Raw genomic sequence first — 56546 nt, forward strand, 5'->3', positions numbered from 1 at the left:
ACGACTGACGTCAGCAGGCCGCAGCCATAGTTGTGCCGCGGCTTTGGCGCTGCGGTCCTTGCTGGTGGTGCCAGGGTGATTGACCGCCGCCACGATATACCCCTGATGGGCCAGTGCACTGGCGAGCCACACCTGGTTGCCCCAATTACCGCCGAAACCATGGGAGAGCACCACCAGCGGATGCTCCCCGCCAGCCGGTGGCGCGTTGCGCACGCCCGGGGCACCGACAAACACGACAGTGTCAGCGATCAATTGGGGTGTGGCGGTGGTTACGCCGGGGTACCAGACGACCATCTCCAGCGGGCGCTCATTATGCCCGTCCACCAGTGTGGAGGACTGGAAGCCGACAGGTTGATCGTCAGCCCATACGGGCGTCGTGAGGCAGATCAGCAGCAGAGCGCCAAGAGCAGTTTTCAATGTTTTTATCTTCCTTGATGGGATCGATCGTCATCATTACCTGAAATCCGCCGCCAGACATATTTTTTGTGTCTATGCTCTAAACGCACCGCCATACCCGAGTTACCCCTGTCGAATCACCCCTCTCGAATCACCCAACAAGGAATGTTGTCATGAACCTGCCCCCATTCGCCAAACGTATTGCCCTTGCCACTGCCTTGTCCTGCCTCAGCCTCAGTGCTCTTGCCGCGGATATTCCGCTGTCGGCCGTGGTACAAGAAGATCAGGTGGTCACCAAAGTGCTGGCTGTCGATGCGGCCAGGCATCAGGTCGTGCTGGAAGGCGCGCAAGGCCATCAGGTGCACGTGCAACTCACCGACCAGGCCAAGGACCTGGGGCACCTCAAGGTTGGCGACCAGGTGAATGTGCAGGTCCTGCATTCGGTGGCGGCCTACCTCGACACCGATATTGAAAAGGGCCTGCCCGGCGCCAGGGAAAGCGTCGGCGATGTGCGCGCCACGCCAGATAATCCCAATCCGGGCGGCGAAGCCTTTCGGCAGGTGCAAGTGCAGTTGAAGATCACCCATATCGACCTGCAGAAGAACCAGGTGACCTTTGAAGGGCCCGCCGGCAAATCGAAGGTCGTCGATGTCCGCAAGCCTGAAGTCCAGCAAAAGCTGAAGGAGCTGAAGATCGGCCAGAGCGTGGTGGTGACGTATACCGACGTCCTGAAAGTGACCAGCCAGCACGAGGGTTGAAGCCTCGTTATCCCGGCCAGCTGATCGCCTGCGTTGCCTAACGCAACAGATACACCGTCAGACCGACCAGAGCGCAGGCCATCAGCACCTGGATGACACCGCGCTTGAAGCGGAACAAGGCAATCGCCGCGGCAATGGCGATCAGCGCGCTGGGCCAGTCGAGCGGGCCACTGAAGCCTTTTGGCCACAGCACGTGATAACCGAAGAAACACGCCAGATTGAGAATCACACCGACCACTGCCGCCGTAATGGCGGTCAGCGGCGCGGTGAACTTGAGTTCGTTGTGGGTCGACTCCACAAGCGGGCCACCCGCCAGAATGAACAGGAACGACGGCAGGAAGGTGAACCATGTCACCAGGGCGGCGGCCACGGCGCCCGCCAGGAATGCCTGATCCGCGCCGAATACCTGCAGGACATAGGCCCCGACAAAGCCAACGAAAGCCACCACCATGATCAATGGCCCGGGCGTGGTTTCTCCCAGGGCCAGGCCGTCGATCATCTGGGTCGGGGTCAGCCAGCCATAGTGACCGACCGCGCCCTGGTAGACATAGGGCAGCACCGCGTAGGCCCCGCCAAAGGTCAGCAGTGCCGCCTTGGTAAAGAACCAGCTCATCTGGGTCAGGGGGCCTTCCCAGCCAAACAGCGCAGTCAGAATGCCCATTGGCACTGCCCATAACGCGGCCCCCACAAGGGCCAGCAACGCCAACTTGCGCCCGCTGAAACGGGCATGCCGGGGCGGCGGCGTATCGTCATCGATCAGGGCCGGGCCAAAGGATTTCCTGGCAGCGCCATGGCCCCCCGTCCTGAACTTCTCCGGAGCCAGGCGACCGCCGATATAACCGAGCAAAGACGCCCCCAGCACGATCAGCGGAAAGGGTACGTTGAACAAGAAGATCGCCGTAAAGGAAGCCGCCGCTATTGCCCACAGCCAGTTGTTCTTCAACGCCCGCGAGCCGATGCGATGGGCGGCCTGCACCACAATGGCCGTGACCGCGGGCTTGATGCCATAGAAGAGTCCGGCCACTACGGGCACCTCGCCAAAGGCGATGTACAGCCACGACAGGGCAATCAGGATAAACAACGAGGGCAGCACAAACAGGGCTCCCGCTATCACCCCGCCCCAGGTCCGGTGCATCAGCCAGCCGATGTAGGTTGCCAACTGCTGGGCTTCGGGACCGGGGAGCAACATGCAGTAGTTGAGGGCATGCAGGAACCTGCGCTCGGAGATCCAGCGCCGCCGCTCCACCAGCTCCTGATGCATGATCGAAATCTGCCCCGCCGGTCCGCCGAAGCTGATGAAACCCAGCTTCAGCCAGAACCAGAACGCCACACGCAGGCTGATCGTGTCCGGCCTCGACAGCTCCCCGTCACCCGCAGGTGCCACAACCTTGCTCATTGGGTTGTTCCTCGTTCACCAACCCGGCAAGTAGACCATCAAATAGAGCAGGCGGCACCCTGCATTTGCTTGCTGGTCTTATCAAAACGCGAGACGCTCGGGCACGACATCCAGAATCTTCGCCAGGCGCACCACCGTCACGCCGACCCCGAGGTGGCGCAACGAGGGCTGGACCAGCACGCAGTTGTCGTGCGGCGTCACGATCGGGTCATCGCCATCGTGGGCAATCACCGTGCCGGCCTTTTCGATCACCTCCAGCCCGCGGAAGTCTTCGGCAAAGGTGAACTCCATACTGCGGGCGACCACGGGACGGGTGACTTCGAGGAACTGCTGCGGCAGCCGGTCCTGTGGCTGCACGAACTCGGCGACGTCCTCCTTCAGCACCGTGCCGGTGGTCACCAGAAAGCGTGCAGCGGTGTCCAGCGCCACTGCGCGACTGCGCGCCGAGAAGTGCTGGCCCGTCTCGATCAGCAAGGCATTCCTCGGGCTCGCCGGATCGTTGAACCCCTCGTAATCACGCAGGCGGCGGCCATTGGGGTGACCGGCGTCCACCACGACTGTCTGCGGTACGCCCAGCGTCGCCGCAAAATCCAGGCCCTTGCGTTGGGCGCCGCACATCATCACCGGGGGGGCCTCTTCGTGCATCGAGTGAATGTCCAGCAACAGATCGACACTGTCGATCACCGGTTGCAACTGACGGGCACGACGCAGCTCGATGGAGTCCGCCGCGCTCGCCAGCCGGTCTGGCGACCAGACCCGGTTCATGTCTTCATCCAGGTAGCGGGTCGCATCGATGTCCTGCGGGTCGAAGCGCCGATAAGCCTCGATATTGCCGAAGGCCAGGGTCAGGCGGCCACGCCGTGGGCGCAACGGGTGCTTGAGAAACGCGTCCACCGCGATCGCGCCGCTGACCTCATTGCCATGGGTCAACGCCATGATCATGACGTGCGGGCCTGCCACGCCGCTGTCGAAACTGTGCACGTACTCCACGCCATCGGTGCCCTCCCGCCAGCGCCGGATATCGAGGAACTCGACTTCGATCGGGTAAGGCTTCAGGGACGCACGAACTTGTTCAAGGGTCTTCATTTCAGTCTCCAACAGACAATGGCATACGCTGGCCGGGGCCGTTCGGGGCGCGGCGAAATCAGGCGGATAGTGGATAGAAAAAGCGGAAGCGAATCAGTCCGGCTTGCTGTGACGCATGCGCCGTCCGAGGATGATCACGGCGATGACGCTGACCAGTGAGGTCGCCATCACATAGAAACTCGGCGCCAGCTTGCTACCGGTGGCGTCGATCATCCAGGTCACGATCAGCGGAGCGAAGCCGCCGAACAAGGTGACGGAAAAGTTGTAGCTCAAGGCCAGTCCGGTTCCACGAATGCGCGTGGGAAAGATATCCGCCAGCATCGCCGGGATCGGCCCCAGGCACGCCGCGATCAGTACGCCCACCACCGCCTGGACCACCAGCAACGTGGTGAAGGTGGGGAAATGATTGAGCCAGGCGAACATCGGGTAGGACGACAGGCCGGTGATCAGCAAGGCGATGGTCAACACGCGGAATCGACCGTAGCGGTCGGACAGACTGCCAAACACCGGCGCCATGATCATCAGGGTGATGCCGGTCGCCAGTGCGCCGAGAAAGGAAGACGTGGCCGTGATCTGCAGTTGTTTCAGTGCGTAAGTCGGCATGTACAACTTGTGTACGTAGTTGAACGCCGTCGCCCCCGCCACCACGCCAATGGCGAGCAACAGGCTGATATGGCCCTTGATCAGTACGTCACGCAATGGCGTATTGTGCTCGACCCTGGCCGCCAGTTTCTGGAAGTCCGGCGTCTCGTCGATCTGGCTGCGAATGTAGAAGCCCACCGGGCCGATCAACAGGCCGACGCCGAACGCCACGCGCCAGCCCCAGTCGTTGAGTTGCACGTCGCTCAGCAGGTAGCTCAGCAACGCACTGACACCGGCCGCCAGTACCGTGGCCAGGCCTTGGGTCGACAACTGCCAGCTGGCAAAGAACCCCCGATGACGGGCATCGGCATGCTCGACCATGAAGGCGGTGGCCGCGCCGAACTCGCCTCCCGTGGAAAAGCCCTGGAGCATGTGGGCGACGACGATCAGCAAGGGCGCTGCCAGGCCGATCTGCTGGTACGAGGGCGTGAAGGTGATCAAGGCGGTGCCGAGCAGCATGATCAGGATCGACAGCGTCAGCGAGGCCTTGCGCCCTGCCCGGTCGGCATACGAGCCCAGCACGATGGCGCCCAGCGGACGCATCAGGAACGAGATGCCGAACGAACCGACCGCGAGCAGCAGCGATGTGGTTTCGTTATCCGAAGGGAAAAACAGCTTGCCGATGACCACGGCGAAATAGCCATAGATCAGCAGGTCATAGAACTCCAGCGCGTTGCCGAAACTGGCGGCGACGATCTCTCGCCACGGTCCCCGCCGAGGGGTGGCCGATACTGCGCTCACGGTTGAAGAATGAGTGGTCATGAAGGAGGGCTTCCGGGTCTGTTTCACAGTTGGCCATCTGCCCGCGGGCATTGGCCGCCCGACGGACCCGACGGTCGTCATTGTTATGGGTGAAAACAACCGGACAGTGATCGAGATTTCGTGCCTTCGTGACTGTCCGGCCCGACGCCAAGTTGAATCAGCAACCCCGGTTCGGCAATTGCTGTTTGGGCACAAGCTTGAGCCTGTTCGGCACGCGGCCTTTGCCCTGGGGGTTTGCACAGGCTCCAGAGCGGAGTTTTTTTTACGGCGTGCCCGTTAAGGGTGCAAGCCTTGCCAGATCCGCATGACCTGTTCGCTGCGATTGGAGCGCAGGCGATGTAGCGAGATATCGAAACCGATGTGCAGCTCAGGGCCACCGGCAATCACCAACTGCCCCGCTGCCAGGGTATCCCTGACCACCATCTTCGGCAACCAGGCCAGCCCGCTGCCGCGCTTGGCCATTTCCAGGATCGCCTCATAGGAGTCGGCCTGATAAATCATGCGCAGCGCCAAGCGGTGCGGCAGCCTGGCCAGGTGCTGGGCCAGCACCCCACGCAGCGACAGGGTCGGCGAGAAACCCAGCCAGGCAATGCTCGACGCATCGCTGTCGACACCGATGGAAAACAGCGGCTGTCCCCGGGCGTCGGGGGCACTGACCGGCAGCAGCACCTCCTGGGCCAGCACCAGTGAGTCGAAACGCTCGTTGTCGATGAGAATACGGGTCAAGGGGCTGGAGAAGATCAACTGCAGGTCCACCTCGCCCGCCGACAGTTTCATGATGGCTTCCTGCGCGCCACCGGTGACCAGCGAAATCGGGAACGCGCCAAAGCGCTCATGCAGCGATTGATACCAGTCGGGAAAGAACATGCTCGCCAGCGTGCGTCCGGTGGCGATGCGCAAGGGTTCGTCGCGGTTCATGCCGATATTCTGGAACTGCGCGCGGGCTGCCAGCAGCAACGCCATCGACTGCGTGGCGGCGTCGAGGAACAGCACGCCCGCCGGGGTCAGGGACAGGGGCTGCTTGCGTTCGATCAGGGGCACTCCCACCCAGTCCTCCAGTGCCCGGATACGGCGCCCGAAGGCCGGATGAGTCACGCAGCGGTTTTGCGCCGCCCGCGACAGGCTGCGCGTACGCGCCAGTTCGATGAAGTCTTCGAGCCATTCCAATTGCATCGGGGATGCCTGTAGAAGCGGGCCGTGCCCGCGAAACGGGTAGTCAATATAGCGCTTTCAGAGCGGCACGCTGGCCGCTTTGAGCTGGCGTAGCACGAAGCTCGACACCGAGTGCCGCAAGCCGGGGATATGGTAGAGCTTTTCCCGCAGCAGCCGCTCATAGTCGCGCGTGTTCTTCACCGCGATCCGGATGAAATAGTCGTACTCGCCGGATACCAGGTAGGCCTCGATCACCTCGGGAATCCCGGCCAGGGCCTGCTCGAATTTCTCCAGGATTTCATCGCTATGGTGCTCAAGGGTGAGCATCACGATCAGCCCATCGTTGTAGCCCAGTTCATTGAGGTCGATACGGGCCTCGTAGCCCTGGATGACGCCCGACTCCTCCATGCGCTTGATCCGCTGCCAGCAGGGACTGGGCGACAGCCCCACCTGCTTTCCCACCTCCTGCAAGCTCGCCCGGCCATCCTTGCTGAGCACCCGGAGAATCCGTCGATCCATATCATCAAGATTGTTTTTCTGCATTTTCTCAGTTTCGCGAAAGGACTTTTCTCATCCTAGCGCCAAGTACCGGAATTACAGAAGCACATTCCGCAATCAACAGATCAGAATCTATCTATACCTTCGCGACTATACCGGGTCGCAGCGGGACTGCCGGTGCGATCCACCAGAGCCCCGCCGAGAAGGCCGCCGTCCCATGAGGAAACGCCATGTGCCAAGTGAAATATGACATGCCCGATGCCCAGACCAGCCTCGAGTTCATCCTCGAGCAAGTCATCTGCGGCGCCGAGGTCATCATTACTCGCTACGGCCTTGAGGTGGCCCGAATTACAGCCGTGCAGGGCCCCCGGAAAAACACCGCCGCGGTGCTGCCCCTCCCGCCTCAAGCCTCCTGGGTGCCCTATGCGTCGTGACAACGAGATGCCCCTACCGGGTGGGCATCCTGTGCCTGGCCCGTCACAACGCCTCGATGGGAGGCACCGGCGTCATCAGGCTTGCCGGGCACAACTGTCACTCCACGGACAGGGGATCAACAGAGTGTTTTCCCATCGACAGAATCAGGCCGGGCGGAACTCGACTGTCAGATGGCTGATTTCGTGAACCGGCTTGAGACGTTCACGAATGCTGTCGGCGTTCGCGGTGACCTCACCAAGAACGCTGACAATGGCCGCGTGAGCCTGTGGCCCAACCCGCCAGACGTGCAAGTCCGTGATGGTGGCATCCCCCGGTTTCTCCACCCGTTCGCGAATTTCCTCGGCGACGTGGGCATCCGTCTGATCCAGCAAGGTAGCGGCGGTGACCTTCATCAAGGTCCATGCCCAACGTGCGATAACGAGGGCACCGACAATGCCCATGACCGGGTCCAGCCACACCCAGCCGAGGTACCGACCGGCGAGCAGAGCTGCAATGGCCAGCACCGAAGTCAGCGCGTCGGCGATGACATGGACATAGGCCGATTTCAGGTTGTTGTCGTTCCCGTGATGGGCATGATCATGATCATCATGATCGTGCCCATGACTGTGCCCGTGGCCCAGCAGCAAGGCACTGATGATATTGACGATCAAACCGGCAATCGCGATGAGCGTCGCGGTGCCGAACTGGACGTCCGTTGGCTGCAAGAGGCGCATGACGGATTCAACGCCAATTGCCAGGGAAACCATGCCGAGAATCAGCGCCGAGGCGAACCCGCCCAAGTCTCCAACCTTTCCGGTACCGAAGCTGTAGCGCCGGCTGGAGGCGTGGCGCTTTGCGTACCCGTAAGCCGCCGCCGCGATACCCAATGCACCGGCATGGGTCGCCATGTGAAAGCCATCGGCAAGCAACGCCATCGAGCCGGTGATATAGCCGGCGGCGATCTCGCCAACCATCATCACCACCGTCAGCGCCACGACCCAAAGCGTGCGCCTGGCATTTTCATCGTGCGCGGAGCCCAGGAACATGTGGTCGTGTACGTGGCTGATGTTGAGAGTGGTGTTGCTCATGAGTCCGTACCTGCCCGCTTCACTTGGAATAACGGCGAATGGCTTCAAGCAGCTCTTCGACGCCCTTGTTGCGCTCTTCTTCGCTGAGTGCCGGGTTTGCAACGTGCTCCCGGGCGTGGTCCTCAATGATCTCCTCCATCAAGCCGTTGATGGCTCCACGGGTAGCGGCGACAAGGTGCAGTGTTTTGGCGCAGTCGAGATCTGATTCCAGCGCCCGTTCAACAGCCTGGATTTGTCCGGCGATGCGTTTGACGCGCTTGAGAAGATCATCTTTGTTGGCTGCGACATGACCCATGGGATACCCCCCCTGCCTATATGAGCCCCATGATAGGTATACCCCCTACCCCTATGCAAGAAATATTCGATGAAAAGGCTCGTCCAGCCATCACCGAAGGAAGGCATCGGTGACAGACTCTCCTGTCGTTGGCTCGAAGTCTGGTGGAAGGCCCTGGCCTATTCTTCAAAACTGCGTATCAGCGATGCAAAAAGATTCCCGCGCGGCATCTTGTCCAGCGCAATATCGGCATCCTCAAACCACTTCCGACCTGCCTCCGGATGGGGGCCGCTCAGCACCACTACGCCCTTTTCATAGGTATAACGCGCAGCCGCCACGTCGCCGTTGCGGTAGGTCGCGATGGTTCTTGAGGCCGAGTCGGTTTGGGGAAAATACGGACCGTCCTGGTAGAAGACGTTGTCGGCCTTGCCGTCCCACGTGACCTGCACCGCTGCGTCGGCGATGGAGTTCACTTCAAAGCCGGGGCGGCCGGCTTCGGAGTCCAGGTCCTGGGGGATCAGGCCGAGGTTGCTGTTGTCCGCCAGATAGGCGCCCATGCACAAGCCCAGGTAGCGGCCACCGTGGGCGACGTAGTCACGGATGGCAGTGGCGCGGGCATCGCCCAGGCTGTCGAGGGCACCGGGAATGTCCTGGCCTCCTCCGGGTTGAACGTAGAGATCGTAGCGGGCAAGGGTTTGTGGCGTGATGTCGATCGGTTCGTCGGCGCCGACAAAGTCGATCTGGTAACCGGGGGCGAGACGTTGCAGGGCTTGTTTCACGCTTTCCGAACAGTCATCGCAACCCGCCGGACCACGGTAGATCGCCACGTGCGTGACCGGCGCACCGGCCTGCGCCAGGGATGGCAGCGGTGTCATGAACGCAAGAAACGTGGCGGCGATAGCGTGTCGGTTCATGTGGCGGGCTTATCGGAGACTTGAGGTCGGGTGATCCAGTCCTCGCAGCGCAAAGCCTATATCGAATGTCCCGCTCAAGACGTTAATAGTTGTAAGTCCCCTTGTGATCCCAGCCTTTGATATCAACTAGACTGACGCCCAGAGCTGCGACTGCCAGCGCCAGATGAAACGTCATGATTGCTCACACTCCTACGCTTTTCGCCTGTGTCGCTTTAGTCGCGACGATCATGGCGTTCTGCTTGATCCTGGTCGGTCAGTTCAACCAGCGTGACGGACTGCTCACGACAGGCTTTGGCTTGTTGGCACACGCCTTGGCCTACGTCGGCTACACCGTCTACGGCCATGCGCCGCTGTGGTTGACCTACGGCGCCGCCAACACGCTGCTGGCGGTAGCACTGGCCTTTTATGGGGCCAGCGTGTTTCGGATTGTTGAACTTCCCGTCAGCTGGTGGCGGGTGTTCGCGCCAGCGGCATTGATGCTGGTATTGATGGCCAGCCTGATCGACACCCTGGAACCCCGGATGCTCGCCGCCACGCTAGTGTTGATGGTGCAGTGCGCACTGATCATCTACTGGACTCGCCGCCACATCCCCGCCCAAGGTCGCGCACGCATGCTGTTGATCATCGGCTCCAGTATCAGCCTGATCGGGCTGGGAATGCGGGTGGTGGCCGTGCTCGGCGGAGGTGCCGAGCAAATGCGCTACGACGCCAGCAACCTCAAGCAGACCATCTCGGTCAGCATTGGCACGTTCACCGCGATGATGATTTCCCTGGGTTTGGTCCTGTTGTCCAAGGAACGCAGCGAGACCCTGCTTCAACACCTCGCCCTGCGCGATGTGCTGACCGGTATTCTCAACCGCCGAGCGATCCTCGAGCAGTTTTCCACTGAATTGGAGCGCTCGCGCCGGGACGGGTCCTACCTGGCAGTGGCCATGGTCGATATCGATCACTTTAAACAGATCAATGATGAACATGGTCATCTGGCGGGGGATGAAGTGATATGTCACTGCGTCAATCATCTCACCCAGCGAATCCGTCACTCCGACAGCATCGGTCGTTATGGTGGCGAAGAGTTCTGCTGTTGCTGCCAGACACTGGCCCCGAGGGAGCCGTGGCCGTGCTCGATGAACTGCGGACCTCGTTGGCCGAGTCGCCGGCGCACTATGCTGGGTCAACCATCGCGCTGCGCATCAGTATGGGTGTTTGCTGTGTGGTGCCTGACGCAGGCGACACCACCGCCACCCTGCTCGCCAGGGCGGATGCGGCGCTTTACGAGGCCAAGGGTTCGGGGCGCAATACCTTGCGCTTGGCGCCGCCCTGTTTGCCGCAGACACAAGCGGCTCTCGGTTCAATCTCACTGCATGAAGTGTAGGGATGATTGAGTTTATCGACCGGCCAGGTAGTCATCCGTGCTCAGTACCGTGGCATAACCAAATTGGAGCGCGGCCATGAAAGCGGCGTGCACCAGCGCAGCAGGCACCTTGACCTTGTTGAACTCCAGATCATGGGTTGCACAGACATCTTGAATGACGGTCGTCTCGAACCCGAAATCGTCAGACGCACGGGTAACCGCGTCAACGCACATGTGGCTCATGTTGCCGAGCACGGTGACCCGCTCAACAGGCTGGTCGCCGGCAGTGTCTGGGCGGGAACCTGAAGTTTCTCAATCAGGGATCACCGCGATCACGTCGATTTCCATCAGCCATTGCGGCTGACCCAATGCAGAGACTACTAACCCGGTGGAGATAGGGAACACACCCTTGAGCCATTTTCCGACGGTCAGGTAAACCTCTTCCCGGTAGCGTGGGTCGATCAGGTAAATGGTGATTTTCACAATATCCTGCAGTTGACTGCCGGCTTCTTCAAGCAGTTGCTTGACGTTTTTCATGGCCTGCTCGGCCTGCGCCCCGGCATCACCCAGGCCGATCAAGTTACCGTCGAAGTCGGTGCCCAATTGGCCCCGGACGTAAACCGTGTTACCGGCGCGAACAGCCTGGCAGAGGTCATTGTCCAGCGACTGATTGGGGTAGGTGTCCTTGGTGTTGAACATTCGGATACGCGTGTGAGTCGGCATGATTGACCTGGCTTTATCGACAAGAAAAGTAATGGGGAAGCGCCGCTTCCGCCCCGTGGGCTGGATCCGGAAACGGCTTGAAATTACAGCGGCGGCGCGTCGAAATAATCCGCGCGCACAGCGGCACCGATCAGGTTCACGATCAGGCGGCCTGCGGTGATGCAACTGATGTTGTTGACGTCAGTCGTTGGCGTGATTTCGACGATGTCCATGCCGACGACCTTGCCTTTGTTGACCAGGCCATGAATCAGCTTGCGCATTTGCACATAGGTGACGCCTCCTAGTGCAGGACCGGCGACACCGGGCATGATCGACGGGTCGAGGCCGTCGGCATCAATGGTCAGGTAATAGTTGCCGTTGTCGGGAATCCGGTCCAGCACCGACTGCATACCGTTGTCATGCACCTCATAGGCGGTGATCAGGTGTGCGCCATAGTCCACCGCCGCCTGGAAATCCGTCTGCCGGCCACTGCCTTGGGCACGCAGGCCGATCTGGAAGATTTCGCCGATGTGCTCCATCTCCGAGGCACGGCGGATGGGGCTGGACAGGCCGTCGCGCACGCCGTTGATTTCATCACGCCAATCGAGGTGCGCGTCGATGTGAATGAGGGTGATCGGCCCCCGCCCTTCATAAGCCCGCAGAATCGGAATCGGGATGCTGTGATCGCCACCCAGTACAATCGGCATGGCGCCCGCCTCGAGGATCTTGCGTACCGCCTGCTCGGCCCGCACGCCATGGCTGCTCAGGTCGCCCGGGTCGGCGGGCACGTTGCCGCAGTCGACGACCTTCAACGCACGGTTGTCGTAGATCGGGCCTCCTACGTCGAAGTCATAATGGTGCAGCGCACGGCAGATTCGGTCGCTCATGGCACGAATGGCGTCCGGTGCCCGGCTTTGATCATTGGTGATGTGTTCTGCCACGTAGGCCTTGCCGAAGGGCATGCCGATAATCGCGACGTGAGCATCGAGCTGGTCGAGATCGGTGCAGATCGGCGACCACAGAAAACTCTGGTGTTTTTTGGACGGCGGTACGGTCAATGGAAAATCCATGGGTGTCTCCTGAATGGGCAGTGGGAAAGCAGGACGAATACGTGCAATCACGGGCTGGGCGATCAACTTTCCATGGACAGGAAACGTCGCAACTCAGCGGTTTTCGGAATGGTGAACAGGGTCTCGGGGTCGCCGGTTTCATGAACCAGGCCTTGATGCATGAAAATCACCCGGTCGCTGACCCGGCGCGCAAAGGCCATTTCGTGGGTGACCATGATCAGCGTCATGCCCTCTTTGGCGAGTCCTTCGACGACGCTCAGCACCTCGCCGACCAGCTCGGGGTCCAGGGCTGAAGTGATCTCGTCGCAGAGTAATACGTGGGGGTTCATCGCCAGGGAGCGGGCAATCGCAACGCGCTGCTGCTGGCCGCCGGAAAGCTGGTCGGGGAAGGCATCAAAGCGTTCGCCCAGCCCTACACGATCAAGTAATTTGCGGGCCTGTTGTTCGGCGCCGGCACGGGAGGCTTTCTGCACCAGGCGCGGGGCGAGCATCACATTCTGCCCGGCGCTCAGGTGCAGAAATAGATTGAAGCCCTGGAAAATCATCCCGACGTTCTGCCGCAACTCGCGCATGGCCTGGCGGTCATCGTGCTGGATCGATTGACCATCGACCACAACGCTGCCTTCCTGGAAGGTTTCAAGCCCGTTCAGGCAGCGCAGCAGCGTGCTCTTGCCGGAACCGCTCTTGCCGATGATGCAGACCACTTCCTTGCGGGCAATCTGCAGGTTGATGCCCTTGAGGACTTCGTTGCTACCAAAGCGTTTGCGCAGGCCGCGAATATCGACCAGGGCAAAGTCATCGCTGAGGTCATGGGTGTGGGAGGAATTCATATCGGCAAGCCCCTATCGGCGAAGTTTCTGTTCAAGTACGCGGCTGTACCACGACAGCGGAAAGCACAGCGCGAAGTACATCAACGCAACCGCGCCATAGATAAGGAAAGGTTGGAAGGTGGCATTGGTGATGATCTGCCCGGCGCGGGTCATTTCGACAAAACCGATGACCGAGGTCAGGGCCGTGGCCTTGACCACCTGCACCATGAAGCCGACGGTGGGCGCAATGCCGGCGCGCATCGCCTGGGGCAGAATCACGTAGCGCATCTGTTCGCTGAAGCTCAGCGCCAGGCTGGCGGAGGCTTCCCACTGACCGTGGTCGACAGACTCGATGCTGCCCCGCCAGATCTCGGTGAGGTAGGCACTGGCGTAAAGGGTCAGGCACACCGACGCGGCCATCAACGGAGTGGTTCTGACACCGAACATAGCGAGGCCGAAATACACCAGGAACAATTGCAATAGCAGCGGCGTACCCTGGAACAGCTGGACATACAACATCACCAGCCCGCGCACAAGGCGGCTGCCGGTCAGGCGCATGACCACCAACAACGCGCCCACCAGGCCACCGCCGATAAACGCGATCAGCGACAGGCCAATCGTCCAGCGCATGGCCAACAACAGGTTGCGGGCGATATCCCAGGCGGAGAATTCGAACATGGAGTTTTCCCTCAGCGACCGAAGATAAAGCGCGGACCGACCCAATTCAGCAGGCGGCGCAAGGCGATGGCCAGCAGCAGGTACAGGCCCGCTACCACGATGTAGGTTTCGAAATTACGGAACGAGTTGCTGGCGATCTGATTGGCGGCGTAAGTCAGTTCTTCAGTGGAGATCTGGCTGCACACGGCCGACCCGAGCATGATGATGACCATCTGACCAACCAGCGCCGGCCACACCCGCTTGAGCGCCGGAGGCAGGACCACCCTGGAGAAAATCTGCCAGCGGTCCAGCGCCAGGCTTTGCGCCGCCTCGATTTGCCCATCAGGTGTCGCCTCGATCCCCGAACGGGCAATCTCGCTGACATAGGCTGCCAGGTTGATCACGTTGGCCAGGATCGCAGCGGCCAGTGCGGTCATTTTCAGCCCCAGGGCCGGCAGCCCGAAGAAGATGAAGAACAACTGGATGATGAACGGTGTATTGCGGATCAGCTCGACGTACAGCCCCACTGCCCAACGTGCCCAACCAGGGCCTTTGCTGCGCACCAGGCCGCAGGCGATACCCAATGCCGTGCCAAAAATCGCCGACACTAGTGTGAGGAACACCGTCAACAGCAACCCGTTCAGCAACAGTGGCCATTGCGTCAGTACCACAGAAAAATCTAATGTCATGAGTCGGTCTGCTCCACCGCATGTGAATAGGGCAAGAGGCGGCGAACCCGGGGGATACGCTCCAGCTGTTCCAGATGCTCAAACAGTGCTTGCGCTTGAGCGGTGGGCATTGCCGGTGTGACGCAGCCCATGAACTTGTCGTGCAGTTGCGCCCGGGACAGAGGGTTGACCGCCGCCCCTAGCGGCCTTGCGCAAAACCGTTCGACGCTGCCGCCGTCATTGCGTACCACCTTGACCCATGCACCTTCTGGCGCCTGGTCCAGCCACTCGGTGTTCCAGCGCTCGCTGCTGTGCATGCGTACCCGCTTCATCAGCCGTTGCATGTCCGGGCGGTTGATCGCTTCCGGCGTCAGCGCCGCGAGGGTGATGTCGCCCAACAGACAGGTGCCGGCCATGGCGAAGGGCATGCTGAATTGCGCTTGCTGGCGCTGGGTGGGCAAGTCATGGGTCAGGTTCTGGATCACAATGGGAGGAACGTCGCAGATAATTTCGGCGATATCCGTGACCGCTACCCCACCGCTCCCGAGTATGTCCTTCAGGGCATCCACGGCGGCATGGGATGACAGGCAAAGCGGGATGCGCTTTATGTCGACGCCCGGGTCAAGCAGGTTCCAGGGCTCCCCCAGAGGTGGCAACGTCTTGAGCACACCCGCGTTGAACATTACCGCCAGGCCATTGGCATGTTCGACGATGTCCACCGGCCCGCGGCTGCCCTGCTCGGCCAACAGCGCGGCCATCACGCCCGCCTCGCTGGTGCGCCCGGCCATCAGGGCCTTGGCATCGGTGCCAAAACAGGCCTTCATGGCCGCCGTGCCGGACAGTGCAATCCCCAGTGCCGAGGCGGTACGTTCGGCATCCAGCCCAAGGGCGTGGCACGCCGCCGCGCAGGCCCCGACGACGCCCAACAATCCGGTGGTCCACCAGCGGCGCTCATAGAGCTGGCGAGTCAGCGCATTGGCCAGTGCGTATTCACACTCGGCCCCCACCACAAACGCCATCAGCAGCGCCGCACCATCCAGGTCACGCATCTGCGTCACGGCCAGGGCCGCTGGCATGATCACTACCGAGCCATGGACGACTCCTGGGTAGCAGTTGTCGTCAAAGTCCAGCGCGTGCCCAGCCGTCGCGTTGACGAAGGCCGCTGCCGGTGCGCTGAGTCGCTGGGCATGCCCCAGCAACTCTGAATGCCCGGTGGCGCTGACGGCGAGGCCGATCGTTCGCGCCTGAGTGGCGACGTCGCTGTGACTGCCGGCCAGCGTGACCCCGAGCGTATCGATCAGGCAACGTTTAGCCGCGTACCGGACCGCGGACGGCACCTGTTCCAGACGCACGGTCGAGCTCCAGCGCGACAGTGCAACGAGGGTTGGGATAAGGTCGTTCATGGTTACTCTGGAAGCTCACCAGCCGGGGCTCCCAGCCATTTTTGCGAAATCGCGTCCAGCGTCCCGTCAGCCTTGGCGGCCCGAATGATCTCGTTCACCTTGGCACGCAGTTCAGGCTGATCCTTGTTCATCCCGATGTAATTCGGCGAGTTGGACAGCACAACCTTGAGCGCGATGTCCAGGTCCGGGTTTTTCTGCTTGAGGGAGGCCGCGACCGTGGTGCCGATTGCGACCATTTGAGTCTGTCCCGACATGAAGGCGGAAATGGTGCTGTTGTTGTCCTCGAAACGCTTGGCCACCGCCTGTGGTGCCGTGTCAGTCAACTCGCGGTCCTGCATCGACCCACGGGTAACCGACACCGATTTGCCGGCCATGTCAGCCAGGGATTTGACCGGTAACGCAGCGGCACCAAACACCGCGTCGAAGAACGGCGAATAGGCGATGCTGTAATCAATCACTTTCTCGCGCTCGGGTGTCTTGCCCAACGAAGAGATGGTGAAATCGGCCTTGCCCGACTGAATGTAGGCCACCCGGTTAGGTGCAGTCACAGGCACCAGCTCAAGCTTCACGCCCAGCTTGTTCGCCATCAGGTTCGCCACATCGATATCCAGGCCCTGGGGCACCATGTCGGGCCCCACGTAACCGTAAGGTGGGTAGTCCACCGGCACGGCGACACGTAGTTCCTTGCTTTCCAGAATGTGATTCAGCGCATCGCCTGCCTGGGCGAACGTGCTGGAAAACATTGCGCAGAGGGCTGTCACGATAAGGGTTGTTTTAAAAGACTGGCACGGGTTCATGTTCATGCGGGTGCTCCAAGGGTTAAACGGCTCAGGATTCGAAAACAGGTACAGATTGGGCGGCCGACCGCTCAGCCCAGGTCCCACCATTCGCCGAGACTCAGCAGTTGCTCTTCGGTGTGAGTGACCGAGGCTTCGGTGTTCTGACTGGAGCTGGCCGACATCAACGCCACCAGGATTTCACTGACCAACATGGCCGGCACGATGGTGTCGTAGAAGGACGGGGTCTGGTTTTTCACGATGATGGTTTCAGCCGCCAATCGGGCGGTGGGCGAAGTGACGCTGTCGGTGATGGCGATAACGCGCACGCCCTGCTGATGCAGGTAATTGGTCAAGGTGATCAGGCGCCGCGAATAGCGCGGCAAACTGCACACCAGCGCGACATCCTTTGGACTGGTCTGGTTGATGATCGACATCACGCCGCTTTCGCCGGCGCCTTCGACCAGACGCACGTTCTTCGCGAAGTAAGAAGCCACATGGGAGAATTGAAACGCGACCCCGAACGACGAACGCATCCCCAGGCAATAGACTTGGCGGGCCCCCGCAAGCAGGGCCACCGCACGAGAAATCGACTCGAGATTATCCTGGCTGCACATCAACTGGATCTGTTCGATGGCGTTGTTGGCCATACCCTCAATCACGCGATGTGCACCAACGCGCTGCCGGAGTTCAACCAGATCGTGGGCCCGAGAGCCATAAGCACTGTTATGTCCACGTAATGATTCGATGAACACTTCGCGCAATTCGTCGTACCCGGTCATGCCCAGACGCTTGCCCAGACGCGTCATCGTCGAAGGCGGCACATTGGCCAGGCGCGCCAGATCGCGCATGGACATCACCGCGACCTCATGCGGGTTGTCCAGAATGAAACTGGCTGCAGCGCGTTCCTGCCGGGGGAAGGTGTCGAACTGTTGTTTCAGTTGTGCACAAAGACAGTCACGGTCCATCGGCATAACCACGAATGAGTGCGGAAGATGCAGGTGAAATTGCAACAGCTGTGCCAGAAAAAAAACGAGTGAATCAAATGAACCAGCATTGAGAGCCCGTGTTTTTAGGCAGACAGAAGGTACTCAGTCGCCTGCCACCCAAATTCGATTGGCCTGATTCACTTTTTGATTCGCTTGAGTCATCGCGCACTCGACGGCAGTACAGTCATGACAGCGAAACTCAATGTCGCTCCTGATGTTTACGCGCCCCCATGGTGCAGCGCACCCGTGTGGTGCGGGAGGAAGGCATCACGACCTCCTGTCCGCTGATGAGAACGCCGGACACATCAACACAACCCAAGGTGGAAGATCCAGACGGTATGCCCAGCCCTGCATCACGGTTCAGCGCTGCTCGACAGGACTGAGGCATGAGCGAAAGCGAACAGTGATATATCCAGGATATGGTACACACCTCGACTTGGACCCCACGCTGCATTCGCCACCACTTGGAGCCAGCATGACCAACCTCCTGTTCGTCTGTAGCCGTAACCAATGGCGTAGCCCGACTGCGGAAACGATGTGGCGCCGTCGCCCTGGCTTCAATGCCCGTTCGGCGGGGACCAGCCCTAATGCGCGTAAACCCATCGGCGCAGCGGATATCCGTTGGGCTGATGTGATCTTTGTGATGGAGCGCAAGCACCTGCAACGTCTCCAGGCAGAGTACGCCCGCTTGCTTGAACACAAGCGGCTTTACTGTCTGGATATTCCTGACGATTACCGCTACATGGATCCAGAGTTGGTGGAGATGCTTGAGGATACGGTGACGGCCTATTTATCCGACTAGGCGCGTCGATAGGTAGTTATCGTGAAGCCCACCCTGATGTCTTTGAGAAGCCCAAGCGCATATCCATTTTTGGCAGCAAGAATCGGAGTGTGAGCACATTTCGCCCACCCTACGATGAGACTCCAAACTTAGAGGCGTCCACCATGGCTTCCATACAACTGGCCTTTGCCCATTAGCCATTCCAACAATTTTTTGGATTGCCCGGCATCAGCTATGCAATTCTCGAGATTTTCTAGTTTACGAACAGCGCCGAAGGCAACCCATGAAATTATCCGATTATGTTCGACTACTTGCTCTGGCGGCGATCTGGGGCGCCAGTTTCCTCTTCATGTGCATCTCGGCTCCTGTTTTGGGCGCGTTGCCGACTGCTTTTTTCCGCGTGTTGTTAGGCGCCATTGGCTTGGCCGTCATTCTTGTCATTTTAAAAACAAAAGTCGACTTCAAAGGCAAGTTGCAGCAGATCATGGTGTTGGGCGTTATCAATTCTGGCATCCCATTTTTGATGTATAGCGTGGCGGCACTACTGTTACCTGCTGGCTATTCAGCAATTTTCAATGCGACCACACCAATGATGGGCGTCTTGATCGGTTGGATGTGTTTCAGCGATTCGTTGACACTAAAAAAAGGTGCCGGCGTGTTGATCGGGTTTATGGGCATTACGTTGCTGACCAGCACCGGCCCCATCACAGTGTCAATGAGCGTGGTCATGGGCGCGTTGGCCTGTTTAGTCGCCACCAGTTGCTACGGTGCAGCAGGATTTCTGACTAAACGATGGGTAGCTGACAAGGGTGGGCTGGACGCGAAACTCGTAGCTTTTGGCAGCCAGATTGGCGCGACGTTGTTTCTCGTGCCGTTCTTCGCCATTTCAACCGCAGCAAACCCACCGGCGACCTGGGGTAACCCGGCGGCTTGGATAGCACTGGTTGCGCTGGGTTTCATCTGCACTGCGTGTGCATACATCCTGTACTTCCGCTTGATCGCGGATATCGGGCCGGTGCGTTCACTGACCGTGACCTTCCTTATCCCACCCTTCGGAGTGCTGTGGGGTGTGATGTTCCTCGGTGAACGTCTTTCAGTCGCGCATTTGTACGGCGGCGGGCTTATCTGTTTAGCTGTGTGGTTCGTTCTCAGCAAGAGCAAGCCGAAGCAAGAACCCTCACCAGCTTCGGATTGACCCAAGCACTGAACTGCCCCGGGCACTCCGTACCGGAAAAAACTGTCACCTGGCTCGATGCACCGCCGGCCAGCGGTGGACTTTTAACTACCGGTTCCAGGATCTCGATAGTAAGGGCGGCGCAAGACGACCTCCTTGGTGCTCAAATCGAACAGCTCAGCGCCTGTAGCAGACAAAAAGGTAGGAATAGACCCGCACCGCTCTCCTATCCCTCATAGCTGATACCGGGTACACGCCCACGCCTAACCTGAATGGGCAGCGGGGTGTGCAGTTCAGGTTGAGCCCCTCAGACACCTCCTCTTCTGCCGTCGCTGCCTGATAACAAAAACCATAATGATCGACGTCAATCGGGAGTACCCGCATGTTCAGATCAGTCTTCACACTGACCTTGATCGGCAGTCTTGTGTTTGCCCAACAGGCCATGGCCGATGGCCTGACCGTCATCTCCTACGGAGGCGCCAGCAAGACTGCCCAGGTCGACGCCTTCTACAAACCCTACAGCCAGCTCACGGGCATCCCCATCATCGCCGGTGAGTGGAACGGTGAAATGGCCAAGCTCAAGGCAATGGTGGACACCGACAGTGTCAACTGGGATGTCCTGGACGTCGAGGACACGGACCTGGCGCGCGGCTGTGAAGAAGGACTGTTCGAACGATTGGACCATAGCCGGATAGGTAACTCGGCCGACCTGATTGCGGGTGCCACACACGAATGTGGAGTCGGGATTTTTGTCTGGTCGAACGTGCTGGCCTACAACGCCAACAAGCTCAAAACCGCTCCTGAAAACTGGAAAGACTTCTGGGATGTGGAGAAATTTCCCGGCAAACGCAGCCTTAGAAAATCCGCCCGTGGTGCCCTGGAGTTTGCACTCATGGCCGATGGCGTTGCTCCCGGTGAAGTCTACACCGTGCTCAGGACACCCGCCGGCGTGGACCGTGCCTTTGCCAAACTCGACGGGCTCAAACCCTACATCCAGTGGTGGGAAGCAGGAGCACAGCCACCGCAGTACCTGATGTCCGGCGATGTGGTCATGAGTTCAGCCTATAACGGCAGGATTCATTTCGCCCAGAAAAGCAACGCCAACCTGAAGGTGGTCTGGAATCAGAATCTTTACCAATTCGATGAATGGGCCATCCCCAAAGGAACTCCCAACCTGGACAGGGCTTATGAGTTCATCGCCTTCGCCATGCGCCCCGAACAACAGAAAATCTATACCGAGCAGATGGCCTACGGCCCCTCCAATAAACGGGCAGACGCCCTCCTCGATCAAGCGCTGAGAAAAGATTTGCCCACCGCCCCCGAAAACATGAAAAACGCCCTGCAAATGGACGTGGATTTCTGGACGGAGTATGGCGAAGGCCTGGAAGAGCGTTTCATTGCCTGGACCAGCAAACGCCCGTGAAACGCCTGCTTAACGCCAATCTGGGATTGGCGTTTTTTTCGTTTTTAAACAGGAATAAATACGTCTTTGCTCCTACTCTTCACAGGTAGTGAGCCCACCCAGCAATCCTTACAGTCATGTGCCTGTAAACGCCAAACCGTGCATCCCCTTCTCCAACATCTCGCTCACTGGCACCGCTTCGATGATCGAGAGACAGGCCAATCATGACTCAATACCTCTTTATCAAACCTGACGTGAATGCGCTGCTCACCTTTCGCGAAAAACTGTCGAAACAGACCCGTGCAGAAATCCGCTTCGATGCTTCAACACGGGCGATTTATGCGTCCGAAGCGTCGAACTACCGTCAGTTGCCGATTGGCGTCGTCATCCCCCGGACACTCGACGACCTTGTCACCACCGTCGCCCTGTGCGCGGAGGCGGATTTACCGATACTGCCCCGGGGGGCTGGCACCTCCATGTGTGGCCAGTCCGTCAACGCTGCCATCATCATCGATGCGTCAAAATACCTCACCCGCATTGAACACATCGATGTCCAGCACAGCATCGCGCGGGTCGAGCCGGGAGTCATCTGCGATCAGTTGAAGTCCATGGCCGCACAGTCCGGCCTGACCTTCGGCCCCGATCCAGCCACCCACAGCCGATGCACACTCGGAGGCATGATTGGAAACAACTCCTGTGGCGCGCACTCGGTGATGGCGGGAAAAACAGTCGAAAATATCGAACGCCTCGAGGTGCTCACCTATGACGGCGCACGTTTCTGGGTCGGTCCCACCGATGAGGCGACCTACCAGGAGCACCTTGAAGCCGGCGGTCGCCGTGCCGAGATCGTCAAATCGCTCAAGGCCCTGGTCGACGCCAACGAGGCGATCATTCGTGAGGGTTTTCCGAAACTCAAGCGCCGGGTCTCGGGTTATAACCTCGATCAGCTACTCCCAGAAAACGGCTTCAACATTGCACGTGCCCTGGTCGGTGTCGAAGGTACCTGCGTCACGGTTCTGAGAGCCGAAACACGCCTGGTGACCAACCCTGCACATCGGGTCCTGGTGGTCCTTGGGTTCGAAGATATTTTTCTCGCCGCCGACTCCGTCCCCCAATTGCTACCCCTGACGCCTATCGCGATGGAAGGTCTGGACGATGGCATTATCGGAGGGTTGCGTGAGCGCGGTATGAAGCTGGCCGATATTGCCGAGCTTCCCAACGGCCATGCGTGGTTGATGATCGAATTCGCGGGCGACTCCCTTGATGCGGCCATCAGAGCGGCCCGTCGGGCAATCGACGTGACGGATGCATTGCCCGGCTCGCCGAGCGCCCGCCTGATTACCGACGCCAACCTGATGAACCGTATCTGGACCATTCGCGAGACCGGCGCCTCTGCGACGTCCCTCAGTCTGGACCCCAGCCAACCGGATCCTGTCGTGGGCTGGGAGGATGCCGCCGTTGAACCGGAGTTCCTTGGTCAGTACCTGCGAGAGTTCTCGGCACTGGTCACCAGCTATGGATACAAGACAAACCTCTACGGGCACTTCGGTGATGGCTGCATCCACTCACGGATCACCTTCGACCTCAAGAGCCAGGGCGGCGTGAACAACTGGCGAGCCTTTCTGGATGAGGCCGCCCACCTGGTCGTCAAGTTTGGCGGCTCGCTATCGGGTGAGCATGGCGATGGTCAGGCCAAGGGCGAGTACCTGCCCATCATGTATTCACCGGCCATCATGCAGGCATTCGGCGAATTCAAGCACACCTGGGACCCACGCAACAAAATGAACCCGGGCAAGTTGATCCACGCCATGCCCGTCGACCATCATTTGCGCCTGGGACCGGACTATCAGCGCAAGCCGGTCACGAGCCTCTTCACCTATGACAAACGCTTGGGCGATCAGGGTTTTGCCCGCGAAACCGAACGCTGCATCGGCATGGGTAAATGTCGTTCACTCGAGGGCGGCACCATGTGCCCGAGCTTTCGAGCAACCCGCGAAGAACGCTACTCCACCCGTGGCCGCGCCAGGATGTTCTTTGAGTTGCTCAAGGGCGAGGTGATCGAGGACGGTTGGAACAACGAACAGATCAAGGACTCGCTGGAGTTGTGCCTGGGCTGCAAAGGCTGCAAGACCGATTGCCCGACGAATGTGGATATCGCTCGCTACAAGTCCGAGTTCCTCTATCGGCATTACAAGCAACGCCGTCGCCCGTTGATGGATAGCCTGATTGGACGAATTGGCGAATGGCTGCCACATGCCTACCGTTTGGCCCCCCTGATCAACTTCGCCATGAGCAACCGGCTGCTGCGTCTGCTCGGCCAGCGCCTGGGATTGGCCGCGGGTGTTCAGTTCCCTGCGATTGCCGCACGCAGCTTTCGCCACGGGCCAACCGCTCGCCGCCTGCTGACGGCTCAGGCCTTGACCGGTACGAAGGATGTGCTGCTCTGGGTCGACAGCTTCAACAACGGCTTCACACCGGATGTACTCGAGGCCGGGGTCCAGGTCCTGGAAAAGCTGGGCTATCAGGTTCATCTGATGAGAAAACAGACTTGCTGCGGACGTCCCTACTATGACGTGGGGATGCTCGACCGAGCCAAAGCCAACCTCTTGGCGATACTCGAACAACTGGAACCGGCGCTACTGCGCAAACTGCCTGTCGTCGTCCTTGAACCCAGCTGCCTGTCGGTCTTTCGCGATGAAATGCCAGCGTTGTTTCCCGATGACATGCGGGCCCAGCAATTGACCCGATCCATCATGACGCTGAGCGAGTTCATTCGGGAGCAAGGGCTGACCCTGCCTTCATTGAGCGACTCCGTGCATGTCCACGGTCACTGCCACCAGAAATCGTGTGGTGGAATGGGAGCCGAACAGGCTCTGCTGGGGAAACTCGGTGGAAACGGCCAGGTAATACCCAGCGGCTGCTGTGGCGTCGCCGGCGCCTATGGTTATCACGGCAAGACGGCACCGATTGCGCAGACGATCGGCCAGCAGGAGTTCAAGCCCCATCTGGACAAGGTTCCACAAGACGCCAGCATCGTGGCCGACGGGTTCAGTTGCCGCGGGCAGATCCGCAAAGTCAGTGGTCGAGAACCTCTCCATCTGGCGCAACTGCTGGCAAAATTGCTGCCCTGAAAGGGTCGATGCTGTACAGGGCAGCCTCTTCGGGGGCCGCCTCGTTTTTACCGACAGAGGCAGGCAGGACCTGCCCCCTGAATCCCCCTTCGTCTAAACGGTGGACCGGACATGAAACTAGCGACCGCCCTGGAGCAGACCATCCTCAGAAAAGCCACCGTGGTGGCTGGCGCACACGCCCTGGATCGGGAAATCAGTTGGGTCCATATCGTTGATCATCCCGACATCCTCCATTGGCTGAGCAGCGGCGACCTGTTGCTGACCACGGGATACAACTGGCCACGGGATGACCAGGCATGCCGGGAGATGATTCGTAGCCTGAACCAGATTGGTCTGGCGGGCGTCGTGCTGGCAGTCCCGCATTTTCGCGAGCACTTTCCCTCTGCCACGGTGGAAGAAGCCGACCTGTGCAACTTTCCGCTACTGGAGCTTCCTTGGGAGGTGCCCTTTAGCGAGATTACGCAAGAAATCCTGGCGAAGATCATCAATCTGCAGAGCGAAATCATTCGTCGCTCCGATCTCATTCACCGGGCGCTGACCCGGGCAGCCATTGAAGCCAACAACCTCAACGCCTTGGCAGTAGCACTGTCCGGAGCCCTGGAACTTCCCGCACGTATCGTCTCGTCATCAGGCACCGTTCTGGGCAGCAGCGATCCCCACATCGACGAGGCATTGGAACGACGCTTCATTGATCAGCTGCAACAAGGCAAGGCCACCATCACACCCCTCGAAAGCTCGCAGCCCAGGGTGGTGACGCTGGACAAGCCAGGGACCAGCACCCGGCTGGCCTGCCCCGTTCTCCTGCAAGGCGAACTGATGGGTGTGGTCTGGCTGCAAGGCCAGGGCGAACCGTTTGAAGAGCTTCATTCGCGCGCCCTGGAGCATGCAGCGGTGATCGCGGCCCTCCACCTGACCCACCAGCGTGAACTCCTCGATCAGGAAACCCGACTCGGTTATGCCCTGGTCGCTGGCTTGCTGGAGGGGAAATTCCCTGAGACCCCGCGGGCCATCGAGCGGGCGCTGGTCTCGGGCTGGAGTGAAAGCCGTCCCTACAGGGTCTGCCTGCTTCTCATCGACGAGCCCATTCCACTGAGCCTTGAAGGCTTCAAACGACGCAAAGAGAAAGCCGAACGCATCACCCGCATCATGCAGGACCTGGATATCGCCCCCCTGATGTCCGTTTCACTGAACCAGATCAGCTTGATCGTACCGGCGGATGTTTCCGCCCAAAGTATCTGGAAATCACTGCGTAATGATGGCGGTGCCATGGCCGTCAGCCGCGTTCATAGCGGCGTTTCAGGCATGGCATTGGGGGCGCAAGACGTAGCGGCTTTGCTACCTCTGCTGCGCCCCGGCAAACTGCACAGCTTCAACGAGGTGCTCTTCCCCAGGGCACTGATGGGCGATGAGGATGCTCGTGCCCTGCTGATCGAGCGCTACATCACCCCGCTGGCCAACAACAAGAACAGCGCCATGCTGCTGGAAACCGTCTGTGTACTGGCAAACGAAGGCTATCAGTTGGTGAACTCCGCCAAGGCGCTCAATGTACATATCAGCACCTTGCGCTACCGGATGGAGCGTATCGAAACGCTGTTGGAGGTGTCGCTGGATAAACCCGAGTCACGCTTTCAACTTCAAGTCGCAGCCGAGATGTACAAACTCGCTCAGGACCTCTGACCAAAACCGCAGCGCCGACAGACAGGTTGCCGGCGCTCCCGAAACCGGTCGCTACAGACCGGTCATGCCATCAATGCCCTCCCAGGTAAGCCTCCCTGACCTGGGCGTTCTCCAGCAACTCACGTCCGGACCCCGTCATGCGGATCTCGCCATTGACCAGCACATAGGCCCTGTCCGAGAGCCTCAGTGCATGGTTGGCATTCTGCTCGACCAGGAAAATCGTCATGCCGTCGCGGGCCAGGTCACGCACGATCTGAAAGATCTGCTTGACCACGATGGGCGCCAGCCCAAGGGAGGGTTCATCGAGCAGCAACAGATCCGGGCGGCTCATCAATGCCCGGGCAATCGCCAGCATCTGCTGCTCTCCGCCGGACATCGTCATCGCTCGCTGGTTTCGACGCTCACGCAGGCGTGGGAACATCTCGAACATCCGCTGCTTGTCCGCCTCGGCATTGTCCATACCGATGGGAATGGTGCCCATCAGCAGGTTTTCCTCGACCGTCATGTCCGGGAATACGCGCCGCCCTTCAGGCGACTGGGCGATACCATTCGAGGCGATGTAATGAGCCGACTTGTCGCGAATATCAGCGCCCCGATAGAGGATCTTCCCGGAGGTTGCCCGAGGCTGCCCAAAAATGGACATCAGCAACGTCGACTTGCCGGCACCGTTGGCCCCGATCAAGGAAACGGTCTCGCCCCTGTTGATCTCCAGCGATACCTGGCGAAGTGCCTGGATGGGACCGTAGAACACATCGACTTCGTGAAACTGCAGCAGTGGCCCATTCATGCGAGCTCCTCCTCTTCGCGCCCCAGGTACGCGGCGATAACGGTTTCGTTATGGCGAATATGCTCGGGCCCGCCTTGGGCAATGACATCGCCATGATCGAGCACCACGATGTGGTCGCAGATGTCCATGACCATTCCCATGTCGTGCTCAATCAACAACACGGTCATGTCATGCTCGTCCCGCAGCCGGCGAATAATGCCGCTCAGCGCCACGGTTTCGGCAGGATTCAAACCCGCCGCCGGTTCATCCAGGCAGACGATTCGTGGCCGAGTGCACATGGCCCGGGCTATTTCCAGGCGGCGCTGTTGCCCATAGGACAGCTCCCCCGCCAGCCGGTTGGCACAATCAACCAGGTCAACCACCTCCAGCCAGTAGAACGCATGGTCCAGGGCTTGCTCTTCAGCACGACGAAAGCCCTGGGTGTCGAGCACGCCGGCCAGCAGGTTGCGGTTGACCCACAGGTGCTGTGCAACCAACAGGTTTTCCACCACCGACATGTCCTTGAACAGCCGGATATTCTGGAAGGTACGGGCCAGCCCCGCACGATTGACCAGGTGGGTACCGCCAAACATCTTGTAGTAGAGACGGCGAGCAAACCGCCCCGGGGAAACGAAGTCAGTCGGATGAAAAGGTTCGCCCAGTATTTTTCGTATATCGATGTGCCCCTCACGGGCGTTCAATGTGATCTGCCCACCGGTGGCCTTGTAAAAACCGGTCAGGCAATTGAATACGGTTGTCTTGCCGGCCCCGTTGGGGCCGATCAGGGCAGTGATCGACCGCGGTCTGACGTCGAAATTGACGTTGTTCAGGGCCTTGATGCCGCCGAAATGCATCATCAGTTTTTCAACCTGCAAAATAGCGTCGCTCATGGCATCACTCCCTTGCGTGCGGCCACGCCCACACGGCTGACACGAATAAGGCCTCGGGGTTTCCAGATCATCATCAACACCATGAGCACACCAAACAGCAGGACCCGGAATTCGGCAAAGTTACGCAAAAGCTCCGGCATGACCGTGAACACGAAGGCAGCAATCACCACCCCAAGCGTCGAGCCCATCCCCCCCAGTACCACGATGGCGAGGATCAGCGCCGACTCGAAGAAGGTAAAAGACGTGGGATTGACAAAGCCCTGGTAACTGGCAAAGAACACCCCCGCGATACCAGCTGTTGCCGCGCCCAAGGTGAAGGCCGAAAGCTTGACCAGTACGTGGTTCAGCCCCATCGCCCGACAGGCGATTTCGTCCTCACGCAAGGCCTCCCAAGCCCGGCCGATGGGCATGCGGGTCAGGCGTTTTTTGAGGTAGAGCACCAGCATGACCACCAGCACCAGGACGGCGTAGATAAAGATGAACTTCATGTTGGGGTTGTAGGCGACACCGAAAAACTCATGGAACGCCACTCCACCGTCCTTTGCCTGACGCCCGAACTCCACGCCCAGGAACGTCGGGGCCGGAGCCTGAACACCGTTTGGCCCGCCCGTGAAGGCCACCCAGTTGTTGAGTACCAGGCGAATGATCTCGCCAAACCCCAGGGTCACGATGGCCAGATAGTCCCCGTGCATGCGCAGCACCGGAAAACCCAATACGCAGCCTGCCAGCGCCGCGCACAAGGCAGCCAACGGCAACGCACTCCAGAAGCCAAGTCCCAGGTATTGGTAACCGAGTGCCAACCCATAAGCGCCAATCGCATAAAAGGCCACAAAGCCCAGGTCCAGTAGCCCGGCCAGCCCGACAACGATATTGAGTCCCAGCCCCAGGAGCACGTAGATCAGTCCGAGAATAACCACCGTCAGGATGTATTTGTCGGCGATGAAGGGGATCGCCGCCGCCATCACGATGGCTGCCGGGAGCATCCAGCGTGACCATGACCGATGCCCGGCCGGCAAGACCTGCACCCCGCCACCCGTTCGCCCCGTGCCGCCGGACAAGCGCTGACCGAGGGGCCCCTGAAGCACGATGCCCACCATGAAGCGCCCTATCACAACCACAGAGACCATCGCCAACACCCGGCTCGCATGCAACTCAAAACCATAGCCGTCCAGCACCACACCGACAATCGGCCCGAACACGATCAGCGCCATGAAGCCAGCCATTACCGCATCGATTGTGCAGGTACGCCAGTTGATAGCATTCTTGGAAATAGTCATTTCACACCTTCGTCACGTGCGGCCGCCCGAGCAGTCCCTGGGGGCGGAATATCAGAATCAGAACCAGCAGAGCGAAACTGAAGACGTCCTTGTAATCAGTGTTCACCAAGCCCGAAAACTGGGCCTCGGCCACGCCAAGTACCAGGCCTCCCAGCATTGCGCCCGGCAGCGAGCCAATCCCTCCGAGGACGGCGGCAGTGAATGCCTTGATACCGATGACAAACCCGGCGTAGAAGTCGAACGTTCCGTAATCCAGCGTGATCAGCACACCCGCCAAGGCCGCCATGACAGCCCCGATCACGAACACACAGGAAATGATCCGATCGGTATTGATGCCCAGGATCGAAGCCATCTTGCGATCCTGCTGGGTCGCCCGGCACATGCGTCCAAGACGGGTGCGCTTGATGACCAGGTTCAGGACCAGCATGCCGGTCAGCGCCGCCACCAGGATGAACAGCTTGGTGTAGGTCAATTGCACGTAGCCGCTGTCCAGCGTCCAGCGCAGCGACCCCTGAAGCAGAGTCGGAATACCCTGCTGCCTGGCCCCCTGGCTGAGCTGTACGTAGTTTTGCAGGATCAGTGAGATACCAATCGCACTGATCAGGGGAGCGAGTCGTGTTGACTGACGCAAGGGCTTGTAAGCCACTCGCTCGATCACAAAGCCATACACTCCGGTGACCACGATGGTGAAGGCGAAAGTGCCCAGCATGAGTATCCCGAAAGACTCAACGCCGAAGTAACTCAGCAAGGCCAGCGTAATGGCCGTGATATAGGCCGAGATCATGTAGACCTCGCCATGGGCGAAGTTGATCATCCCGATAATGCCGTACACCATGGTGTAGCCAATGGCGATCAAGCCGTAGACAGCACCCAGTGTCAGGCCGTTGACGGTCTGTTGAATAAAGAAAGCATCCACGTTGGTTCTCCGCGCCTTTGAAAAGGCCCGCGCTCATTGCACGCAGGCCTGAATGTCAACCGGGCCAGTTCTTCTAGAGCTGGTGGTAGCGCCCTTGTGCATCCCACTGGTACATCACATAAGGCGACTCTTTGAGGTCACCTTTCTTGTCCCAGCTTTTCTGGCCGAGAATGGTGTCGACCGTATGGCTCTTGAGCCAATCGGCAGCCCTGAGCCCTTGGGTGGTCCCCACGCCGTTGAACGCCGCCGCCATTGCCTGCAGGGCGGCATAGGAGAACAGGGTGTAGCCTTCCGGTTCGAAGCCCTTCTCGCGAAGCTTCACCAACACCTGCTGCCCGCCCGGCAAGCTGCGTGGGTCGGCATAAAAGGTCATCAATACACCGTCGGTAAACTGCGCTCCGCCAGCCGTGGTGACCAACTGGTCGGTCACCACACAATCATCTGATACGAACTTGGCCGTCATCCCCTGCTCGCGCATTTGACGCACCAGAGGGCCTGCTTCCGGATGGCAACCACCGAAGTACACCACTTGCGGCGAGACCGAACGCAATTTGGTCACCAGCGCGTTGAAGTCCTTTTCACCCCGGGTGAGGCCTTCGTAGAGGACCGTGTCGACGCCATATTCCTTGAGCTTCAAGCGAGTGGTGTCGGCCACTCCCTGTCCGAAGGTGTCCTTGTCATGAATGACCGCCACCTGGGTAGCCTTGAGCGTGTGGGCAATGTAGTCCGCCGCGACCTGGCCCTGCTGGTCGTCCCGACCGGACATACGGAAGAAGGTCGCCAAGCCGCGCTCGGTCAGCTTGGGACTCGAGGAAGCCGGCGTGATGGTCAGCACACCGGCTTCGTCATAGATTTCCGAGGCCGGCATCGAGGACGAAGAACAATAGTGCCCGATGACCCCCACGACCTTGTCGGAGTCGACCAGTTTGTTGGCGGCCGCCACCGCCTGTTTAGGCTCGCAGGCGTCATCCCCCTTCACCAGGACGATTTTCTCGCCATTGATGCCTCCCTTGGCATTGATATCCTCGGCAGCCTGTTGGGCGCCCCGCCACATCTGTTCGCCAAAGGCCGCATTGGGCCCTGTATGCGGCCCGGCAACACCGATTCTGAGGTCGGCCAGAACGGGGGTGGAAAGAGCCATTGCGAGGGTGATCGAAACGCCACCCACAAGGGTGTGAATATTGCGCTTTTCCATTCTGTTACTCTCTTTGCTATTGGACTTATTATGCTTTTGCGAAAACAACAGCCGAACAAACGATCAACACAAATCCCGCTATTCGCGCGACGCGCCGATCATTTATCGAACTATTACTTCAGTAGAATGGGCAGTACTTAATGGGAGGCCACATAAACACAAAACGTTTATTTAACCGATGACGCCTTTTTATTTTTAGAAGTACATGATCAAAGTTTGAAACTTCGAGTCATCACCATCGAAACAACTACCAGCAGAGCACCGAACCATATCGATAACTGCATGCCCTGCCCCAGGTACAGTGCCAGAAAGGCCGTGGACAACACGGGGGTGGCATAACTGAGCACTGCAACCTGCTGGGGATCGGCTTTCTTCATCGCCAGGTCCCACAGATAGAACGCGCCACCCATGGGGCCGATGCCCATATAGACAAGGGCCAGGGTTTCGCGGGTATCCAAGGAGGGCCATGGATGCCCCATGCGAAACCCCACCAGACAGACGACCCCGGATATCAGGCAGAACAACCCGACAGAAGCGCTTTGCACGCCCGGGTACTTCTTGGCCAGCAGGGAGTAAACTGCCCAGACCAATGCGGACAGAAGCGCCAGCCCATAACCCAGCAGGCCATCAGCCCCCACCAACTGTGAGGTATCACAGCTGATGATCGCCCCCAGAAAACCGACGATACCGGCCAGCAGACAACGCTTGCTCAGGGTTCCGTTCCGAACGAACAACGGAGCCAGGACGACGATCATGACCGGCCAGAGATAGTGGATCAGGCTGACACCGATGGGATCGGCCATTTGCAAGGCATAGAAGTAGATGACGTGATAGCCCAGCATGCACACCGTGCCGATAAGCAGCAGCGGCCAGGGCATCGACCATGCCTTCACCCAGGGCAATCCCATCAATGCGCCAATACTCAGCGCAATACCGGTCATGAACAACGGCGGGACATCAGCACAAAAGGTCACACTCAGGGCCAATGTGCTCCACACCAGGATGGCACCGACGGCAGCCAACCAGTAACCCTGCGTACGCACGCCGCACGTGACCGTGCTCATAAGCAACACCCCTGCTGACAAAACGATTGATGCCCTCTCTCAGGACACAGGGAGCCGGAGGCTCCCTGCAGCCGAAGATCAGCCCACCAGTTTCTGATGGCTCTCGACCATCTGCGCCATGCTGGTGAAACGGAAGTCGTAGGTAGCCTCAGTCGCCGGCACGTGGGTTGCCCCGAAACCTTCCTGGCCGTGGCGACGATGGATCCACGCCCCTGCCAGGCCTGCGGCGTTGGCAGGTACGTGATCGTGGTAGAGGCTCTCTGCGGTATGCAGGATCTCGTTTTTCTTGATGCCGGCCTTGGCCAACGCCTCGATCATGTAGGTGAAGTTATTCGGGTTGGGTTTGTAGGAACCCACATCCTGCGCCGTGATGATGTGATCGAATTCGACGCCCAGCTTGGCGTTGCTGAGTTTGAATTCATTGCGGTCAATGTTCGACAGGATGACCAGCTTGTAGTGTTTTTTCAGGTAGCGCAGCGCCTCGACCGAATCAGGGAACGCGGGCCAGTCCTTGACCGAAGTACCGAACGCTTCACGCTCGGCGGCATCGGGCTCCACCCCCAGTTCCTTGGCAATACGGTCATAGACCAAACGCAGGATATCGGGGTACAAGGCATCCGGTGTCAGCGACTGCTGGGGAGACTCGTGGCGCCCGAAGACTTCGAGAATCTGGTCGCGCGTCAACGCCTTGCCACTGCGCTTGACCACAGGCTGCAAGGCATTGACGATGCCCGATTCCCAGTCGATCAGGGTACCGTAGCAGTCGAATGTCAGTGCTTTGAAATCAGTGAGTTTCATCATGGTGTCCTTCTTGGAAAGAAAATGGATATCAGGGTGGGGCCGCCGGCTCATGACGGCTCCAGGTTACGGCTTCAGAAAACTCTGCGGCCCGGCTCGACCTGACGTTCCGGTGCCAGGTAAACCACTTCGCCCTCACCGGCCTCGGCCCCCAGCATCAAAACCTGCGAGGTGAATCCGGCAATGCTCCGGTCGCCCAGATTGACGGCACACACCACCTGCTTGCCGATCAGTTCCTGCGGCTGATAGAGACGGGTGTACTGCGCACTGGTGGTCTTGGTGCCCAGCTCGCCGAAATCGATCCAGAACTTGTAGGCCGGCTTCTTCGCTTTTTCATTGAGTTCGACACGCACGATTTGCCCGATACGAATGTCGACATGGCTGAACGCTTCATAAGGTGTCATCAAAGATCCTCAAGTTCTGGGCGCAAGGCCAACGGATACGAACTTCGTATCCAGATACTCCTGGATACCCCATTGACCCCCTTCGCGCCCGATCCCGCTCATCTTCACCCCGCCAAAAGGCGCTTGGGGCGTCGACGGTGCTCCGTCGTTGATGCCAACGATGCCGTAGTCCAGTGCCTCGGATACACGGTGTGCCGTGTCCAGGTCCCGGGTCCAGAGATAAGCGGCCAGGCCAAAGGGTGTGTCGTTGGCGGCGGCGACCACCTCGTCAACCGTGTCGAACACCAGCACGGGCGCAACAGGGCCGAAGGTCTCCTCCTGCAAGATGCGCATGCCCGGGGCAACATCGACCAGCACCGTCGGTTCGAAGTACAACCCCTGCAACGCCCGCCCACCGACGGCGACCCGTGCCCCCTGACTGACCGCATCGTCCACGTGCTCGCGCACTTTGTGCAGCCCTTGCTCATCAACCAGGGGACCGATCTGTGTGTCCTCAAGGGCAGGATCGCCGACACGCAGTGCTGCCACCTTGGCCGACAGTACCGCTACCAGCGAGTCTCGGATCGAACGGTGCACGTAGATACGATTGGTGCACACGCAGGTCTGCCCGGCGTTGCGAAATTTGCACTGCAGGATCTCTTCGGCCGCGCGCTCGATGTCCGCATCGGCAAATACAATGAACGGAGCATGTCCGCCCAATTCAAGCGACACCCGCTTCATGGTGGCCGCCGACTGACGATACAGATGCACACCCACATCGGTGCTGCCGGTAAAGGTGAGCTTGCGTATGCGCGCGTCTTCGAAAAACACGCTGGAAACGGCCGCGGGCTGATTGCTGGTAATGACCTGAAAGGTTCCCGGTACCCCACCCACTTCCAGCCAGTACTTCTCCAGCAAAAGCGCCGTCAGCGGCGATTGCTCGGCAGGCTTGACGATCACTGTGCAACCGGCGGCGAGCGCAGGCGCTACCTTGCGCGTGATCATCGCCGCGGGAAAATTCCACGGTGTGACTGCATAGACGGGCCCTACCGGTTGGCGCAGCGCATACAGGCGCTTGTGTTCGAACTGACTGGCAAAGGTCTCGCCATACAAGCGCTTGGCCTCTTCGGCATACCACTCGGCAAAGGCAGCGGCATACATCACCTCCCCACGGGCCTCCTTGATCGGCTTACCCATCTCCAGGGAGATGGCCTTGGCCAGCTCATCGATCGAAGCCACCATTCGGTCGAACCATTTCCTCAGCAATTGGCTGCGAGCATAGGCCGTTGTTTGCTTCCAGGACGCAAAGGCCTGCAGGGATTGCTCCGCAACCACCTCAGCCTCGGCCTCCTTGCAATCAGGTACCCAGGCAATGGGGTTTGCGGTTGCCGGGTTGACGACCGCATAGACGGGAAGCTGCTGCGAACGCTCGCTCAAGGATGGCAACACCCATAGAGCCGCTTTACCGGTCAGTGCTTCCAGATTCTTACTCGACACGTTATTTCTCTCCGCACAGGATCGATCATTGGAACGCTCATGAACGGGGGCATCCCCCCGCCAAGGGTTCAGGCACCGCTGACTTGCAGGGCGGCCTCAAAATTCACCAGGGCTTGAGTGACATCCGATTCGGAGATCACCAACGGGCACAGAAAACGCACGACATTGCGATAGACGCCGCACTTGATGAGCAAAAGGCCCTGTTCACGTGCCGCATCGATCACTCGCTGCGCCAGACCAGCATCAGGCTCCTTGCTCACAAGGTCCGTCACCAACTCGACCGCGCACATCGCACCGGTGGCGCGCACCTCACCGATGCTCGAGAAGCGTTGCTGCAGCGCTCGCAAACCATCCCCCAACTGCTCGCCAATGGCTTGGCTGCGGGCAACGAGTTGCTCACTCTCGAAGATGTCGAGCACGGCCAAAGCGGCGGCGCAACCCAGCGGGTTGCCCCCATAGGTCCCTCCGAGGCCACCGGGCTTGGGCGAGTCCATCAATTCGGCGCGTCCAACCACCCCCGAAAGAGGAAGGCCGCCGGCGAGGCTCTTGGCCACAGTGACCAGGTCTGGCTTGATACCGGAGTGCTGGAAGCCGAACATCTTCCCCGTACGACCAAACCCGGTCTGGATCTCATCGCAGATCAGCACGATGCCGCGCTCATGAGTCAGACGGCGCAGTGCCTGCATGAACTCGACAGGGGCCGCGACAAAACCGCCATCTCCCTGGACCGGTTCAATAATGATCGCAGCGACGCGATCAGCCGCGATCTGTGTGTCGAAGACTTCCTGCAAGGCTGCCAGTGCCTGCTCGCTGCTCACGCCGCGATAAGGGTTTGGATAAGGCGTGTGATAAACGTCCGGCGCAAAGGGCCCGAAGGTTTGCCGGTAAGGTTGACTCATACCGGTCAGTGTCATCCCCAGCAACGTACGACCATGGAACCCGCCACGGAAAGCAATCACCCCCGGACGCCCCGTATGGCTTCGAGCGATCTTGACCGCGTTCTCGACAGCCTCGGCACCGGTGGTGAAAAAGACCGACTTGAATGACGCCTCGGGCGATACCAACGCGTTCAGTTTCTCAGCCAGCGCCACGTATGGCTCATAGGCCGCTACCTGGAAGCACACGTGGGAGTAGCTTTCCAACTGCTTGCGTACGGCCTCCACCACCCTGGGGTGGTTGTGACCGACGTTCAGAACGCCAATGCCACCAACGAAATCCAGATACTTGTTGCCATGGTCGTCCCAGATATAGGCGCCCGCGGCTCGACTGACCGTGATGGGATGAGCAACGGCCACACCGTTGGAAACATGTTTGGCACGCATCGCTGCGAGAGGACTTGCTTGGAAGGAAGACATGCTCAGAACACCTTGTGTGAAGATGTTTGAATGCTAGATCGCACCCATCGGGCTAACCATGGATGAAAAATAGTAGAGGGCCGTCTGGAAATCCTATCTTTCATACAGCAAACCACGGTCAGCCCTGCCACGGACAACGACAGGCCGCGCCCGTCGTTGACCCTGCGGCATAAAGGCGCTGGACTTACCCCTGAGCCGCAAAACCCTTTTCGACCTCCTGAGCCGCGCGCCTGCCGGATAACAAGGCGCCATGCACCGTCGCGAACATCTCTCGGTGGGTTGCCTCGCCGGCGAAGAACAAGCGACCGGCGATGGGAGCAGCCAGATCGTCGCGGGTGTGAGCCGCCGTTCCCAATCGATTGAACGAGTAGGCACCGTAACTGAAAGGGTCCTGACTCCAGCGCGTCACCTGATAAGCGATTGGATCAGGTGTGTTCGCACCAAAAACCTGCCGCAGACGCGTCATCGCAGCGATCACCATCTGCTGATCACTCCAGTGCTCAATGGCGCCGCCGAACTCACCCGCATTGAACGCCAGCAGCACCGGCTGTCCCGTGAGGCGCGCCAGGTTCAGCCATTGGCTCCACTGACCGTGCTGCGCCTGCGAGGGAATGAACTCCAGCCAATCCTCTGCCGGCCAGAACTGACGGGGGAAGCGCAAGTAGCACTTGTTGAAGTGCCCCATTCCAAGTCTGGCAATCGCCTGAAGCTTTTTTTCGGGCAGTGCGGGTCTGAACTCAATGGCTCTTTGCTTCAAGACACCCAGTGGCACAGTGATGATCACCTTGTCGGCCTCCAGTGTGCCTTTCGACGTCACGATAACGACACCGGAGGCGTCCTGGGTGATGCTGGAGACGATGTGTCCCAGGCGTATATCGAGGCCACGAGCCAGATAGTCGACCAGTTTCCGATACCCCCCGACAGGCACCGCGTCCTCACCCGGATAGCCCCCCATACTGTCGAACCAGTGCGTCGACAGTTCTTCTCGACTGCCGGCATACTCCTGCTCTGCGGCACTGTTGGTGATGAAACCGAGGAGCTCCTTGTCCGGCTCCGACAGCCCACCCCAGTCAAGCTGATCTTCAACGCTGGCGCGTACCGAGTGGTCCTGGGGCTGTCGCTGGGCTTTGCGCAGGGCCTGCTCATAGGCCTTCCTGAGCTGTTCAAGGCGTTGCTGGCGTGCCGGGCCAACAGGCTTGCCATCAACGTCGTAGTCAAGGGTACTGTCGTAGCTGGTTGACACCAGATCGATACCGGCCTGGTGCGCGAGCGTGGTCAGTGGATTCCCATCGACGCCATGAATCCAGCTCGCCCCCAGATCCACAGGCGCGTCAGGCCAGACGGCGCTGGTCCAGGTGCGCCCGCCCAAGCGCTCGCGCCCCTCCAATACCGTGACCTGATACCCTCGAGCCGCGAGTTGGCTGGCTGCTGCCAGACCCGATACGCCCGCGCCGACAATGATGACTTTTTTGCGCGCCGGCCCAGCGAAGGCGCCACCTACCCCAGCCGAAGCCGCCACCATCGTGACAACGCCAGCCTGCTTGAGCAACGTACGGCGATTCATTGGCCGAGTTCTCCAGCACCCAGGATGGCCGAAGCACTGACACGGGTGGTCGTGACAGGAAACGCATCAGCCTGCGGATAGGGAAACCATTCAGGATCATCGACCGCACGAGGTGCAATCATCACCATTTTTGAGCGGCGGAACTGCTCAAGCCCCTCAACGCCCAATTCACGTCCAGTGCCGGTCATTTTCCGGCCACCAAACGGTACACAGTCGTTGTCATTGAGCGGGGTATTGACCCAGACGATACCGGATTCGATCTCGTTGATCGCACGCATGGCCTCTGCCAGGTTCTCGGTATAAATACTGGCCCCCAACCCCATCTCGGAATCATTGGCCAACACGATCGCCTCGTCGAGACTGCGAACTTTGCAAATCGGTGCGATCGGGCCAAAACACTCACCATGCATGATGTCCATGTCATGCCTGACCTCAAGCACAGTGGGTTCGAAGAACCACCCCCGGTGCAAATGGCCTGGCCTTTTCCCACCGCAGACCAATCGCGCGCCCTGCTCGAGGGCCTGGGCCACGAGCCGTTCTACTCGATTGAGCTCTCGCTCTGACGCAAGCGGCCCGATGTCCACATGCTCCAGACCATTTCCAATTCTCAACTTGCGGGCCTCGGCACTCAACGCCTGGACGAAAGACTCGTACACCTGCTCGTGAACATAAAAGCGCTCGGCGGAGGTGCACACCTGTCCGCAATTGAGAAATGCCGCATACGCGGCTGCGCGCGCCACCGTCTCCACACAAGCAGAAGGCATCACGATAAACGGGTCATTGCCACTGGCTTCGATGAGCGTGGGTTTGAATCGCAAGGCCGCGCTTTGTGCCACCGCCTGACCTGCGCTGACGCTGCCAGTAAAGGCAATGCCATGAGTATGCGGATGCGCCACCAAGTGGCGCCCCACCTCAGCCCCACCGGTCAGCACCTGAATCAAGCCTCTGGGCAGAGGTGCGAACGCTGGCATCAGCAAGAGCTGCGTGAGCGAGGTCTGCTCGGATGGCTTGACAATGATGGCGTTGCCGGCAGCCAACGCGGCAGCGGCCTGCCACCCCATGAGCAGGACGGGAAAGTTGTAGGGAACGATGGAAACCACGGTGCCCAGCGGCTCCTTCAGACTCATGTGCAACTGCCCGGCGATGGCCGGCCCTGCAACACGTCCTTGCTCCTGGCGTGCCAGTTCGGCGTAGTAACGCAGCGCTGAAGCGCAGGCACGGACTTCCCATTCAGCCTCGCGGTAGGGCTTGCCCATTTCTCGTGTCAGGCATTCGCCAACCGTAGCGCTGAGCGTGTACAAGTTGTCCGCCACCTGGTGCAAGGCCTCCGCACGCTCCAACGCACTGAGTGCCCACCAGACTTTCTGCACCTGATTGGCCAGGGCGATGGCCTGCTCCATCTCTTCGGCCGTCGCCTCGGCGTAGTCACCCACAGGCTGCTCGGTCGCCGGATTGATGATGGTGCTGACGCAGCCGCGGCCAGCCTGATAATCGCCATTGATGAAATGCTGCGCCGACCGCTCACGCATCAATTGGGCAGTTGCCGTCATACAGACTCTCTCTTTGTAATGATGAAAGGTGCCTATCGTGACCGGGCTCATTTGAGACAGTCTTGAAGGGCATAATGGAAATAGGCCAGGCGCAGTCCGCCACGTTGCAACCAGGGGCTTTTGGGGAGTTGTCCTGGCAATTGGCGGTAGACCTTGCAGTCCTCCATCGCACTCAGCGGCACGCCGGCAATGGCCCGTGCGAGCGTGCGTCCCATCCATGGCATCGTATTGATCCCTGAGCCGAAGCAACCCAGGTTGAACAGCACCGACGCGTCCTCAAGGGAACGCCCCCACGTCGGGGTGAACTTGCGTGTCAGCGTCAACAGTCCACGCCAGAAGTAATCGACACCCAACACTCCGCTGTCTGGGAACTTGCGGGCCAATAAGCTCAGCAACCTATCGCGCATGGCGTTGTCATGTAGCGGATCGCCCCATGTATCGCTGCGCGCGCCCAGCAGAAGCCGGTCATCTGGCAGACGACGGTAGTAGGTCACCAGCATGCGTGTATCGATCATCGGCGATCGGTCAGACAGACCGATGCTCTCCCATTGCCGGGCCGAAAGAGGGGCGCTCACCAGAATATTGGAAATGGCGGGAAGCACGCGTCGCGCGATGCTCTTGGGCTCAGGGCCGTCGCGATAGCCATTGGTGGCCAACACCACCTGCCGGGCACGCACGACCCCATGGGGTGTACGCAAGAGGTGCAGCCCCCCCTGTTTTTCCCAACTCACCATGGGCGTGTTGGCACAAATTCGTGCGCCGTGCCGACGCGCGCTCTGCGCAAGCCCCTGCGTGAAAGCAAGAGGGTTCAGACCCCCTCCTGTTTCCACATGCAAGGCGCCAAACTGTTCAGGGCCGTCGTGCCCGATGACAGAGAACTCATCACGGGTGAGGATTCGGCAAGGAATTGCAGCCATCCTCAGCCATGGCAACTGCTCGATCAGCTCTCTGAAGGCACCCGGAGAATGGGCCACTGTAAAGTTGCCGTTACCGCAACGCTGAAGATCAAACCCCTCCTCTTTTGCCAACGAGTAGACCAGTTCCTGTCCTTCACGTTGTGAGTCGAAGAACGCGCGTGCGTCAGGCTCTGGCCAACGTCGAAATATCTGCTGGACAGACAGCTTGCTGGCAGGAAGGGTGTTGAAGCCCGCATTGCGGCCGCTCGCCCCCCAGCCGATGTCACCGGCCTCCAGCACCAGCGCCTCGATGTGATGATCGCGGGCCAGATGAAAGGCGGTGGACAGGCCTGCCAACCCGCCCCCGATAATCGCCACCTCGACCTCTGTGTCACCGGTCAGTGGGGTGAACGCCATCCTCGGGGTCATGGCGCCCCAGTAGCTGGCATGAAAGTGTTGGCGGTCGTATAAACTCGGGTGAAAGATCGTCGGGCTCATCGGATTCCAGTCAGCAACAGCTCAAGTTGCGGACAGGATGGAATCGGTCGCCCACCCGAACAACCTGCGTTTTCTGTGGTAGGGTGTTAAAAAAACTAACACCTGGACAAGCATGTCGAACCACCGACTTCCTCCTCTGAACGCTGTTCGTGCGTTCGAAGCAGCCGCTCGCCTGGGCAGCTACGTTTCAGCCGCCAATGAGCTGCATGTGACACAACCAGCCATCGGACGTCATGTGAAAGCCCTGGAGGAGTACTTGGGCACGTCGCTGTTCAAGCGAACGCCTCGCGGTGTTCTGCTGACCGCCGACGGATGGCGCTATTTCGAACAGGTCAGTTCGGCATTGACTCAAATAGCCGACGTTTCCTATGAGTTCACCTCTCGTCGCGAGCAACGCTGGTTACGCCTGCTGGTAGTACCCGGTCTTGCCGGACAATGGTTGCGTCACCAACTGCCAGAGTTTCGGGCACTCCACCCGGGTATTCGTATCGCGTTGGAACCCAACGCTTCGTTTCGCCAAATCTCGGCGGAACGTACCGACCTGGGGATTGCCTTTGGCGATCCCGAAGACTTCGAGGGCGCCACTGAACTGCTCTGTCAGCCAGCCATTTTCCCGGTGTGCGCTCCCGACTTCCTGGCCCAGTGTCCTCCCTTGCAGGTCCCCAAAGACTTGTTGAATTTGACGCTACTACACGAGGACGACGGGTACTGGTGGAGGCACTGGTTTCATAGCCAGGGAGTCAAAGCCAGATTAAGCAGCGAGATGTCTTACGTCAGCGCAGACCAGGTCATTGATCTGGCTCTTTCGGGGGCAGGCGTGGGCCTGACCAACTCGCTACTGGTGATGGATGAACTGGAAAAGGGCCTGCTGGTTCGTCCGATCGGGCACGAAGCGCGCCTTGAGGGGTACCTGCTGCTGAGTCCGCCCGGCGGTCTCAAACCTGAGGCCAAGGCTTTCCGACTTTGGCTTCTGGAAAAGCTCAAAAACCTTTCGATATAACTTTTCTTAACACCGTACTCTGAAAATTGTGTGTTGCGCGTGCCCAGGCGGCTCTCTAGTGTTTTGAGGTACCCCTCAAGGCTCTGTTCATATCGAAAACCGAGAGCTCACACGATGAAAAATAAAAAAAGCCACCTGCTGCGTGCCACCCTCGCTACAGCGTTGACGTTTCTGATGTTCAGCACTGGCGCTCAGGAACGCCAGCTTCACGTACTCAATTGGTCCGAGCTCATTCCGCAAACGGTCCAGTCCGACTTCTCGGCAAAGAACAACATTCGGTTGCACTACGACATCCAGGACAGCGATGACACCCTGGAAAGCAAATTGCTGACCGGCCACTCCGGCTACGATGTCGTCTACCCGTCCTCATCAAACATGGTGAAGCAGATCCAGGCGGGTGCGTATGCGCCCTTGGACTGGTCAAAGATCCCCAACAGGACTCATCTTGACGCTCAACTTCTGAAGAAAATTCAGACGCATGACCAAGGCAATCAATACGGCGTGCCTTTCCTATGGGGCACCGATGGCATGCTGGTCAATGTGCCAAAGGTCAAAGCCATCCTGGGCGAGAACGCCGACCTGAACAGTTATGACCTGCTATTCAATCCGGCAGTTACCCAGAAACTGGCCAAGTGCGGCATCTCCTTTCTAGATTCGCCTCAAGACGTATTCTCCCTGACACTCGCCTACCTCGGCCGCGATCCCAACAGTACGAACCCAGAGGACTACAAGGCCGCTTACGAGCAGCTCAGGAAAGTGTGGCCCGACATCAAACAGATCAACTCGACCTATCGCGACCAGATCACCCGAGAGGACATCTGTGTCGCCATGGCGTGGAGCGGCGATGCGGGGGTGATCAACCGTATCATTCGAGATAACAAGCTCAATCTGGATATCCGCTACATCACGCCCAAAGGTCAGACCCCTATCTGGTTCACCATGATGGGCATACCCAAAGATGCGCAAAACAAGGAAGAGGCCTACGCCTGGATCAACAACCTGCTGGACCCGACCGTTGCAAAGGTCATCACCGAGTACAACAGCTATCCAAGTTCTGTGCAGGAAGCCCAGCAAGAGAACCGAACGATAAAAGACGGGCGCTACGCACCGGATGAAGAAGAGATCCGCAGCTTCTACACCTTCGCTCCACTGGACTTGAAGAGCGTACGCGTGATGACTCAATACTGGCGGCGCCTCTACAGTAAATAGTGCCGGCATGATTTGCCCGGGTATTTTTCGCTTATAGCTCCTGCTTTTAAAAACATCTCCAAAGGGACGCAGAAATAAGCAGAACATCAATAAACTTGATGTTCTGCCTAAGAAACAGCGATCTAGATGAGGCATTGATAATTTCAAATAATCTCGAAATTGAGCTATCCCAGAAACCAGCAAGCTGGCGGGAATATCCAGGTAAAACTCAACACCCTGGGCAGGCAGTGGGATTTATAAGTCGTTCGGCCCACCCGCCCGGGATGGGACAGCCTCGTTACTTAACCAAACGAAATGCCGCTGGTTGCGCCGTGATCATCCGGATCAGATGGTGTGCCAGAAAATAGGTGGTGTAGTAGGCATCACCCAGGAGAATATCGTCTCGCTTCAAGGTGTCGAGCATCGATCCGAGGACGGGTGTCGACGTTTCAGCCGATGTCGACGTTCAAGGCGATATCCCAAGTGCCGGCACCGTTTTTCGCCAGGCCGATCATCATCAGGCCGAGCGCCTCGAGTGTCTGGGCCATGTGCAGGCCGCCGACATCCAACGGGCGCAGCCCAAGACTCTCGATGAACGTCGAGACGCGCGCCTTGGCCTCCGGGTCGTCGGCGGCGATGAACGTGTCGAGGCGTCCCCGCTTGGCAAGGACGTGACCGAAAAGGGTGTTGAATGCCTTCACGACATGCGCGCTGGCGGGGACGATCCTGGCGATCTCCTGCGCACCGGAACTACCGGCGGGAGAGACGAGACGCGTGAGGTCCGGGGAGACCGTGTTGGTGATGTCGATGATCACCTTGCCATCGAGCGCGTCCCCGTAATCGGCCACCACCGACGCCGCAACGGTGTACGGCACGGCGAGGATGACGATGTCGCCGGCCGGAGTGGCTCCGTACGTCCCTGTGATCGCTCCGGCTGCGAGCTTGGCGGCCAGCGCCTGCGCCTTGGCGGCGTCGCGGCTGACCACCTCAACCGTGTATCCCGCCTTGGCGGTACGACCGGCGATCGCCGCGGCCATGCCTCCTGAGCCAATGATGCTGATAGTGTTCATGTGTAGTTTCCTCGTGAATGGGAGTACTCAGCGGGCAGGGAAGTAGTGGCCGTTGTCCAGGTCCTCGAGCAGGCCGGGTTGAGCAGGCTCCCAGCCGAGGGTCTGGCGGGTGATCAGGTTGGACGCCGGGAGGTCCAGGGTGACCAGATTCGCGAGGAACCCGAAGTATCCCGGCAGCATCAGTACGTCCGCGGGAATGCTCACGGCCGGCACGCCCAGACGGCTGCCAATGGCCTCGGCGATCTCGCGGAAGCGGATGCCCTCACTCTCGACCCCATGCCAATATTTGCCAGCCTCCCCCTTCTCCAGCGCCAGGCGGAATAAGATGGCGAGGTCACGGGCGTGCACGGCCGGCCACAGGTTCGCGCCTTCTCCCGGGTAACCGATGACGCCCTTTTCCTTCGCCAGCCCGATCAATAACGGAAGGAAGGCGACGTCGGTGGTGCTGTGCGCAATCGTAGGAATGCGCACGATCGACGACCGCACGCCCCGCTCCGCGAGGCCGATCACGGTAGTTTCGACGATGTTGCGAACCCGCAACGTCCCCTTGTACGCATCGCCGCCGGGAAGCGACGGGTCTTGCTCGGTGGCGGGTCGGCCCAGCTTTTCCCACCCGGGCCCGCCAATGCTCCCCGACACGACCAGCGGCTTGCCGCTTCCAGCCAGCACCTCGCCGTACGCGAGCATGATCTGGAGTTCCGCAGCGGCCACGGCATCGATCCCGCCAATGGGGAGCAGGTCTTGCCGGTGCGCAACGTGAATAACGCCGTCGGCCTCCGCCGCCGCAGCCTTGAGACCGTCGAGGTCGGAAATATCCCCGCGACGCACCTTGGCGCCGAGTGCGATCAGTGCAGCCGCGGACTTGTCGGACCGGGCCAGGCCGGTGACCTCGTGGCCGGCGGCGATGAGCTCGGGAATGATGTACGAGCCGATATGGCCGGTTCCGCCGGTGACTAAAACATGCATGTTATGGCTCCGAATGCGTGATGGGATGCAAGAAAGGCCGATACGGGAACGCTCAGCCAAGGCTGCGGGTGCGACCCGACGAACTCATTCAACACACGATCCATGCTGGGCTTATCACTTGCAAAAAGCAAGTAATCTATTGAATTTTACTTGCGCCATGCAAGCAATGCTAAGATCGCCGTCATGAAGACAACCTTGAAAGAAGACTTTCGATCCCACTGCGCGGTGAACTACGGCGTGGAGATTTTCGGCGACCGATGGTCGCTCCTGATCATTCGCGACATCGTTTTTGTTGGAAAGAAGACGTATGGCGACTTCCTGAAATCGGAAGAGAGAATCGCGACCAACGTTCTTGCTTCCCGACTGGCCTTTCTTGAGGAGCAAGGTGTTCTGTCGAAGGCGCCTAGCCCCGATGACAAGCGCAAGGACTTTTACACGTTGACCGAGAAGGGCCTGGACCTCATTCCAGTTGTGATCAGCATTGTGCTCTGGAGCGCGAAGCATGATCCGAAGTCGTACGTGCGACACCGCGAGGCGTTTATTGCTCGATTAAGTCAAAACCCCGTGCAGGTGAGTGAGGAAGTGAAGGAACTGGTGCGCAATGGCGGGTGCATCTTTCCTGAGAGCGGGGGATGAACAAGACGGCAAACGCGCCCTGTCACGGCGCACAAACCAGATGCCACCCCCGGCAGGACGCTTGGGGGAGGACAAGCTTCTGCATCAACGCAGCCAGGGCAACATTGAATGGTGTCTCCCTGGGTTTACCGGGTCCTACGACGCGCCGAACAATCGATGGGAGCGCCTGGGCCTGGGGCGTCAGAGTTGCGCAAGACCGCCGTCAACGGCGACTTCGCTGGCAGTCATGAAGCTGCTGTCCGGCGACGCGAGAAAGGCGGCCACGGCCCCGATCTCCGTCGGATCAGCCATGCGCTGAAGCGGGGTCATCGCGGCGTAGACCTTCTGGCCCTCCTCGCCCAGCGCCTCCTTCGCGAGTTCGGTCGCCGTCGCCCCGGGCGACAGTACGTTTACCCGGATGCCAGTGCCCTTCAAGTCCTCCGCCCAGGTCCGCGCAAGGTTGCGCACGGCCGCCTTGCTCGCGCTGTAGGCGCTCATTCCCGGGGCGCCCGTGGTGCCGGCGCTCGACCCGGTCAGGATGATCGAACCACCCTGCCCCATCAGCGGCAGCGCTTTCTGGACGGTGAAAATCGTCCCCTTCACATTGGTGTCGAAGGTTTCGTCAATGTGCTCGGCGGTGATCTTGCCGAGCGCAAGCTGGCTTCCCGCTCCGGCATTGGCGAAGAGAATATCGAGAGTTCCGCGCTCAGCTTTCACCGTCGCGTAAAGTCGGTCGAGGTCGGCCTGATCGGAGACAGAGCCCTTCACTGCGCGGGCATTGGGCCCGAGCTCGGCTACAGCGGCATCGAGCGCTTCCTGCCGACGGCCGAAGATGAAGACGAAGGCGCCCTCCTCGATGAAGCGTTTTGCGGCGGCGCGGCCGATGCCGGTAGCGCCACCGGTAATGACAGCGGTCTTTCCATTCAGTCGGTTCATGTCGTGCATCCTTAGTTGGAGTTGCAACCAAGCAGGGAATTTCTTGCTTGAGACAAGGATGCAGCGCTGATAACCTAAGGACAAGTATGCACCTTTTGGTAAGTATCAAAAAAATGACGGCGACTTCTGAAATCTGTGACACCGGTTGCGGGCTCAACGCCACGCTGCGCATCATCTCCGGCAAGTGGAAACCGCTGGTCTTGTTTTTCCTGCGCAACGGCCCGAAGCGCTACGGCGAGCTCAAGCGTCTGATCCCGAGCGTCAGCGACAAGGTGCTGATCCAGCAATTGAAGGATCTGGAAGCCGATCAAGTCCTGATGCGGACCGACTACAAGGAAGTGCCACCTCGCGTGGACTACGCGCTGACCTCGCTCGGTCGCAGCCTGGCTGAAGCGATTGTGCCGCTGTGCACCTGGGGAACCGAGAACGCGGCGCAAATGGCAAGTATCTTCGCCAAGCGCGACGCTTTGTCCTAGCAGAATACTGAAGAACTGCTGAGTCGGATGACGCCGCGCATTCTTGGGGGGCGGTAGGCGGACATCGCAACTGACCAGGCGTTTGCCAGATCAACGGACGGCCTTCAATAGTGTCTTCACCTGCCCCATCAGGCCCGGTACATCGACGTCAGTGATCACCTCCACAGCACGTTCGCCCAAACCTGGCCCCTTGCCTTGTGGCCAGGACAGCGTGTTGCCGTAGCCCGCAGTAAAACTGGTATCGATATCGACCAGTACCGTCATTCGGTGCCGGATCAATGAAGGATCCAGCCAAACCCCGGCGGCAATTTCATCCCACATGGGTAGCGACTGGTCGTACTTTTTCAGGTATTGGCCAAGTTCGGATCCGGTGCGGGCAATTTCTTCGTCGTCATCCTTGCTCCACAGGGTGCGCGTGGAAGGATCCACCGGGATCTGGGTAATCCGCCGCCAGGGTTCGTGCAGGACCAGGGATGCCGCCTCCGGATCAAAACGCATATTGAACTCCTGGCGGGGTGTCTGCCGGTATTCGTCGGCGAAGGTGTTGTTCGCAGGCTCGGGCAAAAAACTGCCTCCCATGAATACCAGTTCCCTGGCCTGGGCGGCGAACTGTGGGTCTAGTCGCGCAGCCAGTGCCACATTGGTCAGCGGCCCGCCAGACCAGATTGTCACTTCGCCAGGATATCTGCGCACCATGTCTACCATGAACTGCGCAGCACTCTGGGCGGCCGGCTGGGCGTGGGGCAAGCCCTGGGCAAAAGCGGGAATCTCGAACGGGGTTTGCGGGTGCTTGCCCGCCACACCCGTGCTCCATGCGCCCTTGTAGACCAGCGGCCCATAGAGGGCTTCCCAGCGGCGGGTGCGAACCTCGCTGTTCACCAATGGAAATACGGCACCCGGATACACCGGCACGTCCGTGCGCCCGACCACCTCCAACAGACGCAACAGGCTGGCGACATTCTCATCGCGCCAGCCATCACCACTGGACACGGTAAAACCCAGTACTTCGACATCCGGCGCATAAAGCAGCATCAGCAGGGACTTGAGATTGGAGCCGGCAGGCCCCCAGGCATCCTGATCGACGATGATCCTGCGCTTGGCAGTGGCGGCATCAGTCATCGCACCGAAGAGTGATAACGTCAGCAGCAATGCCAGGGTGTGAAATCTACGTAGCCCGTTGCGTTGAATCATCATGACCCGTTCCTCATACACGCTGGCTATCTCCGCAACTCAGGGCACGGCTAGCAACAGCAGTTTGGTATTGACCGTCTCGAAACCATTGTCGGACACCATCACCAGCAACCGCCGCCCATCCGGCAAGCGCGGCCCCCAGGCCATGCCTTCGAAGTTATAGGGCCTGAGTGACAGTTGTCGACCGAAGTCGAACACCAGTGTCTTGCTCAGCGGCTTGACCTGCGCCTCGGCCAGGCGGCCGATGTTCGAGATATCCGTACCACCCTCCAGCGAGACCCGGTACAGCCGACAGCGAAAATCGAACGCGCCCGCTTTGTTCTTCGCCCCGGAACGCTCCAGCACCAACATGTCGCTGGAACCATCCAGGAGGATTTCGCTGATGCCGTTGTCGGCAATCCCACCCACGCCCGGTGCCTGGATCGGGTCGAGACGATAGGCAAACTGTTGCAGGAGATTGCCCTGGCGATCCAGCCGTGACAGACGGGTCAGGCCGCCCTGCTGCAGGCTCGACAGTGGACCGTCCTGCAGCAGTGCATCTTCGACCGACACCCAGAACGACTGGCCCCCCGGATCGAACGTCAGCCCTTCGAATGATTTGTTGCTGCGCGGGCCGCTGCGGCCTGTCGGATCTCGTTGCAGAGGCCTCGGCAACGAGAGTTCGGCCGTACATCTGCCGCGCTTGTCGGAGAAACTGATCGATGGGCCGATGCCACGCTTGTAATAGCCTTCCGAGGACCACAGCAGCCCGCCTTGCGGGTCCACGCGCACAGCCTCACCGTCAGAAACTGGTCCGTTCTGGCTTAGCGGTACATAGTTCTGGCCTTTGCAGTCGCTTAACGGCCAGGTCGCATTCAGCTTCAGGTCATGGCGCCTGCCGTGCCTTTTCAATGAGCCGCTGTAAAGGCGGCCGACGCCATCGAGAGAATGCTCATCGGTAATGAAATACCAGCGGTCCTGCCCAGGGTCATAGTCCAGGCCAGAAAGTCCGCCCACTACGGTACCACCTACGCGCAGGCCAGCGGGCAAGTCAACCAGATCGATGATTTCCGGGGCCGACACCGCGTGCACAGGGAGCGCGAACAGTTGAGCGCCCCCAAGCAATAACGCTACAAACACCGATCGGGCGCGCATCAGAAGGTTTCCACACTCAAGCTCAGCGCCACATTGCGCGGCGCGCCCTGCATCAGGCTCGGCGAGGAGGAACTGTAGGTCACCCAGTACTGCTCATTGGTCAGGTTATTGACCACGGCATTGAGGGTGGTTCTCTTGCCGAACAGCCTGGTCTGGTACTGGGCGCCGACGTCGAACAAAGTGTAGCCATCGACCTTGAGAGTATTGGCCGCATTGAAGTCATAGCTCGAGTAGTAATTGGCTCCCAGACTGAATGCCCAACCCTGCAAGGCACCGGGGGCATAGCGAATACGACTGGCAGCCTGGAAATCCGACACGCCCGCCGCATTGTGGCCTTCGAGGCCAGGCACTGCGTGGTATTTCGAATCAAGCCACAGGGCGTTGGCAGAGAGCGTCCACTCGCTGGCCAGGCTGACCTCACCGCCCAGTTCGGCTCCCTTGTAACGGACATTGCCTTGCTGACGGAACGCGTTGGTGCTGTCGGTGTACTGTGCCCCTCGGTCGATCTGAAACAGCGCCGCCGTGGTGTTCCAACCCTGCCCCTGGGTCTTGATCCCCAATTCGTACTGCTTGCTCTCGATGGGCGCAAACACTTCGCCGTAGTTGGAGTTGCTGATACTGGCCACGCCGCCCTTCTCCAGGGACTCCACATAGCTGGTGTAGATCGTGGTGTCTTTCCACGGGCGATACATCAGGGCGTAAGTCGGCGTGACCTTTTTCTCCTGATAGTCACCCGCCGCCCCGGCCAGTTGTACGCCAGTGTTGCGGTCGTAGTTTTTTTGCTGGAAATCGGTGTAGCGCCAGCCGGCGATAATCGACCATTGCTCGGTCAGGTCGATGGTGTCAGCGACAAAGGCGGCGTCCTCATCGATATTGAGGAATCGATGACGATTGTGCCCTGCGGTACTGATGGAGTAACCGGACAGATCAACCGGGTCGTACAGGTTGCCACCGTTGATAGTCGCACTTGCCGCATTGGCGTCGCGGCGCTGCAGAATGTCCAGGGACGACGCCCCGACCACCAGCTTGTGATAGAACGGCCCGGTTTGGAAACTGCCTTCCAGGGAGGCCTGCAGCTGGTCGGAGGTAAAGGTTTCCAGTTGCGCCGACTGGGCGATGCGATAGCTGCCGTTATTATTGAGCAGGTTCAGGCTGCCTTCGCGCCAGCCGGTGTATTGCTCGCCATAGCGGTAATGCACATTGGCCGTCCATTCAGGCGACAGCTCCCACTTGAAGCCGGTGGTTGCCAGGGACGTCCGCGTGCGGAAATACGAACCGTCTTCGGCGAGTTTGCTATCGCCTGGGATGGTATGGGGGATACTTACACCGGCACCCGGGAAAATACCGTAGTAGACACCCTTGGCCAGACGTGTCGATTGCAACGCATCGAAGTCCCAGGTGAAGCTGTCGGTCAGACGCGCATCCAGCGCCAGCCCCCCGGAATCACGGCGCACATGACCGCCATCGACATAAGTATCACCGCCTTCTTGCACGGCATTGACACGGTAGCCGAAACGCTGCTCGGGCCCAAAGCGGCCGCCGTTATCGACGCTCTCCGAGAACACGCCATCGGACTTGTAGCGCGCGCCGAAGTCGAGCACAGGGTTGTCGGTCGGACGTTTGAGCTGGTAATTGACCACGCCGCCCGGTGAACCAAAACCGTACATGAAACCCGACAACCCCTTGAGCACCTGCACCTGGTCAACCATTTCCAGGGGGAGTTCCGCGCGGTTGATGTAGCTCAGCCCGTCGACCTTATAACCGTTGACCTGATCCAGCAGCAGGCCGCGCACGGACACGTAGGAGACGACGCCGACGACAGCACCGGCGGTTTGACGCACCGAGCTGTCCCCTGCCAGCACTTCGTCGATGCTCGACGCCTGTCGTTCGCGAATATCCCTGGCGTCGACTGTCTTCAACGAGAAAGGCGTGTCGATCTCCGCCGTGCTGCCAAGCGCGCCGTTGGCGGTCACCCGCCGCAGCGACTTCACCGGGGCGTCCGTACCGGGCGATGACGCCGAGACCTGAACCTCCGGCAGCACCACCGTCTCGCCACTGGCCAGCTCACTGGCTGCCTGAGCAAGAGGTGTCAGCGCGAAACCGCCCAGTCCGGCACAGAGAGCGCCCGCACAATACAACACCCGCTTCGATTTGCCTGCCTGATAAGCCATGTCCTGTCTCCCAACAAATACCGACAAATAAGTGGTTGTGGCTTTTCACGAGGCGCAGGAACCCGTAACAGCAAAATCAGGATTTGCCGCCATCATGAATAAAGCCGGTTGCAAAAAAACGTCTACAGCACGCTCAGAGCGCCTCTTTCACCCACAGATAAAAGGCGAACACGCCGTCCAGTCCGATCAGAATCGCCGTCAATCGAGCCCACTGCCCCCGCGCCAGCACGATCAGCGTGTAGATAAAACAGCCGATGGCCATACCTGCCATCAGGTCCGTCGTGACCAGGGTTACCAACAACATCAACACCGGGGGAATTGCACTTTCTGCCTGCGTGAAGTCCAGATCGCCCATGGATCTGAGCATCAAAAAACCCACCACCACCAAGGCGACGGCACTCGCCTGTGCCGGGACGCAATGGATCAATGGCCAGAACAGAATCGATACGACAAACAGCCCCGCCACCACCAGGGCCGTCAGCCCCGTGCGCCCTCCGGCCTCCACACCGGCGACCGACTCCACGTAGGCAGTCACCGTGGTAGTCCCCACGACGGCGCCGATCACGCTGCTTAGCGCATCACTGGAAAAGGCGGCACGGGCATTGGGAATATCCAGCCCCGGCGCTTGCAGATTGGCCCGCCGGGTAACGGCGAATAAGGTAGCGGTGCCGGAAAAGAACTCAGAAACAAGGAAATACAGGGTCACCGGCAAAAGCACTGAAAAGTGCGTAAAGAAGCCGTGCAAATCGAAGGCAAAGAGCATCTGCGGATTGAACGGCGGCAGCGCGAAAACAGCTTGTGGCGTGGCGGTCAAAGGCGCGCCGTCACTACCGGGCACGAACAGGCCGGCCACACTGACTGCGACCATTCCCAACAGCAGTGCACAGGGTACGCGCAGGGTCAGCAACGCAGGCGTCAGCAGCAATCCTGCCAACGCCAGTAATTGCGCCGGCTGACCAAGAGGCCCGATGGTCATCCCGCCGCCTGGCAAGTTGTATATGACCCCACAATTACTCAAGCCAAGCCAGGCGATAAAACCGCCAATGGACAAGCCGATGCCCCGTTTTATCGGTTCAGGAAAGCCTTCGATGATGCGTTGGCGCCAGCGACTCATGGACAGCAGGAAAAACAGCAGGCCATTGCAGAACACCATGGCCAGACCGATCTGCCAGGACACGCCCATCTTGCTCACCAGCACCTGGGCGAACACGACATTACTGCCCATCCCTGGCGCCAGACCGATGGGCAGGTTGGCCCACAGGCCCATCAGCAGCGTGCCGGCCACTGTCGCGATCACTGTCGCCCAGAGCAGGTCCGCCTGGGCGATACCGGTAGGCGCCAGAATGGCCGGATTGAGCACGATAATGTAGGCCATGGTGGTAAAAGTGGTCAGGCCCGCCAACAGCTCGCGCCGCACCGTGCTGCCATGCTCCGCCAGACGGAAATACCTGCGCCACGCCTCAGGACGCGGTGCAGCGGCTGCAATGCTGGCAGGCCCGCGATTCACATCGCCACCTTGGGCAGTTCAACCGCCAGCGGCCCATACACCGCGCGGCATACGTCCTCACACTTGGCCAGGTCGAAACGGCCATGGCTGCGCACGCCTGACTCCATGTCGATCCAGTAGGCGCTGCCGCAACCCAGGTCGAGCTGTTGCAGCACGCTGCGTACATTCTGCGGATTGAGGCCGCCGGAATAGCCGCAGAACGGAATATCCCCCTTGAGCGCGATCCACTGCTCCGGCTGCATGCCTGTGCCAAATGAAACATCGTAAAGCCAGTCGACGCCGGACACCTCGGGGAACGCGGCCTGACATTGCAGGGCCGCCCGCATGCCGTGGCGGGAAGCGAAACGCATACAGTGCTCGATCTGCTGGCCGTTACTGCCACTGAAACCATGATTGATCTGTAGCCGGGAAAACCCATCCAGATTCAGATCCGGCTCGCCGCCGCTGGCGATCAGTGCCGCCGGTACGCCACAGATGTGAGCCGACAGACGCAAACCGCTGCACCGTATGCGATCGACGGTCTCGGCATCCGGAAACAGCCTGTTGTCGAGTCGCGCCGGGTCGATCAGCACACCCCATTCGATCGGATACTGCTCCGATAGCGCACGCATGCCGGGAATCAACGCGTCGCTGTCAACGCCGGTGAAAGTGATGAAGGCCGGAGCCAGAAATCCAGAATTGCTCATAAGTAGTCCGTATCGGTCAGCGCACGCTTGCTGGAAATTGTTGAAGGTCGGCCGAACGCAATCGACTCTCGACATCGGCGCGTCGGGGATAACCGCTGCGCGCGCCGAAATCCCGCACGGCGAAACACGCTGCCGCACAGGCAAAACTCATCGACTCGGCCAACGTGCCGCCCCGCAGCGCACAGGCAAGAAACGCCCCGGCAAAACAGTCGCCTGCACCGGTGCTGTCCACGGCGACTTGCGGGAAGCCCGCGTGCCAGCAGCTTTCAGTACGGCTGACGGCCATCGCACCCTCGACACCCAGTGTCACGATCAGCAGGCGCGGCCCGCAGTGAAGCAACCCCTGTAGTGCCTCAATGGAAGGTTGCAGCCCGGTCAGTTCACTGAAGCTGTCGCGGTTCATGAACACCACATCCGCACCGCCGAGCAGCGTATGGAACGTCTCGGTATCAGGGGCCATCGCCGCTTCGATATCGATGATCACGTCGGTGCCGAATCCCTGAGCCGCCTCGGCCTGGAGCAGAAAGCGCGGAAGATCATAAGGCGCACTGTAGAATGCCCGGCTCTGTTCAAGCAGCCCGAGCCTGTCAGCGACCGGGGCCGGTGGCACGGTCATGGGGCTGTAGACGAGGGCCTTCTCTCCATCAGGTGGGACCATTATCAGCGCCGAAGCACTGGTCGCCCCAGGCGTGCGCGTCACCTGTGCGGTACTCACACCAAAACGGGAAAACTCGGCCAGCAGCATGGCGGCGTAAACGTCATCCCCCACTCGACCGCAGACGCTTACCGTCAGCCCGAGGCGGCTGGCCGCACAGGCCACATTCGACTCAGTGCCGCCTGCGAAGCAACCGAGCATCCGCCCCAACCGCTTTTCACCAGCCACGGGAACCTGATGGGTCGCAAAGTAGATATCGACACAGGGATCCCCCAGCGTGAAAAGGTCCGATGACCGATCCGAGCGTTGGGCAAACAAAGGGCCGGGCCTGATCATGTCGCCGCTCATCGTGCGGTCACCACGGCAACCCGGGTGATACCCGCGCGCTCGATGGAGGCCATGGCCTTGGCCACTACGCCATAGTTCACCGCGGTATCGGCCTGCAAACGCACGCGGGTTTCACTGTCGGTAGACTTGATCGTTGCCAGCTGCGCCTCCAACAGCCCGGCCTCGATCTCGTTCTTGTCGAGGAACAGCCTGCCGTCGCGGTCGACACTTACCGTCACCGGGTCCTTCTGCTGCAAAGGCGCCACGGCATCGGTCCTGGGCAAGGAAACCTTGATGGAGTTGGTCATCAGCGGTGCAGTGACCATGAACACCACCAATAGCACGAGCATGACGTCCACCAACGGCGTGACATTCATCTCGCTGAGCACTTCGTCGCTGTCCTGGGTCGAGAAGGCCATTTCAGCTCGCCTCCTTGAAGATTCTTGCATTCTGCACAATCGGCTGCTGGCTGATGGTGAACACACTGCGCTGGGCCAGGCTGTAGAAGTCATAGGCGAAGTCGTCCATGTAAGCGATGGACAGCTTCAGACGACGCAGGAAGAAGTTGTAGATAAGCACCGCCGGCACAGCGACCGCGATGCCCACTCCGGTTGCCAGCAAAGCGTGGCCGATGGGCCCGGCGACCGTCTCAAGACTTGCGGAACCGGTCTGACCGATGACCTGCAAGGCATTCATGATTCCCCACACCGTCCCGAACAGGCCAATGAAGGGCGAGGTGCTGCCAATACTGGCAAGCACCGCAAGCCCGGCCTCGAGGTGCCGACGCTCTTTCTGAATCTGCTGCTTCAAATGCCTTTCGACGCGCTCGGAACGATCGATGGACTGCGCCAGTGCGCTTCGCGAATTTTCCTCCAGGTTCATTGCGTCGACACCAGAGGCGACGATACGCGCCAGACCGCCAGGTAGCTGGCTGGCCTGCTTGACCGCGGAAGACAGATCAGGCGACGCCCAGAACGCCTTTAGAAAGTGCCGGCTTTCACTTTTCTGCCTGCCGAACTGCACCACCTTGATCATCAACAGCGCCCAGGTGACAACGGAAAATGCGATCAACACCCACAGAGCGGCGGGGACGATCAGCGGAGTCAATGAGTCGAGCATGTAGGTTTCCTCTTGAATGAAAGGTTCAGGATCACTTGGGCAACTTGAAGTCGATGACTTGGGTCGCTGTTCCGGAAACTGGCGTATCCCCCCGCTTTGCCGGCAAAAACTTCCAGGTACGCACCGTTTCGACGGCTGCGCTGTCCAACAACTCATGACCGCTGGAGCGAGTAACACTTACCGAAGCCGCGCGGCCTTCCGCGGTGACGCTGATACGCAACTCCACCCGCCCTTCCCATAAGCGGCGCAGGGCCATCTGCGGATAAGCCGGTGCCGGATTGCCAAGGCCCGCAAGGCCAGAGACAGCGGCGGTTTCCTTTACGGGCGCCGGTGCGGGCGCCGGGTTCGCAGCTGGCGCTGTGCCGGGAGCCGCGGAAAGCGTGGAAGGCTGCGTCGGTTCGACATGTTTCGTCGCTGGCAGGGGTTTGGGCCTGGCTGGCTGTACTTTCACTGGCTCCGGTCTGGGAGGTGTTGCCACTGCCTCGGTGTCTTCTGGAGCAGGTGACTGCACCGGCTGCTCGACCGGCTCTGGCGCCGGCTCGGGAGGCGGCGCAGGTGCTGGCACGGCCTCAGCGGCAAATTCGATGGACATCTCTTGAGGTTGGGCCGGAGTGATGCGCTCTTCGGACTGATAGCCCCACCACAACAACGCGCAGTGAACGACGATGGAAAGCAGCGCCATCAGGATGATCGTCCGTAGCAGCAAGCCGCTTGCCGGTACGTCCAGTACGGTCAGTCGAAACGGCACAGCAGCAGCCTCGTCGCCATGCGCGGGGAAAAAAGCTTCATCGTCCAGGACGAGGCTTGCAGAGTGGTTGGCCATGGGCAAATGCCTGTCTCCATGTTCACATCGAACGAACCGAATGCTCGTCGAACACGAACAGAG

General features: G+C 59.7%; 53 protein-coding genes and 2 pseudogenes (1 of these 55 running past the window's edge). 12 read left to right on the forward strand and 43 right to left on the reverse strand.

Going from position 1 to position 56546, the window contains the following annotated elements; translation table 11 throughout:
* Nucleotides 1-417, reverse strand: the beginning of a protein-coding gene (locus tag ACL9RJ_RS14415) for an alpha/beta hydrolase family protein (RefSeq protein ID WP_042936769.1). The gene continues 621 nt to the left of window position 1, outside the view; the window shows 417 of its 1038 coding nt (coding positions 1-417); it begins with the start codon at nt 415-417; the stop codon falls past the left edge of the window.
* A 152-nt stretch (nt 418-569) separates the two neighbouring features.
* Between ACL9RJ_RS14415 and ACL9RJ_RS14420 the strand changes: the two genes are divergently transcribed.
* Nucleotides 570-1154 carry a hypothetical protein gene (locus ACL9RJ_RS14420; protein WP_017128952.1) on the forward strand — a complete coding sequence of 195 codons (585 nt, stop codon included), beginning with the start codon at nt 570-572 and terminating at the stop codon, nt 1152-1154.
* A 37-nt stretch (nt 1155-1191) separates the two neighbouring features.
* Here the strand turns inward: ACL9RJ_RS14420 and chrA are convergent, their stop codons facing one another.
* The 5 genes from chrA to ACL9RJ_RS14445 all read right to left on the reverse strand — a co-directional run bounded on the left by chrA (nt 1192) and on the right by ACL9RJ_RS14445 (nt 6735).
* On the reverse strand, nt 1192-2550 hold the full coding sequence (chrA, locus tag ACL9RJ_RS14425; RefSeq protein ID WP_422765382.1) for a chromate efflux transporter: 1359 nt from the start codon (nt 2548-2550) through the stop codon (nt 1192-1194).
* Between the two features lie 81 nt (nt 2551-2631).
* Nucleotides 2632-3636, reverse strand: coding sequence for a succinylglutamate desuccinylase (locus ACL9RJ_RS14430; protein WP_422765383.1), 1005 nt, complete (start codon nt 3634-3636; stop codon nt 2632-2634).
* A gap of 93 nt (nt 3637-3729) precedes the next feature.
* A complete protein-coding gene (locus tag ACL9RJ_RS14435) occupies nt 3730-5040 on the reverse strand; it encodes an MFS transporter (RefSeq protein ID WP_422765384.1) in 1311 nt (436 codons plus the stop codon).
* Nucleotides 5041-5316: 276 nt separating this feature from the next.
* On the reverse strand, nt 5317-6213 hold the full coding sequence (locus tag ACL9RJ_RS14440) for a LysR family transcriptional regulator (protein ID WP_017128949.1): 897 nt from the start codon (nt 6211-6213) through the stop codon (nt 5317-5319).
* A 57-nt stretch (nt 6214-6270) separates the two neighbouring features.
* The gene (locus ACL9RJ_RS14445) at nt 6271-6735 is read right to left on the reverse strand and encodes an Lrp/AsnC family transcriptional regulator (protein ID WP_042936750.1); all 465 of its coding nucleotides are present in this window, start codon (nt 6733-6735) and stop codon (nt 6271-6273) included.
* A gap of 185 nt (nt 6736-6920) precedes the next feature.
* On the opposite strand from ACL9RJ_RS14445, the gene ACL9RJ_RS14450 reads away from it, so the two are divergent.
* Complete coding sequence (locus ACL9RJ_RS14450) at nt 6921-7124, forward strand: type II toxin-antitoxin system Phd/YefM family antitoxin (protein WP_017128947.1); 204 nt, start codon at nt 6921-6923, stop codon at nt 7122-7124.
* A gap of 144 nt (nt 7125-7268) precedes the next feature.
* Here ACL9RJ_RS14450 and dmeF read toward each other — a convergent pair whose 3' ends face one another.
* The 3 genes from dmeF to ACL9RJ_RS14465 all read right to left on the reverse strand — a co-directional run bounded on the left by dmeF (nt 7269) and on the right by ACL9RJ_RS14465 (nt 9380).
* A complete protein-coding gene (gene dmeF / locus ACL9RJ_RS14455; RefSeq protein ID WP_017128946.1) occupies nt 7269-8192 on the reverse strand; it encodes a CDF family Co(II)/Ni(II) efflux transporter DmeF in 924 nt (307 codons plus the stop codon).
* A gap of 19 nt (nt 8193-8211) precedes the next feature.
* Nucleotides 8212-8487, reverse strand: coding sequence for a metal/formaldehyde-sensitive transcriptional repressor (locus tag ACL9RJ_RS14460; RefSeq protein WP_017128945.1), 276 nt, complete (start codon nt 8485-8487; stop codon nt 8212-8214).
* Between the two features lie 158 nt (nt 8488-8645).
* Nucleotides 8646-9380, reverse strand: a complete 735-nt coding sequence (locus tag ACL9RJ_RS14465) for a BPL-N domain-containing protein (protein WP_042936748.1) — start codon at nt 9378-9380, stop codon at nt 8646-8648.
* Between the two features lie 173 nt (nt 9381-9553).
* On the opposite strand from ACL9RJ_RS14465, the pseudogene ACL9RJ_RS14470 reads away from it, so the two are divergent.
* Nucleotides 9554-10752 (forward strand): annotated as a pseudogene (locus ACL9RJ_RS14470) (GGDEF domain-containing protein).
* A gap of 12 nt (nt 10753-10764) precedes the next feature.
* Here the strand turns inward: ACL9RJ_RS14470 and ACL9RJ_RS14475 are convergent.
* From ACL9RJ_RS14475 to ACL9RJ_RS14515, 9 genes and pseudogenes are all read right to left on the reverse strand, one after another.
* Nucleotides 10765-10986: pseudogene (locus tag ACL9RJ_RS14475) on the reverse strand (cysteine hydrolase); the annotation flags it as partial.
* A gap of 57 nt (nt 10987-11043) precedes the next feature.
* Entirely contained in the window at nt 11044-11454 is a 411-nt protein-coding gene (locus ACL9RJ_RS14480; RefSeq protein WP_042936746.1) for a RidA family protein, read from the reverse strand.
* Nucleotides 11455-11537: 83 nt separating this feature from the next.
* A complete protein-coding gene (locus ACL9RJ_RS14485) occupies nt 11538-12491 on the reverse strand; it encodes an agmatinase (RefSeq protein ID WP_246356535.1) in 954 nt (317 codons plus the stop codon).
* Nucleotides 12492-12565: 74 nt separating this feature from the next.
* A complete protein-coding gene (locus tag ACL9RJ_RS14490) occupies nt 12566-13333 on the reverse strand; it encodes an amino acid ABC transporter ATP-binding protein (RefSeq protein WP_422765385.1) in 768 nt (255 codons plus the stop codon).
* A 12-nt stretch (nt 13334-13345) separates the two neighbouring features.
* Nucleotides 13346-13990 (reverse strand): amino acid ABC transporter permease, encoded by a 645-nt coding sequence (locus ACL9RJ_RS14495; protein WP_017128938.1) that lies wholly within the window; start codon nt 13988-13990, stop codon nt 13346-13348.
* An 11-nt stretch (nt 13991-14001) separates the two neighbouring features.
* The gene (locus ACL9RJ_RS14500) at nt 14002-14658 is read right to left on the reverse strand and encodes an amino acid ABC transporter permease (RefSeq protein ID WP_042936743.1); all 657 of its coding nucleotides are present in this window, start codon (nt 14656-14658) and stop codon (nt 14002-14004) included.
* Nucleotides 14655-16040, reverse strand: coding sequence for an MmgE/PrpD family protein (locus ACL9RJ_RS14505; RefSeq protein ID WP_017128936.1), 1386 nt, complete (start codon nt 16038-16040; stop codon nt 14655-14657). Before ACL9RJ_RS14505 ends, ACL9RJ_RS14500 begins: the two co-directional genes overlap by 4 nt.
* Before the next feature lie 2 nt (nt 16041-16042).
* Nucleotides 16043-16837 carry a transporter substrate-binding domain-containing protein gene (locus tag ACL9RJ_RS14510; protein WP_052328607.1) on the reverse strand — a complete coding sequence of 265 codons (795 nt, stop codon included), beginning with the start codon at nt 16835-16837 and terminating at the stop codon, nt 16043-16045.
* 71 nt (nt 16838-16908) lie between these two features.
* Entirely contained in the window at nt 16909-17829 is a 921-nt protein-coding gene (locus ACL9RJ_RS14515) for a MurR/RpiR family transcriptional regulator (RefSeq protein WP_245223099.1), read from the reverse strand.
* A gap of 451 nt (nt 17830-18280) precedes the next feature.
* On the opposite strand from ACL9RJ_RS14515, the gene ACL9RJ_RS14520 reads away from it, so the two are divergent.
* The 5 genes from ACL9RJ_RS14520 to ACL9RJ_RS14540 all read left to right on the forward strand — a co-directional run bounded on the left by ACL9RJ_RS14520 (nt 18281) and on the right by ACL9RJ_RS14540 (nt 25970).
* Entirely contained in the window at nt 18281-18607 is a 327-nt protein-coding gene (locus tag ACL9RJ_RS14520) for a low molecular weight protein tyrosine phosphatase family protein (protein WP_017128933.1), read from the forward strand.
* A 262-nt stretch (nt 18608-18869) separates the two neighbouring features.
* On the forward strand, nt 18870-19781 hold the full coding sequence (locus ACL9RJ_RS14525; RefSeq protein ID WP_422765386.1) for a DMT family transporter: 912 nt from the start codon (nt 18870-18872) through the stop codon (nt 19779-19781).
* 361 nt (nt 19782-20142) lie between these two features.
* A complete protein-coding gene (locus ACL9RJ_RS14530; protein ID WP_177086298.1) occupies nt 20143-21183 on the forward strand; it encodes an ABC transporter substrate-binding protein in 1041 nt (346 codons plus the stop codon).
* 203 nt (nt 21184-21386) lie between these two features.
* A complete protein-coding gene (locus tag ACL9RJ_RS14535) occupies nt 21387-24293 on the forward strand; it encodes an FAD-binding and (Fe-S)-binding domain-containing protein (RefSeq protein WP_422765387.1) in 2907 nt (968 codons plus the stop codon).
* Nucleotides 24294-24404: 111 nt separating this feature from the next.
* The gene (locus ACL9RJ_RS14540; protein WP_017128929.1) at nt 24405-25970 is read left to right on the forward strand and encodes a PucR family transcriptional regulator; all 1566 of its coding nucleotides are present in this window, start codon (nt 24405-24407) and stop codon (nt 25968-25970) included.
* Between the two features lie 70 nt (nt 25971-26040).
* Here ACL9RJ_RS14540 and ACL9RJ_RS14545 read toward each other — a convergent pair whose 3' ends face one another.
* The 13 genes from ACL9RJ_RS14545 to ACL9RJ_RS14605 form a co-directional block, all read right to left on the reverse strand.
* Nucleotides 26041-26757: an ABC transporter ATP-binding protein gene (locus tag ACL9RJ_RS14545; RefSeq protein ID WP_017128928.1), complete on the reverse strand. Its 717-nt coding sequence runs from the start codon at nt 26755-26757 to the stop codon at nt 26041-26043.
* Nucleotides 26754-27626, reverse strand: a complete 873-nt coding sequence (locus tag ACL9RJ_RS14550; protein ID WP_017128927.1) for an ATP-binding cassette domain-containing protein — start codon at nt 27624-27626, stop codon at nt 26754-26756. Before ACL9RJ_RS14550 ends, ACL9RJ_RS14545 begins: the two co-directional genes overlap by 4 nt.
* Complete coding sequence (livM, locus tag ACL9RJ_RS14555; protein ID WP_042936740.1) at nt 27623-28903, reverse strand: high-affinity branched-chain amino acid ABC transporter permease LivM; 1281 nt, start codon at nt 28901-28903, stop codon at nt 27623-27625. Before livM ends, ACL9RJ_RS14550 begins: the two co-directional genes overlap by 4 nt.
* A gap of 1 nt (nt 28904) precedes the next feature.
* Nucleotides 28905-29819: an ABC transporter permease subunit gene (locus ACL9RJ_RS14560; RefSeq protein ID WP_017128925.1), complete on the reverse strand. Its 915-nt coding sequence runs from the start codon at nt 29817-29819 to the stop codon at nt 28905-28907.
* Between the two features lie 73 nt (nt 29820-29892).
* Nucleotides 29893-31014 carry a branched-chain amino acid ABC transporter substrate-binding protein gene (locus ACL9RJ_RS14565; RefSeq protein WP_017128924.1) on the reverse strand — a complete coding sequence of 374 codons (1122 nt, stop codon included), beginning with the start codon at nt 31012-31014 and terminating at the stop codon, nt 29893-29895.
* A 209-nt stretch (nt 31015-31223) separates the two neighbouring features.
* Nucleotides 31224-32078: a DMT family transporter gene (locus tag ACL9RJ_RS14570; RefSeq protein WP_017128923.1), complete on the reverse strand. Its 855-nt coding sequence runs from the start codon at nt 32076-32078 to the stop codon at nt 31224-31226.
* Between the two features lie 78 nt (nt 32079-32156).
* Nucleotides 32157-32876, reverse strand: a complete 720-nt coding sequence (locus tag ACL9RJ_RS14575) for a haloacid dehalogenase type II (protein WP_042936738.1) — start codon at nt 32874-32876, stop codon at nt 32157-32159.
* Between the two features lie 74 nt (nt 32877-32950).
* Nucleotides 32951-33280, reverse strand: a complete 330-nt coding sequence (locus ACL9RJ_RS14580; protein ID WP_017128921.1) for a tRNA-binding protein — start codon at nt 33278-33280, stop codon at nt 32951-32953.
* A 9-nt stretch (nt 33281-33289) separates the two neighbouring features.
* Nucleotides 33290-34756 carry an NAD-dependent succinate-semialdehyde dehydrogenase gene (locus tag ACL9RJ_RS14585; protein WP_244861841.1) on the reverse strand — a complete coding sequence of 489 codons (1467 nt, stop codon included), beginning with the start codon at nt 34754-34756 and terminating at the stop codon, nt 33290-33292.
* A gap of 68 nt (nt 34757-34824) precedes the next feature.
* Nucleotides 34825-36111, reverse strand: coding sequence for a 4-aminobutyrate--2-oxoglutarate transaminase (gene gabT / locus ACL9RJ_RS14590; protein ID WP_042936734.1), 1287 nt, complete (start codon nt 36109-36111; stop codon nt 34825-34827).
* A gap of 184 nt (nt 36112-36295) precedes the next feature.
* Nucleotides 36296-37675, reverse strand: a complete 1380-nt coding sequence (locus ACL9RJ_RS14595; protein ID WP_017128918.1) for a flavin monoamine oxidase family protein — start codon at nt 37673-37675, stop codon at nt 36296-36298.
* Nucleotides 37672-39225 carry an aldehyde dehydrogenase family protein gene (locus tag ACL9RJ_RS14600; RefSeq protein ID WP_017128917.1) on the reverse strand — a complete coding sequence of 518 codons (1554 nt, stop codon included), beginning with the start codon at nt 39223-39225 and terminating at the stop codon, nt 37672-37674. Before ACL9RJ_RS14600 ends, ACL9RJ_RS14595 begins: the two co-directional genes overlap by 4 nt.
* A gap of 47 nt (nt 39226-39272) precedes the next feature.
* Nucleotides 39273-40619: an NAD(P)/FAD-dependent oxidoreductase gene (locus tag ACL9RJ_RS14605; protein WP_422765388.1), complete on the reverse strand. Its 1347-nt coding sequence runs from the start codon at nt 40617-40619 to the stop codon at nt 39273-39275.
* 112 nt (nt 40620-40731) lie between these two features.
* Between ACL9RJ_RS14605 and ACL9RJ_RS14610 the strand changes: the two genes are divergently transcribed.
* The gene (locus ACL9RJ_RS14610; protein WP_177086317.1) at nt 40732-41619 is read left to right on the forward strand and encodes a LysR substrate-binding domain-containing protein; all 888 of its coding nucleotides are present in this window, start codon (nt 40732-40734) and stop codon (nt 41617-41619) included.
* A 114-nt stretch (nt 41620-41733) separates the two neighbouring features.
* Nucleotides 41734-42828, forward strand: coding sequence for an extracellular solute-binding protein (locus tag ACL9RJ_RS14615; protein ID WP_017128914.1), 1095 nt, complete (start codon nt 41734-41736; stop codon nt 42826-42828).
* A gap of 428 nt (nt 42829-43256) precedes the next feature.
* Here ACL9RJ_RS14615 and ACL9RJ_RS14620 read toward each other — a convergent pair whose 3' ends face one another.
* Together ACL9RJ_RS14620 and ACL9RJ_RS14625 are read right to left on the reverse strand one after the other, a co-directional pair.
* Nucleotides 43257-43877 (reverse strand): NADPH-dependent F420 reductase, encoded by a 621-nt coding sequence (locus tag ACL9RJ_RS14620; protein WP_177086320.1) that lies wholly within the window; start codon nt 43875-43877, stop codon nt 43257-43259.
* Nucleotides 43878-43904: 27 nt separating this feature from the next.
* Nucleotides 43905-44843, reverse strand: coding sequence for an SDR family oxidoreductase (locus tag ACL9RJ_RS14625; protein WP_177119009.1), 939 nt, complete (start codon nt 44841-44843; stop codon nt 43905-43907).
* Nucleotides 44844-45026: 183 nt separating this feature from the next.
* On the opposite strand from ACL9RJ_RS14625, the gene ACL9RJ_RS14630 reads away from it, so the two are divergent.
* A complete protein-coding gene (locus tag ACL9RJ_RS14630) occupies nt 45027-45479 on the forward strand; it encodes a winged helix-turn-helix transcriptional regulator (protein ID WP_042936887.1) in 453 nt (150 codons plus the stop codon).
* Nucleotides 45480-45659: 180 nt separating this feature from the next.
* Here ACL9RJ_RS14630 and ACL9RJ_RS14635 read toward each other — a convergent pair whose 3' ends face one another.
* The gene (locus ACL9RJ_RS14635; protein ID WP_017128910.1) at nt 45660-46394 is read right to left on the reverse strand and encodes an SDR family NAD(P)-dependent oxidoreductase; all 735 of its coding nucleotides are present in this window, start codon (nt 46392-46394) and stop codon (nt 45660-45662) included.
* Between the two features lie 113 nt (nt 46395-46507).
* On the opposite strand from ACL9RJ_RS14635, the gene ACL9RJ_RS14640 reads away from it, so the two are divergent.
* The gene (locus ACL9RJ_RS14640) at nt 46508-46870 is read left to right on the forward strand and encodes a winged helix-turn-helix transcriptional regulator (RefSeq protein WP_017128909.1); all 363 of its coding nucleotides are present in this window, start codon (nt 46508-46510) and stop codon (nt 46868-46870) included.
* 90 nt (nt 46871-46960) lie between these two features.
* Here ACL9RJ_RS14640 and ACL9RJ_RS14645 read toward each other — a convergent pair whose 3' ends face one another.
* From ACL9RJ_RS14645 to ACL9RJ_RS14685, 9 genes are all read right to left on the reverse strand, one after another.
* Nucleotides 46961-48064: a nucleoside hydrolase gene (locus tag ACL9RJ_RS14645; protein ID WP_017128908.1), complete on the reverse strand. Its 1104-nt coding sequence runs from the start codon at nt 48062-48064 to the stop codon at nt 46961-46963.
* Between the two features lie 36 nt (nt 48065-48100).
* Complete coding sequence (locus ACL9RJ_RS14650) at nt 48101-49195, reverse strand: esterase-like activity of phytase family protein (RefSeq protein WP_422765389.1); 1095 nt, start codon at nt 49193-49195, stop codon at nt 48101-48103.
* A complete protein-coding gene (locus ACL9RJ_RS14655) occupies nt 49195-51366 on the reverse strand; it encodes a TonB-dependent siderophore receptor (RefSeq protein ID WP_017128905.1) in 2172 nt (723 codons plus the stop codon). The genes ACL9RJ_RS14650 and ACL9RJ_RS14655 overlap by 1 nt, the downstream gene beginning before the upstream one ends.
* A gap of 133 nt (nt 51367-51499) precedes the next feature.
* Nucleotides 51500-52873 carry an NCS2 family permease gene (locus ACL9RJ_RS14660; RefSeq protein ID WP_146049237.1) on the reverse strand — a complete coding sequence of 458 codons (1374 nt, stop codon included), beginning with the start codon at nt 52871-52873 and terminating at the stop codon, nt 51500-51502.
* Nucleotides 52870-53559, reverse strand: a complete 690-nt coding sequence (locus ACL9RJ_RS14665) for a hypothetical protein (RefSeq protein WP_017128903.1) — start codon at nt 53557-53559, stop codon at nt 52870-52872. The genes ACL9RJ_RS14660 and ACL9RJ_RS14665 overlap by 4 nt, the downstream gene beginning before the upstream one ends.
* Before the next feature lie 16 nt (nt 53560-53575).
* Nucleotides 53576-54562: a carbohydrate kinase family protein gene (locus ACL9RJ_RS14670; RefSeq protein WP_178963452.1), complete on the reverse strand. Its 987-nt coding sequence runs from the start codon at nt 54560-54562 to the stop codon at nt 53576-53578.
* Nucleotides 54559-54960, reverse strand: coding sequence for an ExbD/TolR family protein (locus ACL9RJ_RS14675; RefSeq protein ID WP_422765390.1), 402 nt, complete (start codon nt 54958-54960; stop codon nt 54559-54561). Before ACL9RJ_RS14675 ends, ACL9RJ_RS14670 begins: the two co-directional genes overlap by 4 nt.
* A 1-nt stretch (nt 54961) precedes the next feature.
* Complete coding sequence (locus ACL9RJ_RS14680; protein WP_422765391.1) at nt 54962-55660, reverse strand: MotA/TolQ/ExbB proton channel family protein; 699 nt, start codon at nt 55658-55660, stop codon at nt 54962-54964.
* Between the two features lie 31 nt (nt 55661-55691).
* Entirely contained in the window at nt 55692-56483 is a 792-nt protein-coding gene (locus ACL9RJ_RS14685) for a TonB family protein (protein ID WP_422765392.1), read from the reverse strand.
* Between the last annotated feature and the right edge of the window lie 63 nt (nt 56484-56546).

Origin of the sequence: Pseudomonas sp. Mn2068 (assembly GCF_049319725.1) — a bacterium.
Taxonomy (GTDB): Bacteria; Pseudomonadota; Gammaproteobacteria; order Pseudomonadales; family Pseudomonadaceae; genus Aquipseudomonas; species Aquipseudomonas gingeri.

Excerpts from the sequence above, each read along its gene's own strand:
- ACL9RJ_RS14420 (WP_017128952.1), top strand. The coding sequence starts at position 570 with ATGAACCTGCCCCCATTCGCCAAACGTATTGCCCTTGCCACTGCCTTG.
- chrA (WP_422765382.1), bottom strand. The coding sequence starts at position 2,550 with ATGAGCAAGGTTGTGGCACCTGCGGGTGACGGGGAGCTGTCGAGGCCG.
- ACL9RJ_RS14430 (WP_422765383.1), bottom strand. The coding sequence starts at position 3,636 with ATGAAGACCCTTGAACAAGTTCGTGCGTCCCTGAAGCCTTACCCGATC.
- ACL9RJ_RS14435 (WP_422765384.1), bottom strand. The coding sequence starts at position 5,040 with ATGACCACTCATTCTTCAACCGTGAGCGCAGTATCGGCCACCCCTCGG.
- ACL9RJ_RS14440 (WP_017128949.1), bottom strand. The coding sequence starts at position 6,213 with ATGCAATTGGAATGGCTCGAAGACTTCATCGAACTGGCGCGTACGCGC.
- ACL9RJ_RS14445 (WP_042936750.1), bottom strand. The coding sequence starts at position 6,735 with ATGCAGAAAAACAATCTTGATGATATGGATCGACGGATTCTCCGGGTG.
- ACL9RJ_RS14450 (WP_017128947.1), top strand. The coding sequence starts at position 6,921 with ATGTGCCAAGTGAAATATGACATGCCCGATGCCCAGACCAGCCTCGAG.
- dmeF (WP_017128946.1), bottom strand. The coding sequence starts at position 8,192 with ATGAGCAACACCACTCTCAACATCAGCCACGTACACGACCACATGTTC.
- ACL9RJ_RS14460 (WP_017128945.1), bottom strand. The coding sequence starts at position 8,487 with ATGGGTCATGTCGCAGCCAACAAAGATGATCTTCTCAAGCGCGTCAAA.
- ACL9RJ_RS14465 (WP_042936748.1), bottom strand. The coding sequence starts at position 9,380 with ATGAACCGACACGCTATCGCCGCCACGTTTCTTGCGTTCATGACACCG.
- ACL9RJ_RS14480 (WP_042936746.1), bottom strand. The coding sequence starts at position 11,454 with ATGCCGACTCACACGCGTATCCGAATGTTCAACACCAAGGACACCTAC.
- ACL9RJ_RS14490 (WP_422765385.1), bottom strand. The coding sequence starts at position 13,333 with ATGAATTCCTCCCACACCCATGACCTCAGCGATGACTTTGCCCTGGTC.
- ACL9RJ_RS14495 (WP_017128938.1), bottom strand. The coding sequence starts at position 13,990 with ATGTTCGAATTCTCCGCCTGGGATATCGCCCGCAACCTGTTGTTGGCC.
- ACL9RJ_RS14500 (WP_042936743.1), bottom strand. The coding sequence starts at position 14,658 with ATGACATTAGATTTTTCTGTGGTACTGACGCAATGGCCACTGTTGCTG.
- ACL9RJ_RS14505 (WP_017128936.1), bottom strand. The coding sequence starts at position 16,040 with ATGAACGACCTTATCCCAACCCTCGTTGCACTGTCGCGCTGGAGCTCG.
- ACL9RJ_RS14510 (WP_052328607.1), bottom strand. The coding sequence starts at position 16,837 with ATGAACCCGTGCCAGTCTTTTAAAACAACCCTTATCGTGACAGCCCTC.
- ACL9RJ_RS14520 (WP_017128933.1), top strand. The coding sequence starts at position 18,281 with ATGACCAACCTCCTGTTCGTCTGTAGCCGTAACCAATGGCGTAGCCCG.
- ACL9RJ_RS14525 (WP_422765386.1), top strand. The coding sequence starts at position 18,870 with ATGAAATTATCCGATTATGTTCGACTACTTGCTCTGGCGGCGATCTGG.
- ACL9RJ_RS14530 (WP_177086298.1), top strand. The coding sequence starts at position 20,143 with ATGTTCAGATCAGTCTTCACACTGACCTTGATCGGCAGTCTTGTGTTT.
- ACL9RJ_RS14535 (WP_422765387.1), top strand. The coding sequence starts at position 21,387 with ATGACTCAATACCTCTTTATCAAACCTGACGTGAATGCGCTGCTCACC.
- ACL9RJ_RS14540 (WP_017128929.1), top strand. The coding sequence starts at position 24,405 with ATGAAACTAGCGACCGCCCTGGAGCAGACCATCCTCAGAAAAGCCACC.
- ACL9RJ_RS14545 (WP_017128928.1), bottom strand. The coding sequence starts at position 26,757 with ATGAATGGGCCACTGCTGCAGTTTCACGAAGTCGATGTGTTCTACGGT.
- ACL9RJ_RS14550 (WP_017128927.1), bottom strand. The coding sequence starts at position 27,626 with ATGAGCGACGCTATTTTGCAGGTTGAAAAACTGATGATGCATTTCGGC.
- livM (WP_042936740.1), bottom strand. The coding sequence starts at position 28,903 with ATGACTATTTCCAAGAATGCTATCAACTGGCGTACCTGCACAATCGAT.
- ACL9RJ_RS14565 (WP_017128924.1), bottom strand. The coding sequence starts at position 31,014 with ATGGAAAAGCGCAATATTCACACCCTTGTGGGTGGCGTTTCGATCACC.
- ACL9RJ_RS14570 (WP_017128923.1), bottom strand. The coding sequence starts at position 32,078 with ATGAGCACGGTCACGTGCGGCGTGCGTACGCAGGGTTACTGGTTGGCT.
- ACL9RJ_RS14575 (WP_042936738.1), bottom strand. The coding sequence starts at position 32,876 with ATGAAACTCACTGATTTCAAAGCACTGACATTCGACTGCTACGGTACC.
- ACL9RJ_RS14580 (WP_017128921.1), bottom strand. The coding sequence starts at position 33,280 with ATGACACCTTATGAAGCGTTCAGCCATGTCGACATTCGTATCGGGCAA.
- gabT (WP_042936734.1), bottom strand. The coding sequence starts at position 36,111 with ATGTCTTCCTTCCAAGCAAGTCCTCTCGCAGCGATGCGTGCCAAACAT.
- ACL9RJ_RS14595 (WP_017128918.1), bottom strand. The coding sequence starts at position 37,675 with ATGAATCGCCGTACGTTGCTCAAGCAGGCTGGCGTTGTCACGATGGTG.
- ACL9RJ_RS14600 (WP_017128917.1), bottom strand. The coding sequence starts at position 39,225 with ATGACGGCAACTGCCCAATTGATGCGTGAGCGGTCGGCGCAGCATTTC.
- ACL9RJ_RS14605 (WP_422765388.1), bottom strand. The coding sequence starts at position 40,619 with ATGAGCCCGACGATCTTTCACCCGAGTTTATACGACCGCCAACACTTT.
- ACL9RJ_RS14610 (WP_177086317.1), top strand. The coding sequence starts at position 40,732 with ATGTCGAACCACCGACTTCCTCCTCTGAACGCTGTTCGTGCGTTCGAA.
- ACL9RJ_RS14615 (WP_017128914.1), top strand. The coding sequence starts at position 41,734 with ATGAAAAATAAAAAAAGCCACCTGCTGCGTGCCACCCTCGCTACAGCG.
- ACL9RJ_RS14620 (WP_177086320.1), bottom strand. The coding sequence starts at position 43,877 with ATGAACACTATCAGCATCATTGGCTCAGGAGGCATGGCCGCGGCGATC.
- ACL9RJ_RS14625 (WP_177119009.1), bottom strand. The coding sequence starts at position 44,843 with ATGCATGTTTTAGTCACCGGCGGAACCGGCCATATCGGCTCGTACATC.
- ACL9RJ_RS14630 (WP_042936887.1), top strand. The coding sequence starts at position 45,027 with ATGAAGACAACCTTGAAAGAAGACTTTCGATCCCACTGCGCGGTGAAC.
- ACL9RJ_RS14635 (WP_017128910.1), bottom strand. The coding sequence starts at position 46,394 with ATGAACCGACTGAATGGAAAGACCGCTGTCATTACCGGTGGCGCTACC.
- ACL9RJ_RS14640 (WP_017128909.1), top strand. The coding sequence starts at position 46,508 with ATGACGGCGACTTCTGAAATCTGTGACACCGGTTGCGGGCTCAACGCC.
- ACL9RJ_RS14645 (WP_017128908.1), bottom strand. The coding sequence starts at position 48,064 with ATGATGATTCAACGCAACGGGCTACGTAGATTTCACACCCTGGCATTG.
- ACL9RJ_RS14650 (WP_422765389.1), bottom strand. The coding sequence starts at position 49,195 with ATGCGCGCCCGATCGGTGTTTGTAGCGTTATTGCTTGGGGGCGCTCAA.
- ACL9RJ_RS14655 (WP_017128905.1), bottom strand. The coding sequence starts at position 51,366 with ATGGCTTATCAGGCAGGCAAATCGAAGCGGGTGTTGTATTGTGCGGGC.
- ACL9RJ_RS14665 (WP_017128903.1), bottom strand. The coding sequence starts at position 53,559 with ATGAGCAATTCTGGATTTCTGGCTCCGGCCTTCATCACTTTCACCGGC.
- ACL9RJ_RS14670 (WP_178963452.1), bottom strand. The coding sequence starts at position 54,562 with ATGAGCGGCGACATGATCAGGCCCGGCCCTTTGTTTGCCCAACGCTCG.
- ACL9RJ_RS14675 (WP_422765390.1), bottom strand. The coding sequence starts at position 54,960 with ATGGCCTTCTCGACCCAGGACAGCGACGAAGTGCTCAGCGAGATGAAT.
- ACL9RJ_RS14680 (WP_422765391.1), bottom strand. The coding sequence starts at position 55,660 with ATGCTCGACTCATTGACTCCGCTGATCGTCCCCGCCGCTCTGTGGGTG.
- ACL9RJ_RS14685 (WP_422765392.1), bottom strand. The coding sequence starts at position 56,483 with ATGGCCAACCACTCTGCAAGCCTCGTCCTGGACGATGAAGCTTTTTTC.